Source organism: Paenibacillus rhizoplanae (assembly GCF_042684125.1).
Classification (GTDB): Bacteria; Bacillota; Bacilli; order Paenibacillales; family Paenibacillaceae; genus Paenibacillus_AQ; species Paenibacillus_AQ rhizoplanae.
Map to the genome: position 1 here is coordinate 288,358 of NZ_JBHUKY010000021.1, position 57,527 is coordinate 345,884.

Below are 57,527 nucleotides of genomic sequence, written 5' to 3' on the forward strand. Positions count from 1 at the left end.
GATGTTGACAGCATCTTCATCAGCTCGTATTGCAGAGTACTCAGGCTTGGCGTGGAGGAGTTGTATAGGAAGACGTCGAACCAGGAGTTCCACTGATAGACTGCTACGAACAAGGAGACAGTAGCCAGAGCCGGAACCGTCAGCGGGAGTACAATACGCGAGAACGTAATGAAGTCTCCGGCGCCGTCGATTTTGGCCGATTCCATTAACCCCTCAGGCAGTGCCTCGATGAAGGAACGGATGACAATCATATTAAATACGCCGATGATACCCGGGATAATATAGACCCAGAAGGTATTAAGCATATTCAGCTCTTTGATCAGCAGGTAGCCCGGGATCAGACCGCCGCTGAAGTACATGGTGAAAATAAAAGTGACGGACACAAACTTCTTCAGCTTATATTCCGGACGGCTGACCGTATAGGCAAGCATCGCTGTACAGAATACGGAGACCACAGTTCCGACAATCGTCCGTGCTGCGGAGATGAAAGTCGAATAGAAAATGTTGGATTCACTGAATACATACTCAAAGTTTCGCAGCGTCCATTCCCGCGGCCAGATATAGATATCCCCACGGACGGAGTCATTCGCTTCATTGAACGATAGAGCAAACATATTCAGGAACGGGTAGAGGGTGACAGTCACCAAGAGAATCATGAAGACCGTATTGCAGATATCAAAGATCCGGTCACCTAATGAAGAATTCCGGTATGAATTAGCTTTGGATTTAGCCATTACTTGTGTCCTCCTTTCTAGTACAATCTGCTTTCGCCCATACGTTTGGCGATATTATTGGCTGCGATCAAGAAGATGAAGCTGACCAGCGTTTTGAACATACCCGCTGCGGTGGCAAGCCCGAAGTTATTCATCTGCATCCCGTACTTCAGTACGAAAATATCCAGATTCTCCGAGTAGTCCAAATTCATACCGTTGCCCAGCAGGTACTGCGCCTCGAACCCGGACTCCAGAATATGGCCCAGATTCATAATTAGAATCAGCACAATTACCGGTTTGATGCCTGGAAGCGTAATGTAGAACATTCTTTGCAGACGGGAGGCCCCGTCAATCTCGGCCGCTTCATATTGAGACGGGTCGATAGAAGTGATGGCCGCCAGATAAATGATGGTGTTCCAGCCGACATTCTTCCAGACCTCTGTTGCTCCGAGAATTCCCCAGAAGTACTTGCCTTCGCCCAGCCACAGAACCGGATGATCAATAAGCTGCATTTTGACCAGCAGCACATTGATGATCCCTTCCGGTGCCAGTGCCATTTGTACAATATTGGCCGCTACGACCCAGGAAATGAAGTAAGGCAGGTAACTGATCGTCTGCACGGTGCGTTTGAAGAATACATTGCGCAGCTCATTCAGCAGCAGGGCCAGCACAATGGCCGTTACAAAACCCAGTACCAGGTTAATGGAGCTCATAACCAGAGTGTTACGAAGCACGCGGTAGAACTGCTGTTCCTGGAACAGGAACTTGAAATTATCCCAGCCGACCCACTTCTGGTCGAACAGATCCTTGGCTGGCTTGAATTTCTGGAAAGCAATCGTCCACCCCCATAGCGGGAGGTATTTGAATACAATCACCCATAACAGAAAGGGCAATGACATCAGCATCAGCATTTTTTGTTTAGATAGCTCTTTAAAAAAGGTTTTGAAGCGCGAAGTGCCGGTATTATTCGATTTTGCCAACTGCACAGCTGTTTTCCCCACCTGTACCGTCCCCTTTCCAAGCTCCATATTCTCTATTTACTAACAAGTGTAAGTGTAGAAGGGAAAAGTGAAAGCGAGCTTCACTTTTCCCGGTTCATCATGCTTGGCGTCAGCGGTCAGCTTACCACTTGCCCTCAACACGGGCTTTTACCTTGTTAGTCATGAATTCTTCGTAGCTCTTAGCATCGAGCTTGTTGTATTCGGCCAGGTATTCATTCCAGACCTTTTCAAATTGGCCAGGGGCAGCCAGCACCATGCGAGGATAGTATTTCTGCTGCAAATCGCCGGCTCTCTGGCTGAATAGCTGCTCAGGGGAGCCCGGTTCTTTCTCAATACTCCAGGCAGGGTACCATGGACGCTCTACCGGCTCGGCATAGAAGTCGGAGAAGGTCTTCAGGTTGTATGCCTTCAGCAGTGTTTTGTCGCCTTCGGTGTAGTTGATAGCTGCAACTTCCGGCTGGTTGAACGGAACATGGGCGTTGCCGTCATCATACACGGAGTTGTCGCCATAACGCGGCCATTCATAATCGAAATAAGCGAAGCCAAATTTGCGTTTGAAATCATTGTCGTTGCGGTTGGTCAGCTGTTCTTCGTTCATCACCATACGGCCTTCAGCGTTCTTAGTGTAAGTTTCGCCTTCAATGCCCCACTCTACAAGCTTCTGGTTCTCATCGGTCAGCAGGTTGTCAAAATACTTGATGATGCGGACCGGGTCCTTCGCGCTGACAGAGATGCCCAGCCCGCGGTTGTTCACGAAGGAAGGAGGATCAACATAAGCGTCTTTAATGCCTTCGTCAAATACGATAGGAAGGGCAACGTAACGCAGGTCGTCATTACCAGCGGATCTCAGGTTGTTAGTGGCGTCGTTGATCTGCCAGGAATAGTTGACATATCCAAGTACACGGCCGGAGGTCAGCTTCGCCAGATACTGGTCTTTGTTCGCTGTGAACGTCTCAGGGTCAACCAGACCCTTGCCGTTCATTTCGTTCAATTTGGCCAGCCAGCGCTTCTCATCTTCGGTTCCTTGATACAGCTTGGCTTCATGAGACTCCATGTCCACCAGGACGCCGCCTTCATTCGGATAACCGGCCAGATGCATTGGCTGGTTGGTGATGGTGAAGAATTCACCGGCTGTACCGGCGAAGGTTGCGAAGCCGATGGTATCTTTACCATCCACCTTAGGGTACTTAGCTTGGTATTTCTCAATCAGGTCAAAGTACTGATCAAGCGTTTTCACTTCCGGGTAACCGAATTCCTTAAGGACGCGTCTCTGCATCCAGAAGGTGCTGCTAGGGTCCGGAGGCGACAAGTATCCGTTTACATTTGCAGTGAAAGGAAGGATATAGATGTTGCCGTCTTCATTGGTGATCTTGTTCATGTAGTCGCCGTAGACACGCTTGATGTTAGGGCCATACTTCTCAATCAGATCATTAAGCGGAATGTATGCACCGGCATCGAGCAGCTTGGCCAGCTCGCCGACTGGAGAGATGACATCAGGATAGTCGCCTCCGGCAATCATAACACCGGACTTGGTGCTTCCATCGCCAACTACGTATTCCATTTTCCAGTCTACACCTGTCTGTTCCTGAAGCTTCTTACCGATGGTGGTATCACTGGCCATGGTATCCTTGTTGGCCCCGAAGCCGAAGTAAGTGAATGTTACCGGTTCTGTGCTGACTTCGCTGTTTTCTCCGCCGGACTCACTGTTCTTTCCGCCTGCATTGTTGCCGTTCGAACAGCCGACAATGAGGAGTGCCGAAGCCATAACAACAGCCAGTCCGGTTTGCAACCATTTCTTTGTACGCATTTCATATCCCCTTTCTTTACTTTGTGCTATTGAACATCCTCATTATAAAAGAAAGCGTTTCACATTGTTACAGGGCAAACCTTAGATCGGTCTTTGAATAATTAAGGTATACCCTATATTTATTTATTTATTTGTTCTCCAGAGGCAGCCGCAGCAAAATGCGCGTTCCCGCTCCGGGCTCGCTCGTGATCGTGAAGGTGAACGATTCCCCGTAGGTGATCCTCAGCCGGGTGATGACATTCTTCATCCCGATTGAATCGCCCATGGCCGAGTCATCCTCGAGGTAATGCAGCAGCTCGCTGATTTTTGCCTGATCCATGCCCACGCCGTTATCCGTAATGACGAAGAGGATCTGCCCGTTCTCCTGAGCGATTTGAATGTTGATATACCCGATGCCGGCTATATTCTCAATCCCATGGATACTGGCGTTCTCCACATACGGAAGGAAGGCCATCTTCGGGATTTCAATGTTCAGCAGCGATTGGTCAACCTCGATGTGATATTCAAGCTTGTTGTCGAAACGGTATTTCTGAATCTCCAGGAAGCACTCGATTAATTCAAGCTCCTCGCGGATCGTAACGAAGCTGCTTTTCCACATAATTGATTTGCGGAAAATCTTCGCCATGTTCTGAATCGTCCGGGCCGTCTGGGTTTCGCCCTTCATCATACTGCGCATACGGATGGTCTCCAGTGCATTGAACAGGAAGTGAGGGTTAATCTGGCTGTGCAGCGCATGAAGCTGTGCCTGCCGCTGCCGCAGCTCCAACTCCTTCTTCTGAATCTCCGCTACATACACATCATTGATCAGATTCTCGATCCGTTTGCTCATCCGGTTGAATTCTACCGTAAGCTCACCGATCTCATCCCGCTCCAGGTGATAGGGAATCAGACCGAAATTTTTGTCCTTCACGGACTTCATGTGCTTCAGGATGTTTTTGATACGTGTGTGAATCGAACGGGACATGATCACGATCACTAGGGTAGGCACAAGGAAGTTAATCCCGGCAAACCACAGGATAAATTGGCCCGATTGTCTCACATCCGACAGAATGAGCGCTTCATCCAGCACGCCATAGATGGACCATCCGCTTAAGTAACGGTTATTCTGATAGGTTTTGTCGATTACGATGGCCTGCTTCGGCTTGGGAATCTCATTCGGAGTAAGGACCTGTCCTGACGTAACCAGCTTGCTGGGTGTACCGCTGGAGAGACGGCCGAAGCGCGCTTGACTGGAAGGGTCGAGAATGTAGAAGTCCCCGCTGAAACTGGATAAGTCCAGAATTTGCCGGATATAGTTCATATTCAGATCAATTTTGAATACATGCTCATAGGTCTCAAGCCGGCGGTCGGTAAGTCTTTGGATGACACTGATACTGTCAGGCGTAACATAGAGATGGGGATGTGTATTGCTGAATTGACTAATCTGTTTATACCAGTCCTGATTTCGCATTTCATCCTCGAATTTTATGATATGGCCCGAGGCGAGAATGGTTGGATTGTCCGTCATGATGACAGAGGAGCTCATGATTTTATTCTCCTTGTCGGTGCGGTTGAACAGATTCGATATGGCATTCAACGATTCCACATAACGGTCTGTGGACGCATAGGTAGTGTTCAGATGTTGAATGAGCTGCCGGTCAATGGAGTAGAGGTAGGAGATGCCTGCGGCATCCTCAATAACCGTCCTCAGCTCGGCTTGTAACAGGGTCATTGCCTGCTCGGCATCCGCGGTCTTCTGATTCTTGATATTGGCAGTGGTTACCCGGTAGAACATCACATTGGTCAGGATGATTGGAATGAACACGCATACAATGTAGATGACGATCAGCTTGCTTCTAAGCTTCATATGATTCAGACGGAATTTGAACACTGCAGGGAGCCTCCTTATTTACATTTACTGGCCAATCATCATATTACGATAATCGGTCGGCGTCATATTCTCAAGCTTTTCAAACTGGGTGGCAAAATAATCCGCGTTCTGGAAGCCGACCAGCTCAGCGATTTCGTACATCCGTTTCTTGGTTTGCCGCAGCAGGCGTTTAGCCTCCTCAATCCGCAGGCTCAGCAGGTATTCATTGAAGTATACCCCGTAGGTTTTGCGGAACAACTGTCCAAGATAGACCGGATTCATGTCGAAATCGGCGGCGATACCTTTGAGATAGATATTTTCACGGTAATGACCGTCGATGTATTTTTTGATTTTTTCAATATTGCCTTCGCTCTTGCCGCCGCGCTTCTCTGCGATATACTCTGCGGCTTCGGCGATAAACTGTTGGAATACCTGCTTCAGCTGCTTCAGATTGCGGTATTTCAGCGGCCAGTTGAGCAGCTCAGTCATCCATTGCAGCGTATTCTCGTCTCCTTCGAGCTGGCGGATAATGTTAATGATGGCAATCATGCTGCGCCGGATTGTGTTCGTCACCGCTCCGGGTGCGAAGTGGCGCTCCTGAAACATGGAAAAGATGGCGTCAACGGTCGAACTGTAGCCCTTGTGGTCATTGGCTTCAACCTCGTAGATCAGCTTGCTGTGCAGTCCTTCATCGATATCGAAATAGTATAAGGGCAGCTCCAGCAGCTCGTCCGCCATATAAATGCCCTCGAAGCCGGCGGCAAAACGGTATTGGAGGGATTTCTCGGCACTCTCCCCGGAGGATACAATCTGCTTGAGGTGGCTTACCTTCTGTCCTACAAACAAAGCAATGGTCGTTCCAAGCTCCCGCTCCAGTGTATCCAGCATCGTACGGTAGCCTCCCCAAGGGGAATGATCTCGTTCATCCACCCACTGGCCGGGCAAGATCACCCCGTATTGATTGTGCGTTCGTACATGAAGGAGCAGGGTCTGGTCCTCTTGGCGAAGATAATGCAGCAGCGAGTCCTTTAGTGCAGGCAGATAATCGACTTCTCCAGCGGGTAGCTGATCCTGCATTTCTGCGATGAGATACGTATAGGAAGAGGTGAGAGGAAGCTCAAGCGCATAGGCGATCCGCCCCATGACCTGATCATCGGGCTGCGTCTGCAGCAAGCTTTCGATGACCGTCTCGACCAGTGGCTTTTCCCTAGTGATGGAGAGGAGCTGCTTCTGGTTCAGCGTCTGGGCAATCTTGTTCAGTGCGGCGTTCAGCTCCTGTTCGTCAACCGGCTTGAGGATATAATCGGAGACATTGTAACGGAAGGCTTGCTGGGCATACGAGAAATCAGCGTACCCGCTTAAAATAATAAATATCGGCTGCTGCTCAAGCTCCGTTTTCACTTTCTTGATCAGTCCCAGCCCATCCAGCACGGGCATACGGATATCAGCGATCACCAGCTCCGGGTTCAATTGTTCGATCAGGGTAAGCGCTTGCTCCCCGTTCTCAGCTTCACCGCAAATTTCAAATTGCGGCGAGCATTCGCCAAGTATCCGGATCAAGCCCTTCCGCACAAAAACTTCATCATCTACAATCAGCACCTTATACAATGGACTTCCTCCTTGGGATTATTCTGGATTGCTTGGTCATGTTCCATCCTCGGTCAAGTCGCAGTGTGATCATTATAAGCTAATTCCCTGACAGAATTCGAGTGGAAACGACTTTTTATTCTAGCACATGCTGGAAAATCCTCTCAACACGAAGAGCCTGCATCGTTAGACACAGGCTCTTCGGTATTGTATTTTTCGTTAAACTCTTAGCTTATTTGTCATTCTGCTGGAGATGCGGGGCAGAGGATGCTGATGCTGCACCAGATCGGCAGCCCGGGTCTGAACATTCGCCAGTGCAGCAGAATATTCATCCGTCCACAGGTCTCCTCGGGCCAGGCGTTCTTTCAAATGTAAGATGTGCGGGCCAAATGTATGCGGAAAACCGAACACATATCGACTTGTAGGCGAATTTAACTTCTATCCTGCCGTATATGGGAGCATCCATCCGAACTTTTACGAACCCTGCCTGCTGAGTTGGCCTCTTCTGCGCTCAGCGCGGCTCACCCTGTGTAAGCCCGGATGCTCCGCATTGGGTGAGCCGGGTCTTTCCCGTATAATAATAGACGTTACGCCGGATGAGACTTTAGAGCCTCGGCCTGGCGTATGAACTCTAGCTTCAGGAAGGGAATGAAGATTGTTGACTTATACGAAACTGTTAGAACGAAAAGGCGAAATTCTCAAGCGAACCGTGGAAACCTGGATCATGAAAGAGAATCGTGACGGGCTTGACCGTCAGGAAGCCCATATCTACAGGAATATGGTCAAGGAGCTTCATCAGAATGAGCAGGAACTCCATGTGGCGCGTGTGGAGGAACTGGATAAAAGTCCGGATTCGGACATAGAGGGAGCAGCTTCCGCCAAGCGCGAGCTTGTATCACAAGGTGTGTGAACCCGGTAGCCTATGAATATGAAGCTGTATTATTACCAAATCATACATTGAAAAAAGCCGCCCGGAATTCGCATTTAGCGAAGCGGGCGGCTTTTCGCTGAAATAAACTTCATGTCAGGGCAGCCTGATCCGGTAACAGCTGGCGGCGGCCACCTCCGTGCCTTTGGTCGTAGCGAAGCTATAGTGATCGCTGAAGGCGTAACGAATCCCGCCGTGAGTTACCCAATTACCGCTCACAGCAGCGATTTTGCCGTGAGAGATAGCGTGTTCAATCGTCAGTGCAGTGAGCTCAGGAACTGAAGCTGATCCCTGGAGAACGGCAGACAACGGATAACGTTCGCTGCCTATAAGTGTTACAACAGCATCGGCTGTCAGCAGATGGCCTAATGTCTTGGTATCTCCAGTGATAAGGGCGACTGCTAAATCTTCAGCCAGCTTGTTCTTCGGTGAATTGCCGCACATGCCGCTTAATTGTATTTCCATTGCTCTTGTGCCTCCTTCAATAATGTATGAATGGACAGTCTAGAGTCTCACTATCCGCCGGTACACCAGACAGTCCATCAGATCCGCCCATTCCAGCTCGCTCTCATAAGGATCGCGGAAAGCGGTCGCGGTGGGGAGATACCCAAGGGCAACGCCCTGGCCGCCGTGCAGATTGCAGCCGCCGTCGCCGCCTTTGCCGGTGATGCCGTCCGGTGTGAGGACCAGCTCCTTCTTGTAAGGATCACCGGGGAAGCATAGCCCGAACCCATTCGGCAGCTCCAGCGGATACGGGTCCTCAGCATTAGCCTCCCCTGAGCCGGACACATGCCTGAGGCGTATGGATTCATCCATTTCATCACCCCACGGGAACAGCGTCCGGGCACCTGCGCCGTATAGATACTCCCATTCGTCCTCAGTCGGCAGAGTGAAGCCCTCCGGCAGCTCCGACTCGCACCATTCCCCGAAGGTCTCGCTGTCATCGAACAGGAACAGGGTAATCTGTTCGCCATTCCGCTCCAACCGGAAATACTGGGAGAACTCATAGCTGGTGTGCGGCCCCTGACGGAACCCCTTGATGGCTTCGAGCACATCCTCATCTTCCTCCGGGTCCAGCCGGTCCAGCGGACATTCGTACCAGCCTGCCGAAGCAGGCTGGCGCTGCACGAGCAATGGCCCGATCACAGCCTCGCGGACAGGAGACATCTTCGCATACATATGTACTTCTGAACGTCCAAGGGTCACCGAGTCGCCCGGCACGAACACATATTCACTGCCCTCATACAAGAAGACCCCTGTGTCCAAAGACTGGCCGTAACGTTCGAAACTCTCTAACTGCAGCCACTTGAAGCCAGCGGGCAGCTGCTTAAGCAGTTCCTGCATCGCGTGCATTTTCTCTTCAACCGTTAATTGCCCCCATACGGCACGGTCCCAAGCTACCATGTCATACACTCCTCCCGGGAATCGGCATTGTCAGCCTGTTTACTGTCATTGTAATGGACACCCCGGGTTACTGGCAAACCCGCCGGAAATGCTGCCGGACACACCTGTTATATAGCATCCATTTATAACCTGTCCTTATTGTCTGCGTGGTCATATAATAATTCAGGTTGGAACATTAATACATAGCAAAAGAGGGATAGGAGTATGTTTTCAAAAAGATTCAAGTTTCTCACCACGGCATTTGCGCTGCTACTGGCTGCACAGGTGCTGGTTCCCGGGCGCTCATCGGCTGCGGGGAAAGTCATCGAACAGCTCCCCGAGCCGGAATGGAGCTATACGCTGCCGGAGGGCCATACCTTCTGGGGCACCATAGACAGCTTACAGAGCAGCAAGCGGTTATTCGTTCCAATGGTCAAGACAGTCACCGTCTCACCGGCCAAGACGAAGTCTTCCGGTATGCTGTACGCATCCATTGACCGCGTATACGGTTCTAACAACTGGGTCTATGACTACTCCGACATTGCCAATGACAAGCCATTTACCGCTCATCGTTTCTTTACAGCCAGTAACGGCTACAGCTATTTCTATAAAATGTGGGGCGGCGTACCCTATGATCTTACCGTTGTTGATCCGAACGGCAAACGGAAATGGACCAAAATCATAACCGGGTCCTACTCGCCGGTGGTGCTGGATAACGGGAATATTGTGATTCAAACCTTGGTTAGCGGTAATGTAGCTTCTCGTGGTATTACCGAGTACAGTCAGGACGGGAAGCAGGTACGCAAGCTTAAGCTGACCGGCAACTGGGCCGCAGGGATGCTAGAAGTGCTTCCAAACGGGTATGTGGTGCATACTGAGTACGATAAAAATAAAGTCAGCGTATACCGGAGCTTGGGCGCTCTGACGACACCGCTGGCTACCTACACTGTTCCCAAAACGGTGAACAACCCTTATTTTCAGGTGCAGCCGCTCCGTGGAGGGTCGTTCCTGATTCAGATGAGCAGCGCGGATACCTGGCTGTTACTCGGCTATGACGCAAGCGGCACTAAGAAGTGGGTGCGTACCTTGAACAAAGCGGATCAAATCAATACGACAGGCAACAACTACCTGATCAAGAGCGACAACGTCTACAAACTGTACAGCAAAGACAACCAATTGCTTGGCAAGCAGCAGATCGGTGAAGCCGGGGACCGCGAATGGTACTACAGGATAACGCCATCGGGCGAGATTACGGTCGAGAAGCAGTACCAGTGGCAGGAGCGTCCGGCTGTGATTGATCCTGAGACCTTTGAGGGAGATATAGCGAAGGAAGATTTCTATGTGCTTGACCCAGGGAACCTGCAGATCAAATATCATCTTTCCACAAGCTGGCATGACTACGAAACCGGGCATAATTACATTTATGCGGGAGGCGGGGAGCTTTACATTTCGAGGAGTTATGCGCCTAAGACGATAAGCAAATATATGTTAAAATAGCACCGGATCGAGCTAATGCCTCCGAATGACAAAAACATCGCCAAGTGAGTGTTCCTACTTGGCGATGTTTTTGTATATTCCGTTATTCCAGCTTGAACTGCCGCAGCTCTTCCTCCAGCCTCTGTGAGATTTCGCTCAGCTCTCTGGACAGTTCAGCTACCTGCTCAATACTGCCGAGCTGCTCCTGCGTATTGGCGCTTACCTCTTCAGTGGAGGCGGAATTCTCCTCAGTCGTCGAAGAGATGACCTCAATCGCCTGCAGGATCTCATCCTTGTGCTTGTGGACAATCGAAGTGTTATTGCTGATCTGCAGCATCCGTACCTTCAGTTCCTCCAGGTCACCGTTCAGGCTAAAGAAGACCTGCTTCGCATTCTCGACAGATTTGGCATTCTCCTCCGCAATCGTAAGGCCAAGAGTAGTGTGTTCTACGGACAGGCTTGTTTTTTCTTCAATGGCGCTGACCTTCTTGTAAATTTCCTCGGTAGCCCGGGCTGTTTGCTCGGCAAGCTTACGCACCTCACCAGCCACCACGGCAAAACCTCTGCCATGCTCACCTGCCCGTGCCGCTTCAATGGAAGCATTAAGGGCGAGCAGGTTGGTCTGCGTTGCTATTTGATTCACAGTGCCTACGATACCCGAAATCTCATGACGGCTCAGATCAATATCCTCAATGAGTGATGACATCGCTTGTGTGGATCGGTGATTGTCTTCTGCGGCTTTGGAGAGCTGCTCCACCAAGTCAAGACCTGAACTACTGAGCTGCGCAGAGGTCTGTACCATGGCTCCTACAGCCTGGGCATCACTGGTGATTTCGTCAATTTGATCCGACAAGGCACCGGTCTTGTGGAGAATGCTCTCGGATTCAGCGGACTGGTAGTTGGTGGCATTCGCAATTTCATTGATGGCCGTAGCCGTTTCGTTCATGGTTATCGCTGTTTTGGTGGAGACGGCTTGCAGGTTGAGGGAGGACTGGGCCAGCACCTGAGTCGTATTATGGATCACTTGAATCATGCCTTGAATCTTCTGGACCATACCTGCAATGCCATGAGCAATCTGCCCGATCTCATTGCGAGAAGTGTCATTGAGCTCAACAGTCAAGTCGCCGTCTGCAATCCGTTTGATAGCAGCGAGCAGTTTGGGAATAGAACGTAAGAGGTAACGCAGCATGAGATAGCAGATGACTACCAGCAGAAGCGCGGCCACGGCAAAACCGGTAATGGTAATCCGGGTGAAGGATGTTAGCTCGCTAAGCGCCTCATGCCGGGTAATGGTTAAGCCGACAGACCATCCGGTATCCTTACTGGTGGCATAGCCGATATAACGGGGGTCACCATTATCATTAATGAGCGATACGCCGGATTCGCCGTTAATCATTTTTTTGCCGATAGCTCCGAGATCGCCTGGACTGTCTGTGATTTTCTCTTTCAGCACTTTGGCTTTATCCGGGTGGTAGAGAATATCGCCTGAGCGGGTAGCCAGAATGGAGAACCCGGTGCTTCCCAGGGAGTAGCTCTGCATGATGGCCGGGATGTCATCGAAGGCAATATCTGCGGCAATGAAGCCGATCATTTGGCTGCTCTCATTCAGAATAGGATAGAAAATGCCCATCAGCATTTTGCCGCTAATGACATCGGCGTAAGGTTCAGAATAGTAGAGACCCTTGGATTCGGATACAGGCTTGAAGTAGGGGCGGGCGCGGATATCAAAGTCCGATTTAGAGGCCAGACCGTCATTTTGAAGGAAATATCCCTTCCCGGATAACCCGGCCACCCAGGCATCGGCGAAGGAGGGCTCAGACTTTACAATGTCCGCCAGTGTGGCGAGTGCTTCTGCGGCGTGGGGGGAAGTGGTGATTTGATCTGCTGTAGTGCTCTCAATATATTTTTGGAAAATCGAGTTGGTGGACATTTGTTTGACCAGTGAGCCCTTCTCCTTGAACAAAGCATCGAACTGGCTGACAATTCCCTGCGTCTTGGTAATCAGCATCGACTCTTGCTGGCTGACCAGAATGCTTCGGGTGCTGGAATAGAAGAAGGTACCCAGGATCGAGAAGACGACAAGAATAATGACTAGCAGTACAATGGCCAATGTGTTGGCGATGCTGGTTGAACGGACTGGCCGTTTTTGAATTAGCTGTGACATAGGTCATCTCCCGGATATGTATTAGAGCAAAAGCTCTTAAATAATATGTCGGAATATGGCGGATATTCTTGTATAGTGAAGTGTGTTAATTTGCATAAAAAAACCGGATGGGGAAATATCCCATTCCGGTAGCCGCTTGAAGGGTGGTACTCAGCTTATAATTCTCCGGTTACTCCGGCAATATAGGACAACTGCTACAGTAGGAATGATCCGCTCTTAGCTGGTAGGCCAGACAGCAGGTCGCCTTAATGGATATCGTACGGTAGGGGGGGCTGGGGTCCGTTCTGAATCTGGGTATAATGCGGAACGGATTGCTGCGAAGTCCGAAGTTCTCCGGCTGCAGCGCCCAGGTCATAGTCTTGAATTGTTGGGCGATCTGAGCGCGGCGGCTCTCACTTGCTGCATCCTGGACTTCCTCTTCCATGAAGGTATACAACTGACTGTACACCTGCTTCCACAGCATCACTGGCTTGGTCTGTGAAGCCTCGGCCAGCGCCGCTATAACCGGTCTGACATCATTTTGGTAGAACATTCCAAGCTCGTCTATGAATTCATTTCCATTACCAGTCCGGTCATAGATACCCTCCCGCTGATCATGGACGGGGAAGGAGAATTCGGGGTAGCCCTCCGTGCGGAGGAGCTGCACAGACATATTGCTCCGGCACACAGCAGAAGCCATCGGGTGTCCAGCCGTGAGCAGTGCAGCTTTGGCTCCGCAGATTCCGGCAATCCAGCTGCAAAAGATGGCCGCCGCGATGCGTTTGTCCGCCGTTCCAAGCATAGAAGCATAAGTGCCGAGCAGATGCTCTGCTGCGGAAGGCTGGCATAATTCAGTAAGAGATAAAGTAATCACTGCATTCTCTACAGCTTCCTGATGGATGAAATAACGTTCCACCCCTTGAAGTTTGCCAGTATCGCACATTCTGAAATCCCCTTTATTTCGACTTGCCTTCAAAGGCCTCCAGAACTACGTCAACCGCATAGCGGTTTGCCATTGGAGACATGCCCACGTTGAACCAATCCTTGTCCCCCATCGTAATGACCTGATTCTTTTTAACCGCGTTCATATTCTTCCATAAAGGGCTCGCCAGCATATCTTCATAGGTTTGCTTAATCTCAGCATTATCCTCTTTGTTCAACTGAATAATAAGGTGGTCAGGGTTGTACTCCGGTAATTTCTCCAGAGAGATGGACGGAGACTGCTCGGGGAAATTCGGAATCATCTCCAGACCAAGGGTGGTATGAATGAACTTTCCGCGGTCGACCTGATCTCCATTGAGGACGAGACTATTCTGCATAACCCTCACATACAACACGGTTTCGTTGCCAACCAGCTCATCAAGCTTCAGCTTGGCCTTGGCCTCATAGTCTTCCAGCTCCTGTATAACCTTCTCGGCAGCTTCCTTCTTGTCCAGCACTGCGGCGATGTCCTTCAGTTCATCGCGCCAGTCCTGACGCTCGGGCAGCAGAACCGTCGGTGCGATTCCGGATAACTGGTCATAATCCTTGCCTGCCCACCATGCAGGAGCAAGAATAAGATCTGGATTGGAAGACAGTATCATTTCAAAATTCGGAGTTTTGGCAATTCCCATCTTCAGCGTATCCTTGAAAGGCTCTTGCAGATAGGTTGGGAATTCTTCCTGGTAGTTCTGCACAGCAACGGGTGTAACGCCTAACGCTTGCAGAAACTCCGGGTAGACTACGGATAGGCCGACGACTCTGGTCGGATGGGCCGGGATCTTAATCTCGCCCTTCTCACTGTTTACCAGACGAAAGTCCGCTTCTGTTGAAGCTTCTACCTTGGCCTGTCCCGCGTTATTAGAGCAAGCTGCCATTACCAGTACCAGCAGAGCGGCCATACAGAATGCTATTCCTGTTCTTATCTGTCGCATGAATTCTATAACCTCCTGAGTTTCGATACCTTACATCTCACATGAGAGTGAGAATCAATATCACTGTTAGGAGTATAAAACAATCCCTTGGTTTCGACTATAGATGATCACGCCAATATTTCATATCCGATTACGCCACAGGGATGGCGTCAGGTCAAGAATCAGCTCTTGTGTGAACGAGGTATACTCTGTCCAAGGGTAGGGAGGGAGAAGCTCAACACGCGAATATCCGGCGGGATCAGGCAGCTTCCACAACTCCTGATGCTGGATCTCCGACCACATGGTCTGAGAGTCGGCATCCTCGTCTACGATCAACAATAGCTTGTCCGCATCCGCAGACTTCAGTTCCGCAAGGGTCAAGGTCTGACGGCTTAGCTTGCGGTTAACAAGGGGAGCGGGGATGAAATGCAGATCATCGTAGAACACCTCGGCCAAGCTCTGGTTAGACAATACGTTGAGGGTATGGCCGGATATTCGGGCGATAAGAAGCTTGCCCTTGGTAAGCTCATAATCCAACTCATCACGGACTGTTTCTGCCTTGCGTTCATAGGTGCCTAACCAAGCCGCCGCCTCCTTTGACTTGCCAAGAGATTGTCCGATGAAGCGTAATTCCGTCCGCCAATCCATTTGGAGCCGGGGAACAAGCGAAGTGGGGGCAAGCTCCTGAAGCTGCTGCTGCATGGCGGGACTTAGCGTTTGCTCCAGCCCCAGAATATAATCAGGGCGGAGGGAAGCAAGCTGCTGGATGCGGATAGCGTCATCTTGGGCAAGCGGCAGAACCGCATCTGTCTCATATTTACGGCGGTAATATTCTGTCCAGGGATGGTCAGCCGGTGCGGCGCAAGGAATAATATTAAGGGTAAGCAACGCCCCAATCAGGCTGCCGTGGTAGGCAACGATCTTCAGCTTGGCATTCCGCATGAAGGTCGCCGGAGCTACCCCGGTAATTTGCTTGAATTTGCGCCGGAAATAAGGAACGTCCTTGTAACCGACATAAGCGGCGATATCCTTCAATTCATAGTTCGAATGCGGCAGCATAAGGCTTCTTGCTTGTCTGATCCGGTATTCGGTCAGGTATTCGATGGCGCTAAGACCATATTTCTGCTTGAACAGCCGGATAAAATGCCTTACGCTTGTACCTGCTTCGCCCGCCAGCAGACGGATAGAAAGCTCTTCACGGTAATGCTGCTCTATATAGGTCTTGGCGCGTTCCATAATCGTATCGGTATCGTCAGGCTGCAGCTGCCTGGCATCGCTGAGCAGACTGAACAGCAGCTCATAGAATCTGCTCTGGGCAAGCAGCTGCTGTAAGGGGTCTGTACTGCCAAGGGAAGCGGTGATAGCCTCACAGTGTTTGCTGTATGTAACTGTTGAAGACATCGCGGTTTCTCCTTCCAGGGAGAAGGGGAGCGGGGGCTCCGATGAGCTTATCCGGCCCGGTTGTACAGGCAGATTCCGCTGGCTAAATACATCAAACCGCAGAATGTATATATTCGGTTCGCCTGAACCGTCCAGGAGGGCTTCGATTAATTGTCCCGGCAGGCAGACAAAGGCAGCTCCCGCTCTGAGTTCGCCATACTTGCCGTCCACAGTGATCCAGCCCCGGCCCGAAACTGGAATCAGGAGCAGATGCGATTCAAGGAATTGCAGTCGGAGTGAACACTCTCCCGTGAGACTGCTGTTCTGCTCGCTGCTCCGAAGCCTGAACCACATCTGATCAAGCTGTCCGAAGGTACCCGCAGGCGGGATTCCATCCTTACTGTTCATTCTTTGCACCCCCGTTCGCTATTGTGCGCTTATTTCTTACATTACTGGAGCATCGTCTGCTGTTTTTATCACCGGCAGATAATCACCTACATACATAGCCATTGCCAGCATACACAATTCGGCTTTGTAGTACAAATTGAACCTTTTGATAATATTCGATGCTCTTTCTTATTTAGAATTATCATCACTATAAAAGGTGGTCGCTATTTACACAATGTCAATTATGCTTTAATTTTAGAAAAAAGACACTCTCCTCAGAACAATGAGAAGAGTGTCTTTGAGTTACCGGCTTCCCTTCATAACTAATCCAGTTTCTTCTGGGGCAATGAACTCGTGAATGATTTGACGGAAGGATTCATGGTTATCATAGCTGTTGTACATGCGCCAGGCCAGAGTTTGGGAGCTGCCAAAAAATAACCGCTCAAACTGGATTTGTCGCCCCCCGAATGCACCCGCTCCCAGTTCCCAAGCAAGCCGGAATAAAGCATTTCGGAACCAAGCCTCCGAAGCCGTACCCTTCAAATACTGATTGAGGTACGCACCAGCGCTTGTATCGAAGTCGGACTCCGAGAGGATCATGATGAGACCGCTTGAACTGAGATTTTGAACCATTTCAATCAGTTCTGGATAAAACTCCGAAAAGTGAACGGACGAAGCCAAAAGTGGACCTTTGTCTGGAACGAGATATCCGAATTTGTCTGGAGAAGCCCCAATTTCAGAAGCAAGTCTTAAGGCTTTGAAGGTCTCTAAATAGGTCATCGTTCTGGAAATAGGCAGAATAGTATGGGGCTCAGGGATAACATTTTGCTCATCCGCCAAAGCCTCCAGCAACCCGAGAAAGAACTCGGTTTTTGCAATATAGCGGGTGATGATTTGATGGGCCAGATGCGTATGGAAGTGACTCTCGCCAAACAAGCGGGAACAGTACATTTCATCTCCGTAATAAAATACACGCTCATGAGGGATAAGAACGCGGTCAAATATCACTAGTGTATCCATTTCTTCATATCTTGAGCTTAACGGATGGTCGTAGGTAGATGAGGCAGCGTAGCTTTCACGGCAAAAAAAGGTCATTCCAGGCAGATCATTAGGCACGGCGAATGCAAACGCGAACGGATTATCATCATCCACAAATGAGGGGAAAGGCGTCGGGAATACAAGCATTTCATCGCATGTAGCCCCTTGTGTTGCCATCATAAAAGCACCGGTTACTATCATCCCTTCATCATTGATTTCTACGACTTTAGCAGCGATAGAATCCTCAGTAGCATCAATCTGGCCGGATATTTTGCTTGCTTGAGGCTGGATGAATGCATGGGATAAGGTAATGTCATGATCCCGGCAGTAAGCATAGTACTTCCTGAGATTGTCAGCATATTTCGGATTAAGATCCTCAAGGATATCGGCAGCTGTATACAGAGACATGAGGGCTGTATTCATATAATCCGGGGAACGTCCTAAAAACCCATGATGGCAGTTGGACCAGAGTTCAATCATTTTTCTGCGGCGCTGTAAATCTTCAGCATTCTTGGGTGGAAGAAAAGATAGACCCACAGGCTCTCCTGTATCGGGTGAAGGGTAGGTCATCTGTGCTAAATAACGCTCATCACATTGCATGTTGTACATTTCGGCTTGGGTTTGTATGAGACCTTGAAATGCGGGATGCTTGGATAAAGGGCCTTCGATCCGTGTTCCTTTGTAAAAGATATTGATATTTTGCCGGTCGATACGTTCGATGTATTGGCTACCTGTTTTAATAGGCACACGGTTCACCTCTTTAAAAGACAGCTTTGACTAAAAAGCCGTGTTAATGCTTTTAATATACGTAACCATGATCCGCTTTGTACATTGTCCGTAGATCGTGTGAGAGAAGGGGGAGTTGTATCCAAACTCTATAGAAAGAGGATATCCCGCTAACCTCTTAGCAGTATTGACGATGATTATGATTACTTTACTACCGTTATTATATGGGGTATACTATCGGTAGTTAATTCGGTATTTATCTTAAGGAGGCTGAATATGTACAGATCAGGTCTTACCGTATGGTACAGCGTATCCGACTTGGAGCAGACGATGGCGTTTTACTCAGGAAAGCTTGGTTTCGAGGTTATCTTTCATGATGCAGAGAGTGGCATGGCCATGGTGAGTACCAATACTAAGGACTGTGTTATTGGTTTTTCAGTGGCAGACACCGTAGAACCGGCTACTTCTTCGACCGTATTTGAGGTATGGAATATCGAGGAAGCGATTCAACTGCTCAAGAGTAAAGGGGTAATTTTCATTGGTGAAGTTGAACTTATTCCGGAGTTGACCAAGCTGGCTACATTCGTGGACCCCGACGGGCATAATCTGATGTTAGCCGAATCCCTTACAGACTCTTGATCAAGAAAGAAGAGATACTCAAGCTAAGCCGGGAGCTGACCGGGCAATGGACCTTGCCCATTCTGCTGTCGCTTGACGAACGTGGCGGTCGCTTCACCCCGCTGCAGAACAAGCTAGGTATCGCTCCCTCCCGGCTGACTGCCAATTTGAAGAAGATGATAGCGGATGGTCTGCTCATTCATCTTTCTCCGCAAGATCGGAGGCACCCGCTCCTTCCTGAGTATGTGCTGACCGACAAAGGGCGGCTTCACCGAGAAGCCGCGCGTGCTGTCCAACTCAGCGAACAGAAGATTGGACAGGGCAGACTTTCAGACAGAGCCTGGGGCTTGTCTGTTCTACTAACGCTGAACTTTAATAATGAACGGTTCGAGGATATCCGCAAGTCGCTCACCGGTATAACGCCGCGCCAACTATCCCTGCGTCTGCATGATTTTCATGACGGCGGTCTTGTCTGTAAGCAATTGTCCGAAGAGCCGAGACCTTCCTTCTGCTACCGGCTGGGACAGCCAGTTCAGCAGCCGATTCACCGACTGTCTATCGATTTGGCATCTCTGCTGTGAGTTAGAGTGTCGGTGAGATTCTAAAGCGAATATGAATAGCGCCACTCACAGAGTAGAGGAAGAGAAATACTGGCAGAACGAAGAGCCCACAGATCTGGGCTCTTTGCCTTTATCCTGCTCCTGCCGCCTTATCGGTCGCTTAGCTTTCGATGATAATGCTTTCCAGCTTGAGATTAACCGGGTTTGCAAGCGTATCTCCAACTGGGCATTTGCTTTCCAGGAATCGTACAAATTCTTCAACCTGTTCTTTGGGTGAATCTGTTTTAATACGGAAGGTATAGCGAATTTCTGAATAGCCCGGACGCACCTGCGACTTGTTGAAAAAGCCATCCAGATCAAGATCGCCTTCTACATCCACGAAGAAATCCTTGAGGTTCACGCCGAATTTAGGCGCATACACTCTGGCTACGATAGACTGACATGCTCCCAGTGAGGCCAGCAAAGCTTCGACCGGATTCATACCGGTATCAGTTCCGCCCAAGCTTTTGGGCTCGTCAATAATAAATTCAAAGTTTCGGGATGCTACTTTCACTTGGACTCCGTCTTGCAAATGCGCAGATGCTTTAAAGGTTTGGAGAGCGGTCATTATTAAAATCTCCTTCTATGGTTTAGTTTATAATAATTTAAATCATACTTTTCCGCTGTGATTATTTTAAATTTTACGGGCCACATTGTCAATCCTCAAATTTCCAACTTGTCGATCTCTGGAACAGCGCCCGCGACAATGCCGAAAAAGGGCCGTGAGCAGCCTGCCTTCCGGCAACCTGTCACAGCCCCAAAACTCGAGTCCGATGCGGTCTATTGGCTCTTACTCGTCTCCTGTGGCCACTGGGTTATCTTCATAGCTAATCCAGTCGCTCCAGCTCCCCGCATACAGCCGCACGTTCTTGTACCCGGCCTTCTCCAAGGCCAGCACATTCGGGCAGGCGGTTACGCCGGAGCCGCAATAGACGATAATCTCAGCTTCCTTGTCTAATCCGGCAAAATGCGCCGCAAGTTCATCAGCACTCTTGAAGCTACCGTCTGCATTCTGCGTGTTTTTCCAGAAGTAGTTCAGGGCGCCCGGAATATGTCCGGCCTTCTTGTCCAAGGTTTCATTCATACCCTGATACCGGTCTTTTGCGCGGGAGTCAATCAGCACGGGAAGAGTAGGCACGGCATCCGCAACGTTGACGTCACTCCCAGTCTCAGCTCCAGCATTATTAACCGTCTTCGCCGACACCTCCCGCACCTCCTCAACTCCCGCCAGCATCTGCGGCCGAACATTCGCAACGAACGAACTAGGCACTCTCACCGGCTGGTGATCCGTCACCGGATATTTACCCTCTTTCCACTGGCTGAAGCCGCCTTCCAGAATGTATACCTGCTCATGCCCCAGGTAACGCAGCAGCCACCACAGACGGGCGGCGTTCATGCCGTTCTCATCGTCGTAGGCGACAATGCGAGTATCATTGCCGATTCCGAGCTTGGACAGCCGGGATGCCAGCACTTGCGTGTCGGGAAGGGGGTGTCGTCCGCCATGCCCGCCTACAGGAGCAGACAGGTCGAGTTCCAAATCGAGATAGACCGCGCCTGGAATATGCTCTTTGTTATAACGTTCCTTGCCCTCCTGAGGCTTGCCCAAGGTGAAGCGGCAGTCTACGATGGTCTGCTCCGGCTCATAGAGTCTGGCGAGCAGCCAGCGTTTGGTTACAGTAGAGTCCATAGGTAATACCATCCTTTGCTAGTGTTATATGGTGTCTATTATAGCGGATAATTAGTTGCCCGTATAACGGTATGACTGGCTGATCATTTGACACGGTCTTGATCTGATTCTACAATGGCTGGATACATAACCTATTTTGGAAAGGGGCATAAGCCTACGGAAGCCATCGTGAGTCAGGTCTGGCCTGAATGGAAGGGAACCTTGCGCAAACGGAGCGGGGGCTGGAATAACACCACTTATTTCGTAGAGAGCGGGGAGAGCCGCGCTGTGCTGCGTATCTATGACACACATAAGGACAGGAACAAAATAGAATTTGAACATACGGTGCTGCTGAAGCTGGCCGCTGCGGGTCTGCCGTTCAGCACACCTCTTCCGATCCGTACTGCCAGTGGAGAGACCTTGGTTCAACTTGAAGAGAGCGGGAAATTCGCTTGCTTGTTTGCTTATATTGAAGGGGAATCCCCGTCCGGGCAAGCTTCGGATTACTATGAGTCTTTTGGAGAAGCGGCAGGCATCTTGTCCGCAGCACTAGCTGAGATAGATACGGGCATCCCGTGCGTGTACCGCCCATACTATGAGCTGCGGACCTCCTATCCGCTTTGTACCCGTGAAGCGCTCCATGGTCTGGTGACGGCCCCGCCTGAGTCTCTGAAGGAGCTGCTGCCGGAGCTGACCCTGTTAGTTGAAGCCTACGACAATGTGGCAGATTCGCTGAAACAGCTTGAGAGCCTGCCGCATCAGCTGGTGCACGGCGATCTGAATGCTTCCAACCTGCTGGTGGATGGAGCGGATACCGCCCGGGTGACGGCGCTGCTGGATTTTGAATTCTGCACCCGGGATGTACGGGTCATGGATGCTGCTGTGATCCTGTCGGCCTTGCTTAGTCATGAGGAAGAGGAGCGGGTGATCCGTGATTTCTGGCGAGGCTTCAGCCGTAAAGTTACGCTGACTCTCGAAGAAATGAAGGCTATTCCGGTGCTCATGCTCCTGCGCAAGATAGACGTATTCCTGCATTTCGCCACCCGTTACTGGGAAGGGACCGATGAGGTGAATGTCCTGCAGCAGCAGGTCCGGGAGCTGGCGGCAGAGGTAGCTGCGATGTAGGCGGGAAGCTGCATGGAACTTGCACTGTCTTCAAGCTTCCTTACAGGAAAAGCTGCTGATTATGTATTCTTTTCATCAGCTCTCTGCCGGATCGGACGACTTCGGGCTGATGATTGTGAGTACCCCAGCAGATATCGCCGAGGGCCATTTTGATGCAGCATATTTGTATTTCAGCAGACTGGTCTTTAAGCACTTCAAGTCCATACCCTGCAAAATAGGCATCTCTGGCTGATGGATGATCTATGAAATATCTGGCGAACAGAATGGAGAAGTTGTCCACAGCCAGCCCCCACAACATATTCTCGAAGTCTATCATTCCTGTCAAAATACCCTGGTCATCCACCAGCCAGTTGCCTGGTGTGGAGTCCCAGCTAATAGGCACAGGTCTGCTATGCCGGAATACATGAACATTCTGAAGTGCCCAATCGGTTAACCTTAGCTCATAGGCTTGCAGCAGACCCCCATCAACACACTGTGAGGTTAAGTCCTGAATTGTATCAGCAACATACTGCACCGGGTCAGCATGGTGACTTAGCTCTATCGGGTTTCCATATTGATCGGGGCGGCCGAACCAGCGGCCTGTTTGCGATAGATGCAGAATCTTTGTTAACTCACCAGCCTTATAAAAAGCGGTTTCAGCAGCACCCGGGCTTAGTGCCGTCTCTCTCATAATGAACCCGTCGATTGCTGTAATTAGTATCGCCTGCCAATCCTCCCCCTCGTAAGCAGCTATTAACTCAGGTACATACGGTTTCAACTGACCTATCCAGTGACGGTATGCATAAACCTCAGGATGCCATCTCTGTTTGCGGCTATACGTTTTTAAGTAATAACATTTAGAGTCCTGAGCGGATTGCAGCTTCCAGACCCCGGTTCTCACACTATTCAGCCTGTAGTTTGCCAAGACCTGAAAGCTGCCAATGTCGGACTGAACCTGCTCATACAACGCTGTTGGATGGATGTCCAGTGGCTTCATATTCTGTTGGTCCTCCTCGTGGAACGCTAGTTTTTCCATACAGTTAATGCTGGCAGGGTGGTGTGGTTTGGTACTCTACTATAATAAGATGCACTAGAAATTAACAAAAAGCAAAAAGAAGCGGAAGTCCAGATGTTCACCGCAGCGACGACCATGCTTCGAGTTCTAAGCTATTGAACACAACAAACAGGGCACTCTCCGGCTGGGCGATACCAGAGGGTGCCCTGTTTCACGTGCATATTCTGCTAGATTAAGCGGTAGCCTGCAGGAAGATCCCCGCTGCTGCGGATACGGCGGATTTGGTCCAGCGTCAGTCTCTGGTTAGTAGAGATGATCGATTCTACGTCATTGCCGGAGATGTAATCATCCAGATCGCGGAGGCTGTGGTTGCCGCGAAGCACGCGGAAGCTGCCTCTGAACCGGGTTCTGCTGAACAGGACGAGCGTGGCATTGCTGCTGGTCGAGAAGAAGCGGAGGCTTTCGATGCCATCCAGAATATTGTCCGTATTGCGGATACCCAGATTGCCTCTGTAGATTCTGCTTCTTCCCCGGAAGTTTTCTTCACTGTACACTGTCAGTCTTGGATAAGTCTGAGAGATATGAACCTCTTTATTCATGTGTATTCCTCCTTGGAGCGGTTTTGGCAAAAGCAGCACGATACTGCCAGCTGCAATACTATTCTATGTATGTTGATAAAGACTGGTATGGTTAGATCCCCTGAACTAATAGCCTGTTTACAGACACCCTCAGGAAAATTTTCACAAACCTGCTTTACAAACTGAAACGCCTAGTGTACTATTTAACTAACACACCGGTACAACGATGAAAATACACATGTTCCAGCTCAGCAACAACCTGTGGAATTGCTACTCCACCCATACCTATCTTCACAAGGAGGCTGTCATGAATTCAACTGCTCACCATGCTCAGGGGCCGTCTGGCCCGGCGCAAGAACAAACCGTACTGGAAATGCAGGGCGTCAGTAAAGTGATCAAAGGAAAGGCGATTGTAGATCATCTGAGCTTCAAGATCCAGAAGGGAGAGATCGTCGGACTGCTGGGACCGAACGGTGCCGGCAAAACGACCACCATCCGGATGATGACCGGATTGATCCGCATGAGTGGAGGGGATGTTCTGATTCATGGGCACAGCATCCGGAAGGATTTCAAGCAGGCGATCTCACAGATCGGGGCAATTATTGAGAATCCCGAGTTCTATCCTCATATGACCGGGTACGATAACCTGCTGCAATATTTACGCATGAGTGACGGAGCCGGGGCATCGCGGATCAAGGAGGTCGTGGAGCTGGTGGGGCTGCAGGAGGCGATGAACAAGAAGGTTCGGGCCTACTCACTCGGTATGCGCCAGCGTCTGGGGATCGCTCAGGCCTTGCTGCACTCGCCGAAGCTGCTCATTCTGGATGAGCCGACCAACGGCCTGGACCCCGCCGGCATCCGGGAGATGCGCGACTATATGCGGAAAATAGCAGAGGTAGAGGGCATTGCCATTCTAATCTCCAGTCATATGCTGGCTGAGATTGAACAGATCTGCCACCGCGCGGTGGTCATTCAGAACGGCAAACTTGTAACGGTCACACAGCTTACGGAAGCACCGGAGGCACGTAGTGAGGTAGCACTTGCGATCCGGGTAGATAAGCTTGAAGCTGCACGGACTGTGGCCGGAGCCTTGCAGGGCGTCAAGGTCACTGGGACGGATGAAGCCCATTCCGAGCTGCATGTGCAGCTGCCGGATGGAGCCGTACCGGAGCTGGTGACGGCACTTAGCGAAGCCAAGGTCGGGATATACCGGATAACTGAGAATAGACAAAGTCTGGAAGAGGATTTCCTGAAATGGACAGGGGGCAACCGCATTGCGTAAATTTAATCTGCTTGTGCTGAATGAATGGCTCAAAATATCGAAGAAACGCAGCAACATCATTCCTTATGTCATCCTGCTGGTGCTGTCGCTGGCAGTGGGCTATATGACTCGTACATTTGCCGCAGATATGTATGCTTCAGCGGCAGATTTTACAGCGGATTCCCTTCAGCCCAGAGGCATTGGACAGATTCTGGCCATTCTGGTGATCGTCGGGACGGCAGGAATTGTATCCAGGGAATACAGCCAGGGGACAATCAAATTTCTGCTGATTCGTGCCCGCAGCCGCACCGCGATTCTGGCCTCCAAATATGTAACTGTACTGCTCTATACACTTAGCATGCAAGTGGTTGCGGCGGTGGCGCTGTTCCTCTCAGGTGCGATCTTCTTCGGACTTAACGGAGGAGAAGCGGGAATAAGCGCGATCCTTGCTTCGCTGCTGTATTCAACCGTGTATTGTACAGTCTACGCTACGATCGGCTTCATGCTGGGGATTTTGACGAAGTCGACTGGCGTAACCATTGGGGCAACCATCTTCGCCACCACCATCGACAAGCTGGTCATTTCCCGTGAGTTCTACAAATATGTGCTGTTCCCTAATCTTAATCTCGCAGCCTACCAGGATGGCGGTGCGCCGATGCAGGGAATGACGCTGAGCTTCTCCATTATCTTGCTGTGCATCTACATGACGCTGTTCCTGCTTGCAGGCTTCGCCGTCTTCAGACGCAGGGATGTTGCTTGATGGGGATCGAATTCGATAATAACCAGCCGATTTATCTCCAGATCATGAATTATATCAAGGGAGAGATTATCACCGGCAAGCTGAAGCCTGGAGACAAAATTCCCTCTGTCCGTGAATTGGCCGCTGAACTGCAGATTAACCCGAATACCGTACAAAGAACATTTCAGGAACTGGAGCGTGAGACCATCGTGGAGACCCGCCGCGGCATGGGCAGATATGTGACCGGAAGCGAAGAGACAATTCTGACCGTTAAGAAGGAGATGGCACAGGATGTGCTGGACCGTTTTATTCGCGGCATGCAGGAGCTCGGCTTCCAGGGCGAAGATATTCTAACTGCAGTAGCAGAGAGCATTCATCAGCGGGACCAAGAACAGGGGGAGTAAGAAGAGTGGATGATATACTTGATATTCAGAATGTGAGTAAACAGTTCGGCCCCAGACAGGCGCTGAACCAGGTCTCCTTCAAGCTGGGCAGCGGCACCATCACCGGCCTTCTGGGAAGCAACGGCAGCGGCAAAAGCACACTCATGAAGCTGATCGCCGGACTCGCCTGGCCCGGATCGGGCCGGATCTCAGTCCTCGGGGTGCCCGTGGGCGTTGAGAGTAAGACGCTCGTCTCCTTCATGCCAGATGTGCCGGTCACGGAGTCATGGATGAACATTGGGGATGCGCTGAGATTTCAGCAGGATTTCTACCCGGATTTCGATCAGGCCAAGGCGCTGCGGATGCTGGATTTCATGAAGCTGCGTACAGCGGATAAGGTGCGGACGTTATCTAAAGGGATGAACGAACGCCTGCAGCTGACCTTAGCACTCTCCCGCCGGGCCAGATTATATATGCTGGATGAGCCGATTGGAGGCGTTGATCCGGTGGCACGGACCAAGATCCTGAATGCACTGATGGAGTTCTATGAGGAGGACAGCAGTATTCTGCTCTCTACCCATCTGGTGACGGATATTGAACGGATCTTTGATGAGGTGATTTTCCTGAAGGATGGGGAGATTGTGCTGCATCGTCCGGTGGAAGAACTGAGACAGGAGCACGGGAAGAGTGTAGATGAGCTGTTCAGAGAGGTGTTTGCCGAATGCTGAAGCTATTGAAATATGATCTTAAACGCCGAAAAGAACGCATTCTCGTCTTCATTGTAATTGCGTTACTCGCGCAGGCCGGGCTGTGGATCTCCAGTGCTAAGATAGACGCAGACTTGGCCTCCCTGAATCTGGTTATTTACAGTATACTGGCCATCGCAATGATATTTATAGCCGTTACCGGATATTTCCGTAATCTTAAATCCTATCAGCGGCGGCTTCTGCCGGTTACTGCGCTGCAGACGGTCCTGTCTCCCATGCTGCTGGCGCTGCTGCTGATTGGGGTGGTCATCCTCCTCGGCCTGGCCCACCTGGGGATCTACCGGCTTCTGTACACGATGGATTTCCTGCCCGGCAATCTGCTGCCGGTGGGCTTCAGAGCATTGCTTCAATCGGTCTGGTCCGCCGGATTTCTAATGATGATGGTGATGTTCTCTTTTACGGTGGCCTTGAGTCTGCGCATCAAAGGGAGAATCTGGATTGGCATAGCCCTTCTGGTCACGCTGGAGAATGTATTTGGTTATCTGGAGAAGTTTCTCTTCGACATCTATTTCAGCGGTCTGGATAATGCCTTTAACTTCAAGATATACCCTGGAAGGTTCCAGTCCGGCAGTGATTTCACTATACAGTATCTTCCATTCAATCAAGAGGCGCTGCTGTTTGAAGTGGCGGTGGTCTGCCTGATGATCTATGGAATGGTTGTGCTGGTGAGGAGACGAATCGAAGTATAAAGAGAAGTGTAGCAGAGGGATAATCCATCGTTCTTATTTCACGCAAGCAAGGCTCCTAATCAGCCTTGCTTGCGTTTGTATGCAATATTAGGGAGCGCTAAGGCTATAAGCCTTGCGCGCTTCTTCCGCTGGTCCAGAGCTCCAGCTCCCGCAGCAGCTGTTCTTCCTCGTCTTCCTGCAGGTCCAGTCTTACCCCATACTGGTATTGCCCCAGACCGAACATCCAGCCCCAGCGGACACTGCCTTCGTACTGTAGCTTCTCTTCCGCCAGCTGAAAATGAATAATCAGCTTCGTATCCCCTGCGGTGAAGCGTAGGTTCAGCGAGGTGCGGACCTTGCAGCCGGAGCGGCTAAGGTCAAGCAGGATACCCTCAGTCAATTTGCCCGCTCCCGGTCCCGAATTACTGGCGGGAATTTCAAGCCAGCAATCGATGGGCTGGTTCATTACATATCGGAATGGTTCTTTTCTGCTGGAGTCATCCATCATTTACCTCCGCGATTTTATTTGCTATTATATCGAAACGGCTACACTTGGACAATCTCCTAAAGTAGTATATTTAAAGATTAATATAGTATCTGTTATACCATACCTTTGCTCCAATACCCAGATAAAGAGGTGCATAAACTATGTATCAATATCAAAATGAGACGTTTCATGAGCATAATTTCGATTACGCGGCACTGCAGGACGGAGAAATAAACGGCTGTACCTTTGAGCGCTGCTCCTTCCGGGGAGCTTCTATGGAAGAGATGACCTCCAGCGGCTGCCGGTTTGTGGATTGCGATTTCACCGGTGCCCTGCTGAATGCTTCGCTGCACAAGGATGGCGCGTTCACCAACTGCAAGTTCACCGGAGCGAATCTGTTCGTGGCGAAGTTCGAGAACTGCAAGATGGTCGGATCGGATTTCGCCAATGCCCATATGGACGGAATTACACTGAGCGGAGGGGACTGGGCGTATACGAATCTGCGCCATCTGAATCTCAGCAGGCAGGATCTGCGGGAGATCCGGTTCACCGAGGCTGACATGCTGGGCTGCGATTTGCAAAAGGCGGATTTGCGCGGGGCGGATTTAAGCCGGGTCCAGCTTGCCCAGTGTAAGCTTGCAGGGGCTGATCTGCGTGATGCCAAGCTGGAAGGGATTGACCTGAAGAGTCTGGATCTCAAAGGAGTGCGGCTGGATGTGGAGCAGGCTGTGCTGCTGGCCCGCTCTATGGGAGCGAAGGTAGGGTAACGACTCAAGAAAAAACGGACGTGTGCCTGAAGCTGTATTATATTTCTGCCGGACTCTTCCGATAAAGAAATATCGACCCTTTTCGACATGTTGCTGCAAGATATCTTCAGTGGTCGGAATCATGAACAAGGTCATCGGAAGAGGAGAGTGTACATGTCATTAAGTCTTCGCACCTTATTTTCAACAGCATTTGCGGTCATTATCATTCTGCTGACGGCTATGCTCAGCTATGTGATCGGCAACCGTTCCACCACTTCCGTAGAAGTCGGTATCGGCAGCTCCCTGGCCGCAGAGGCCAATCAAATGTCCGAGAAGCTTGATCATTTCATGTGGTCACGTTCCGGTGAAATAGAAGTTTTGAGTAAGCTGAATGCTTTTCAAGAACCCGTGGGGCAGGTAGAAGTGGGCGGGTTACTGGATCAGCTGAAGAAGAGTCTGCCGGTATTCACCTGGGTGGGCTTTCTGGATAAGACAGGGAATGTAGTTGCTTCCACGGATCAGATCCTGCAGGGGACGAATATCAGCCAGCGGCCTGTCTTTCAGCAGGCGCTTAAGGGAACCTTCGTCGGGGATGTCCACGATGCGGTGCTGCTCTCTAAGCTGCTGCCTAACCCTACGGGGGAAGCCCTGCAATTTGTTGATGTGAGCGTGCCGGTCATGGACAAGCAAGGACAGACAAGCGGCGTGCTGGCGGCACATCTTAGCTGGGAGTGGTCACGCGAGGTCGAGGCCTCCATTGTGAATCCGCTCAAGGAACGGCTTAAGGGTGTGGAGGTGTTCGTGGTCAGCAAGAAGGATGACACCATTCTGCTGGGACCTGCAGCGCTCACCGGCAAAAGAATGACGGATGCGGTCCTGCAGCAGGCCCGCAGCGGCAATAGCTCCTACGTGATTGAACAGGAGCGGGGCCGTGACTCCTATTTAACGGGATACGCCTACGGCGACGGTTACATGAACTATCCGGGCCTTGGCTGGACGGTCATTATCCGTCAGCCCGCGGACATCGCTTTTGCCTCGGTCCATCAGCTTGAACGCTTCATCCTGATCAGCGGTCTGCTGACCGCTGCGGCCTTCGCACTGATCGGCTGGCTGCTGGCCGGATGGATCAGCCGACCGCTGAGGGATATTACCCGGACAGCCGACCTGCTCAGCTCCGGTGCCGATGTGGAGATCCCGAGCTCTACCCGGTTCAAGGATGTGGCGATTCTGTCGGCCTCCCTGAGGGGTCTGGTGAACAACCTGACCAAGACAGAGACCAAGCTGAGCTATATGTCGGATATGGCGCTGCATGATAAGCTTACCGGCTTGCCCAACCGGGCAGCGCTGGATGAGTTTCTGGCCCATGCGGTCAGTAAGGCCAAGCAGAAGCGGACAACACTAAGCTTTTTGTACATGGATCTGGATGGCTTCAAAAAAGTGAACGACACCTTCGGCCATGCGGTTGGAGATGCCCTGCTGCAAGAGGTAGCCTTCCGGCTGATGGATTGTACGCGGGACAATGAGATCGTTGCCCGGCTGGGCGGGGATGAATTCGTGATTATTCTGAATACCTCGGCGGGCAAACCGATGAGGGAAGCGGAGGTGGTGGCTTCGCGGATTATCAGCAAGATCAACCAGCCGATTCTGATCAAAGGCGAGGAACTTCGTGTAGGCTGCAGCGTAGGTGCTGCTGTATGGAGTCCGGATGGCGGCGATACGGTTGAGACGCTGCGGCTCGCGGACGAAGCCTTATATATCTCCAAGCGGAGCGGGAAGAACCGGATCACCTTCGAGGCGGCATCCTAGGATCAGGAATCAGAGGCAGACAGAAACAACAAACAACCTTTTATCGGCAGGATGGGAATGCTCCTCTTGTACCGGATAAAAGGTTGTTTGCGTTATCTCACTACACTCAGCGTAACCGCTTACGTGGATTAGACCATCTCTTTATCCACAGAAATCCTTCGTCGTCCCGGAAAAACTTAATGCCTATCCAGCTCAGCGGTGTCCAAATTTCCTTGAAATAATATGAAGGCATAGTAAATTAGTCCCTCCGATATAGTTAATTATTACTAGTTTAAGCCAGGATGGAAGATTTAACAATACTTTTATTACATATAAATCCCAAATTATGCGTTCGCCCAGTTTTTTTGGGACTACAGGCATATGATGTAGAGGAATCAAAGCTGGGCATGTGCGTAAGAGAGGAGGGCTTCAGATGAGTGGAGGTCTTAGAACGTCAACGGCGACCATACTGGTGTTGTTTATTTTGCTGATTATTATCCTTAGTGTATTTTAGCGGAAGGGAATATAGGGGGTTGTTGAAACAGTGCCGGGGCATCCGCTCCGGCGCTGTTTGCGTGCGTATAAGCTGCAGCTCACTTCCATATACATCATAACAGGGATAAGCACAGGCAGTTTGGCAGGACGGGGCATTTAATATAGTAGGAAAGGAAGTGATGCAATGACGAACTCCGAATTTATCGCCCGGATCGCTTCTTTCGCAGTAGCGGATATGCAGCGCACCCGTATCGCAGCTTCGCTGACGATTGCCCAGGCAGCGCTGGAATCCGGCTGGGGAACGAGCGGCTTGACGCTTAAGGCCAACAATCTGTTCGGCATCAAGGGCAGCGGGCCTGCGGGCAGCCTGGCGCTTCCGACAACGGAATACAGGAACGGCCAAGCTGTACAGGTGACTGCCCAGTTCCGTTCCTATAATAACTGGGGAGAATCTGTGACGGATCATTCCGCGCTGATTACCGGGGGAGTCTCCTGGAACCCCAAGCTGTACAGCAAGGCTATTGGAGTCGACGGCAAAACAGCCGCCCGCGAGATTGCTGCTGCAGGCTACGCTACGGACCCGGGTTATGCGTCCAAGCTGATTCAGATTATGGATTCATATAACCTGTATCAATATGACGAGCTGAAGGAGGATGAAGAGATGTCGGCTGAAGATAAACAAAAAATTGCGGCGCTGGAAACCGAGCTGCGGGAACTGAAGGAGCTGCTGGCAGGGCTGTCTGTCAGCAGAGATACACTCAAGGCCGGCGTTCAAGAGCAAGGCCAGGCCATTAAAGGTGTCGCGGAGCGGCTGACTGTCATTGAGGGCCGTACAGTAATGAATGTGCCGGCCTGGGCTGAGCCTGCGGTACAGGCAGCGTCTGCCGCCGGTCTGCTGGATACGCCGTCAGGAGGCAGCTATGATTTCTACCGGATACTGACAGTATTGAACCGCGCCGGTCTTCTGGTTACAAGCAAGGGGGGATAGCGGTTATGTACAATGATGCACTTAACAATGTACTAGCTTTTGCATCCGTATTGGCGGTATTCGTCATGGCGCTGGTCCAGCTCGTCAAGAACAGCGTGACCCTTCCGCGCAACGTGGTTCCTGCGGTGGGGCTGATCATCGGCCTGCTGGTAGGAGCGGCTGCGTATCCTTTTACAGATATGAATCTCATTCTTCGTCTATGGGCCGGAGGCTTAGCCGGATTATCGGCAACGGGACTGTTTGAACTGGCGTTCAATAAGCGGAGCGGGACTACCAAAGAAGAATAGGACAGCTGGAGCTGTAAGAGAGTATGTAATATAGGGAAAGAGAGCGGGTATATCATCCATGCGACTTGGAAGGATTGTGAATATATTAAATTAACAAGAAAGGAGGTGCTTGATATGGGAACTTATGTTGATGGAAGAACATCGCAGAATGCTAGTTTTGCTAACTCTATTGCAATACCTATCCTGGTAGTTGATACTCCACAGCTGTTCGGACAGATAGGATTAATTACAGATGGAGTGGGTACGAATCCACGTGTAATTCTGAAAGGAACGGTATCGGTCCAGCTACCCCTTGCACTGGTTGGCATCACTGTAACTATTGTTAGAGGAACACTGGCTACGGACCCGTTGGTGTATTCCGCCACTTCCACTTTCAATCTTAGTATTCTTGCGCCACAGGTGATCACCTTCTCTGCCGATGATTTCCTGCCGACGATTACTCCGCAGTTAACCTATACTGCGTTCATCAGTTCGAACCTTCTGGGTACAATCCGTGTAGGTCCGGAGAGCTTCGATGGAATCCTGGTATCCGATTAATCTGTAACATTATGCATCCTGCCTGGCCGCGAAGGCGGGCAGGATGCCCTTGTACATACGCCCCCAAATTATGTCCGTTTCGCCCAATCTGATAAGGCTACTTACTCATATGCTGTTCTGTAGTCAACATTATGAAGGAGGTAATCTCATGGGTGCAGATTGCGGATACGGTGGCAATGTAGGCGGCGTGAATACGTGTGGAGTAAGTCCTTGGACATCGACAGGCGCGATTCTGGTTCTTTATATCCTGCTCGTTATTATTCTGAGTGCTTGCTTCTACTAGGAGATCCAATCAGTCAGCGCGGTCCCGGTGGAGTCCCGGGACTGCGCTTTTTGTAGGCGCAGAAGAGGACAAGCTTTGCTCCCTGACAGTAAATTAAATTCGCCATGCCCGGAAGGGATGTGCGATAATAGAAGTCATTGTCTTCAGGGCAATCAGTACGGGTAGGGAAGAGGTTTATGATGGAAGAGAAGGAAAAGATATACGCCATCCTTAAGCGGATTGAATCGGATCAGCCGGTTAATCAGGAGGTAATGGAACTGGAAGCCGAGGCCTTCGCCGATATTATGGAGGAGCTTACCGACAGCCGGATGGTGGAGAATATTAAGATCTCCAGATCAGGCAGTGGTGCTGTGACGGTTACTACCGCGGGAATCAAATTGACCCGGCGCGGGCTTGATTTTATTTTATTGAAAGAGTCTGGCAGAATCTGAACAAATGAATAAAAATCATCACCCGGCACTCTAAGAGGCCGGGCTATTTTTTTGACTAGGGTCCCCGCTTGATTGTAAATACGGGAGGCCCCATGCCGGAGCCATAAGCAGTTTTACTTGGTTGTGATCTCTGACAACGCCTTGTCCATCTGTGTTTCATTCGACTGTACGGCTTCGCTGTCCACAGCATGGGCTCCGCGGAAGACATTCTTGGTGTTCTGATAAAAGTCAAAGGCAAACTTCTTAACGGCTTCACCGTCAGGGTGATTGCGCTCAACTACGGTGGCCTTAAACAGGTTCGTCAGCATGTATCCGGCGTCCTCGCTGTGCGCGAGATAATTCCCGGCGGTGTACTCCTCCACGATCTGGGATTCAAAATCCTTAAGCTCCACAGCCGACGGAGTATACGATTTCGCCAAAACCTCCGCAGCATCTGCCTTTTGCGTAGCCTCTGTATCAGTAGCGGCAATTTGTTGGATAGCAGATTCCCAGTTCATCGACCCCTTCCCGGCAGTCGGCTCAGCGACCGGCGCAGTGGTGGGCTGTGCTGCTGTCGGCTGTGCTGCCTCGGTGGGAGTCGGGGTGGCCTGATTTGCCGGAGCGTTGCAGCCTGCGGTCAGTCCAATAACACCGCCGAATACGATCACTAGGGCAAGGGATGACATCTTTTTGTACAAGGGCTTCTTCATAGCGGTTCCTCCTGAATCTATCTGATATCCATATACTATATATGTAACCTTGTCCGCGCGGATTGAATTTATTCGCTTGTAAGCTTCGTGCTGAAGCGCAGGAACAAGATAAGATCCCCGATGACGGCTCAGCGAACACCTCGATTAAAGTGTCAGCCCTGAAGGATACCCAGAACAAATCACTGACAGTGACGGTAGTCGAAAACCGCGGGCGGTATTCCGGAAATTCAGCCTCATGGAAGTTTGTGTTCAAGATCGACAAGGTCAAATGATGTAGAATAATGAATTGGATTCTGGTACAATCTATATATTAAGTTTGAAGGAGCGGAGTACATGGATAATGATCTGGTACAATTATTGCGGTCCGTTATTCGGGAAGAGTTAGTTCCTGTTAAGGCGGAATTAGGAACCGTCAACGAGCGTTTGGATCGAATAGAGACAGAGCAGCAGAACATGAAACAAGATCAGGAACAGATTAAACGTGCTGTGCTGGAAACAAACGACCGCCTCATCAACGTTGAGTCTTTATTGGAGAATCAGCACAGAATTATCGAACTTCTCTCAGCGCGCTCCATTGAGCAGGAAGCCAAGCTGAAGCGGATTATATAAGCAGAGCCGATCCGGTGCCCACAGGGCGTCGGATTTTTTAAAAAGATAAGAATTTATATGCTTCGCGCTATAATTATCCTTATCTTTCTCACTGAAACGGTACCGTCCTTTAAAAGGACGGCAATGCCGTTTCCACTTGAATAACCAAATAACAAAAATCGAGGCTCCCTTTCGGGAGCCTCTTTCATGGGAGAGGAGAAACCGGACGAAGAGCTTATGGGGAAACGTAAGCCTGCTCCGCGGTTGTCTACGACATTTTGTGATGTCGATAGTTACAGGATGACCCGGTTACGGGAGTTTTATACATTTGCTTGCGAATATTCTTCAGCTCCGCATTGTGACAAACTCGGACAATCTTTTTATTTCATGGAAAAATTGTGGTACTATAGGCTTGGACTTATGCCCTGTAATGGCATAACAATGTAGAGACATAAAAGCTAAAAAGCAGGTGGATAATCGGTGAGAGTCATATCGGGAAGTGCAAAAGGCAGGCCGCTTAAAAGTGTTCCAGGCAATGGCACACGGCCTACTACCGATAAAGTAAAGGAAGCGTTATTCAGTATGATCGGGCCTTATTTTGAAGGAGGTACGGTGCTTGATCTGTATGCCGGTACCGGAGGCCTGGGGATCGAAGCCCTGAGCAGAGGGATCGAAGCCGCAGTATTTGTGGATATGGAGCAGAAGGCGATTGATACGGTGCGCGCAAATCTGAAGGCGGCCCGGCTGGAGGCGCAGGCTGAGGTCTACCGCAATGATGCGGGAAGAGCGCTTGCGGCACTTCAGAAGCGGGGGAGAGCGTTTGATCTTGTTTTTCTGGACCCGCCTTACCGTATGAAGCATGGAGACGAGCTGATGGTTACGCTGGCGGACAAGCTGCTACTGAACCCGGATGCGGTGATCGTGCTGGAGCATGAATCGGGATATGCCTACCCGGAGGATATACGGGGGTTCGTGAGAACGAGGCAATCCGTCTATGGAGAGGTTACAATCTCGATCTACCGGTATGAAGCTGCTCTTCCAGAGGCTGCCGTAAGCAGCAAGGAGGTTAATGATGAGTCTGCAAATTAGAAAAGAGCGTGTCGCCATCTATCCGGGAACCTTTGATCCGGTTACGCTGGGACATATGGACATTATTCACCGGGCCGCCAAGCAGTTCGACCGGCTGATTGTGGCGGTGCTGAACAACCTGAGCAAGAATCCGCTGTTCTCCGTCGAGGAACGGACAGAGCTTCTGCGTCAGGCGACTGCGGATATACCGAATGTTGAGGTGGACAGCTTCCGTGATCTCCTGGTTAACTATGTGAGGCAAAAGGATGCCCAGGTTATTGTCCGGGGAATCCGGACTGTTACGGATTTTGAATATGAGCTGCAGAACGCTTCCATTAATCATAATCTTGACCCTGAAGCAGAAACTATATTTATGATGACCAATCCGAGATACTCCTATCTTAGCTCCAGTGTGGTGAAGGAGATTGCCCACTTCGGCGGGAAGGTCTCGGATTTTGTAACCCCTGAAGTGGAGCTGGCCATGAAGCAGAAGTTCAGCCGGATGGACGGCGGTTCGATGTAAGCAGCTTCACGGCAGCGGATAATGCCAGCAGCAGCATAACAAGTAGTGTCTGAAGTCCCAGGATCTGTGGGGCCAGAGTCCATATTCTCAGCGAAGTGCCTATTTGCGGCAGATCGGCTGGGGGTGAACCGGCAATAACCGGCAGCACCGCAGCTTGAAGATTGAGCAGCGGTGTCCACAGCAGGAGTGTGAACGCAAAGGCAAATAGTCCATGCAGCAGTCTGACTGCGGTGAACGGAAGGAAGCGGACATTCGCTGCCTTCAGCACAGTGAGTGCCTGGAGCTGAGCGCAAATACCGCTCCAGGCCAGTCCGGCGGATAGCAGTGCCGGGCCAAGTAGACCGCCTAAGATGAAGCCTTCATGATCTGTTGCGGCTGAGGTCATCGACCGGGCGCCGAGATGAATCTCTAGCAGACTTGCTGTAACCAGATTCGGCAGCCCCGGGAACAGCCTTGTAATAATACTTACGACAACTGCGAACATGATCATATACCCGCCTACAATCATCAGGTTCTGTACGGCGGAAGATACGGATTCACCGAGCACCTTGCCGAAGCCCCGTCCGTCCCTTGAACGGGCATCCGCTGCTGCCTGATGGATACGCCGGGGCAAGGATGCTTTTTTGGCGCGGGAGCGGCTGCTGGTATGTCTGGTGTCGCTTCCCTGCGGAATAGGAGAGACTATCTTGCGGGAGCTGCTGAAGCAGGCGGATAGCATACCTGTGGCTAAGCCTGACAGCCAGTGGATGGCAAGCAGGGCATACCCGGCGGCTGGACTGTGCAGGAAGGCTGTTCCGACTACAATAAGCAGCGTGACCGGGCTGGCATAATGCACGATAGCTGCCAGCCGTCCTGCCTCCTTGTCCGTAATAGCCCCTTGCTTATACAGCTGCATCACTCCGCCGGCTCCCGCCGGGAAGCCGGCGGTGAGGCCGAGTACAAGCGTCCAGCCGCCCGCCCCGGGAAGCCGGAACCACCGCTTCATCAGCGGCTCAAGCAGGACGCCGATACCGTGCACGAAGCCTGATGCGCTGAGCATCTCTGACAGGATCAGGAAGGGCAGCAGCGCCGGAAAGACCAGGGTCCACCAGAGCGAAAGGCCCGTAAGTGAAGCCTTGAAAGAGGCTTCGGGTGCTGCGACTATGGCTATAGCGAGCAGAATGGCGGCGGCTCCGGGTATAAATGGAGCTGAACCCGACAGGAAGTGTCTGAATCTAAAGTTTATCATTAGAGTTATCCCCTCTTCATAGCTTAGGACATGGGCAGATCTTGTTATCAATTTATGCAGGGGAGACAACCATCATGCCACAGCCGGACCGAAGCTCCAGGCTGCTGGTACCACATTCTAAGTGCCGGGCATCATGCCGCAGGAAAGAAGGGGAAGAGACTTGAGGCAGTATAAACGCCGGGTAGGCCTCCGCGCTTCAGCCTATTTATTTTCATTCGTGGTCATTCTCTATGTTGTGGTCTTTATGAACACGCCTTACATTGTATATCAGCCGGGAAGCGCCTCCGAGGTGGCACCGATGATCAGGGTTGAGAATGCCGATCCCCAGGAGCAGGGAACCTTCATGATGACCACGGTCTCTGCAAGCTATGCGAATGTGGCTCTTCTAATCGCTTCTGTGTTCAACTCTAATGCCGAGGTAGTATTGAAAGAGACCCGCCTGCAAGATAAGACGGAACAGGAATATGCGGCGGAGCAGGTATTCTATATGAATAGTTCCCAGTCTTATGCCGTGCAGGCAGCTTATCATGCTGCGGGTGTACCCTATGCGGATGTCGTGGATTATCTGTATGTGTTCTCCGTACCTGAGGCTGCGAATCAGGACCGGTTCAAGCCGGGAGATAAAATCATCAGTGTAGGCGGGCAAAAGGCAGCCGATCCAGCCGCTCTGTCTAAATTGCTGTCCGTTCACCAAATTGGAGATACCGTGGAGGTATTACTTCAGCGTGACGGCAAAGAGATCAAGGAGCAGGTCAAGCTGGTGGGAGTAAAAGATAAAGATGCTGCGGCTGCCCGGCCGGGCTTCGGAGTTGTTATTGGTGCGGTTCAAAAGGTGGAGCCCAAGGAGGAAGGTAAAGCCGTCAGTTTCGTGGATACTAACGTGGGCGGACCCTCTGCCGGACTGATGTTCACCATGGAAATCTACAACCGGCTTACGCCGGGCGATCTCACCAAGGGCCGGAAGGTAGCCGGCACGGGTACGATAGATGCGGAGGGGAACGTGGGGCCAATCGGCGGTGTGAAGCATAAGATTGTAGCGGCCGACCGCAAGGGTGCGGAGATCTTCTTTGTTCCGCTCAAGAATTATGACGAGGCCAAGGCCAAAGCGGAACAAATCGGTACAAAGATGAAATTGATTCCTGTCTCAACGCTACCCGATGCCCTGAAATACATGGAGGAGTTGCCAAACATCAGATCCTGACCGGCGGTTCGAGATAATCGCTGTACAGATCGCTGCGCAGCGGGTCGGCATAAGCTCCGGCGAACACAGCCGCCGCCTGGAGGTCCCGCTCCAGCATGGGATGGGTATAGCGGGCTGGACTTGTAATCACCGGAAGCGCCGCTGTCTGCTTCATCTGCTTCAGCAGCTCCCGGCCGCTCTCGCGGAAGCCGAGAACCCTTATGTAGCCGGGTCCCCGGGAGAGGATGGAGGGGGACAGCTCTGCTTTGCTGTGGTTCAGCAGGGTGTGGAGCAGGAGACGCTGGAGCCGGGTAAGGGTATACCGTCTGCTCTTGAGCTCCTGCAGCAGCCCGCTGACGGTGAACTTGTCCAGCTGTGGCAGGCTGCGGAGCAGCCGGTTCTCCAGGCCTTCGTTCATGTCTTGTACACTATGCAGCTCCGCAGCGGAGCGCGTGGAGAGCACATGGCGCAGCGGCCCCGCGAAGTCTTCGAGCAGCACCGGGCCCCGGCCTGCTGCGCGCTCCCGCTCCAGGATGGACAGGCTGTACTCCGGCATGTAAGCCGTCGGTGATCCGCCCTCCTGCAACAGCCTGCGTATGGCTGTTGCACTGGCAATGGCCGACCCGCCCTCCAGCGGGTCGTGGAAGCCCGCGCCGGTGCGCGGCACGGTCAAGGGCTTGATCGCGCTGCCGAGCCGCCTTAGCGCGATCAGGTAGTGCAAGCCGAGGCTGTTGTTGGGCTGCCGCAGCAGCGCCTCGGCTTCTTCAGGACTCCCGTTCCAACCGGGAGTCCCCTTCCAGGCCGCCGCCGCCGCTGCACTGTAGGCGGCGGGGAATCCCGCGCCCTCAGAGAGGCGCGCGCGGATCTCCTCCTTAAGCGCGCTGCTCTCTTCGGCCAGGAAGCCGGCCAGAGGCAGCAGCACGCCCAAAGTGCCTGCTTCGGAGCCGAAGCACAGGCTGTCGACGACGCCGGTCGCCTCCAGCAGGGATACCGCTCCGAAGGCGAACCATTCCGCCGGCTGGACGGCGTACGCCACCGGCAGCTCAATGACCAGGTCGGCGCCCATATGCAGCGCCATCTCGGTGCGGGCGCGCTTGCTGACCGCCGCCGGCTCGCCGCGCTGGGTGAACGGTCCGCTCATAATGACAACAGAGCGGTCCGCTCCCGATATTCTTTTGGCCTCGGTGAAATGATGGACATGCCCGTTATGTAAAGGGTTATATTCGGCTATAATACCTACAGTTGCCACAGTTGCTTCACGCCCCATTCTGGAATCTATAATGTATATCATAAATTGTCACGCCCCCTGAAACAATATAAAGGGAAAGTGGTTGACAAAGTCAGGTAATAATAGGTATAATAAATTTTGTTTGTTTGGAGTGATATCAATGAACATTCACTTTCGCAAATTAGCGAATGCCGACGAGCCTCTGGTCCTCCACGATGTTGTGGATGTCAGTGAGGTTGTCACAGGGCGCAAGGATATACTTGCTGTTGCACCACTCTCAGTAGACCTTAAAGCGCTGCCCGCGGGAACCGATAGTGTGAACGTGGTGGGAACACTGAGTGGAGAAGTGGACATGTTATGTTCAAGGTGTCTCACGGAGGTCAAGAGTAAGCTGAACATTCCTTTCGCTGAGACCTTCAAGTGGCTTAAACAGCCAATTCTTCCGGAAGATGATGATGAGAAACTCATTTACATCAAAGATGAGATTGTGGATCTTATCCCGTATGTGGAAGAAAATTTCGTACTGCACTTACCGGATTCGGTATTGTGCAAGGCAGACTGTCTTGGTCTTTGTCAGAAATGCGGACAGAACTTGAACGAAGGCACCTGCAGTTGCGACAACACAGTGATCGATCCAAGACTCGCTGCGTTGAAAGGATTCTTTACCAAGCAAGATGACTAAGCACAAATCCCAAGTCCACTTGGGTTACACACAATCAGGAGGTGTCTAACAATGGCAGTACCACAACGCAGAACGTCCAAGACTCGCCGTGACAAGCGTCGTACTCACTTTAAACTGGTAGTTCCAGGTATGGTGAAATGCGAACAATGCGGAGAGCTGAAGCTTTCCCACCACGTATGTAAAGTTTGCGGAACATACAAAGCAAGAGAAATCATCAAACAATAGTTTGCACATAAGAGTAGCACTTCATCTGCCGGTGGAGTGCTATTTTTATGGGGAAAATGAAGCTGGGGACGGAGCGGCCAAGCCTTGCAAAGCACGGGTTTCAGGCGCTTTTCAAGCCAAAGCTTTATTTTTGATGCGGCATGCTATATACTACATATTAGTACCTGGTTCTAAATGGTAAGGAATAAAAGAGAATCGTAACTACAGCGGCCACTCTTACGGGCCGGATGCTGCACATCAGGACTGTGCCGGGAGGTGAGCCGCTATCGAGCGGATGTCCAAGAAAGAACGCCAGCAGCAGCTGCTGGCTATAATTGAAGGGAACCCGTTTGTAACAGACCGGGAGTTGACCCGCCAGCTGAAGGTGAGTATCCAGACGATCCGGCTGGACCGGCTGGAACTGGGGATTCCGGAGCTGCGTGAGCGGATGAAGCAAATGGCGGAGCATTCCTATGATCAGGTGCGTTCCCTGCCAGCCGATGAAGTGGTCGGTGATATTGTGGATCTGCAGCTGGACCGGAGCGGGATCTCGATCTTCGAGATCCGGGATGAGCATGTGTTCTCCCGCAACGGGATTGCCCGGGGCCACTACGTCTTCGGTCAGGCGAATTCGCTGGCAGTAGCCATTATAAATGATGAGATTGCCTTAACGGCTTCGGCTGATATCCGGTTTGTGCGCATGGTCAGGCTGGGCGAGAAATGCATTGCCAAGGCGCAGGTGCGGTCACTTGCGGGCCGGAACGGCAAAGCTGAAGTAGATGTGTTTACATATGTCGGGGAAGAGCTGGTATTTCAAGGCCATTTTATAGTGTATCGTTCAGCAACTGAAGAGTACAGCGAAGGGGGAAACCGGAGTGCGGATCGCCATTGATGCCATGGGCGGGGACAATGCTCCTGAATGTAATGTGGAGGGCGCGCTTGCAGCGGCTGCGGAGTGGAGTGATATAGAGATCGTGCTGGTCGGCGATGAAGCGCGGCTTGGGCCGCTGCTGAAGACTAAGCCCTCCAACGTTACCGTACGTCATGCGGGGGATGTGATCGGTTCGGATGAAGAGCCGGTGAAGGCGGTCCGCCGCAAAAAGGACTCATCCATGGTCGTAGCCGGACGGATGGTCCGCGAGGGTGAGGCTGATGCCATGATCTCCTCCGGGAATACCGGAGCGCTGATGACTACAGGACTTCTCGTAGTCGGAAGAATGGAAGGGATCGAACGGCCGGCACTGGCTCCGATGATTCCGACGCTGGATGATGTCGGTGTACTGGCCCTGGATCTTGGCGCCAATATGGATGCCAAGCCGCAGCATCTGGCACAGTATGCCTTGATCGGCAGCATATATCGCAACAAAGTGCACGGTATTGCGAAGCCCCGGGTAGGCCTGCTGAACGTCGGGGCTGAGCCGGGCAAGGGAAATGAATTGACCAAGGAAGCCTATCCGCTCCTGGAGGCGCTGCAGGGTATTCATTTTGTCGGCAATGTGGAAGCGCGCGATGTGCTCACCGGAAGCTGCGATGTGCTGGTCTGTGACGGCTTCGCCGGTAATATACTTCTGAAGACGCTGGAAGGAACGGCTGGCGCGATGTTCTCCCTGCTGAAGGAGCAGTTCAGCAAATCGCTTAAGACGAAGCTGGGGGCGGCCATCCTGATGCCGGAGCTTAGAAGCCTGAAGGGCAAGATGGATTATAAGGAGCACGGCGGAGCACCGCTGCTCGGTCTTAGCGGCCTGGTAGTGAAGGGGCATGGTTCGTCCGACGGCAATGCGGTGAAGAATGCGGTAAGACAGGCACGGATTGCACTGAAGGCTGATCTGGTGCCCAGTATATCGAAGGAAATTAGCGGGAAGTGAGTGAAGACATGAGACAATTACGTCCGGTAGGAATTATTGGGACTGGGAAATATGTACCTGAGAGAATATTAACCAACAGCGATCTGGAGAAGATCGTCGAAACGAACGATGAATGGATTGTCAGCCGCACGGGAATCCGGGAACGGCATATTGCGGCCCCGGAACAGGCCACCTCTGATCTGGCCTATGAAGCGGCCCTGAAGGCGCTGGAATCCGCAGGCATGAAGGCCGAGGAGCTCGATCTGATCATTGTAGCTACGGTTACACCTGACAGTGCTTTCCCGTCCACGGCCTGCATTCTTCAGGACAAGCTGGGAGCCAAGAACGCAGCCGCTTTTGACCTGTCGGCCGCCTGCTCCGGCTTCGTCTACAGCCTGGCAACGGCAACGGGCTTTATCCAGAATGGAATGTATAACAATGCGCTGGTGATCGGCGCGGATACGTTGTCGCGTATTACAGACTATACAGACCGCAATACCTGTGTGCTGTTCGGTGACGGTGCCGGTGCGGTAATCGTCGGCGAGGTTCCTGAAGGACGCGGCTTCCAGTCCTTTGATCTGGGGGCGGAAGGCTCTGGCGGCAGCTTGCTTAATCTTGAAGCGGGCGGCTCGCGTCTGCCGGCTTCCCGGCAGACCGTAGAAGACAAGAAACACTTCATTTATATGAATGGCCGTGAGGTCTTCAAGTTCGCGGTACGCGTCATGGGATCGGCCACAGAGCGTGTGCTTACCAAGGCGGGATTGTCTAAGGAGAATATCGACTTGTTCGTGCCGCATCAGGCCAACATCCGGATTATTCAATCCGCTATGCAGCGTCTGGATCTGCCGCCGGAGAAGGTTGTTGTCAACGTTGATAAATACGCGAATACCTCCGCGGCCTCCATTCCGCTGGCTCTTGTAGAAGCAGCCGAGGAAGGCCGGATGAAGGCAGGCGACGCTGTGCTTATGGTCGGCTTCGGCGGCGGACTTACCTGGGGCGCTTCTGTGCTGATCTGGTAAGAATCGGGGCATTACTAAATAAATAACAGGAATCCATAATAGATACGATGCAGCTCAGCTTCGGCGTCAAGTACGCGGCGGAGCTGCAGCTAACGGGAAGGAGCTGTATACCTCATGAGCAAAATCGCATTTGTCTTTCCCGGTCAGGGTGCACAGGCAGTTGGTATGGGTAAGGATGTATATGAAGCATTGCCTCAGAGCCGTGCGGTCTTTGAAAAGGGTGACGAGGTGCTTGGATTTCCGCTGAGCACGCTTGTGTTTGAAGGGCCGGACAGCGAGCTTAAGCAGACGGTGAACACTCAGCCGGCACTGGTTACAGCCAGTGTGGCTTATCTGGAAGCGCTGAGCGGCCTTCAGATTGCGCCGGATTATGTGGCAGGCCACAGCCTTGGCGAATATAGCGCTCTTGTGGCAGCCGGCGTGCTGTCCTTTGAAGATGCTGTAAGGCTGGTCCGCCTGCGCGGACAATTCATGGAAGAAGCAGTACCCGGAGGACAGGGGGCCATGGCAGCAGTGCTTGGAGCAGGTCGTGACGCGCTTACGGAATTATGCCGCAGTATTACAGCGTCGGGTACTCCGGTTGAACTGGCTAATGTCAATTGTCCTGGACAGATTGTGGTCTCCGGTTCCGTGGCCGGTGTCGGTGAGGTGGTCCAGCGTGTGAAGGAAGCCGGGGGCAAACGGGCTATTCCGCTGGAGGTTAGCGGGCCGTTCCACTCTTCATTAATGAAGGGTGCGGCTGATCGGCTGGCTGCCGAGCTGTCGAAGGTAACCTTCAATGCTCCTGCTATGCCGGTAGTGGTCAATGTGACCGCTGCTCCGGTAACAGACCCGGAAGAAATCCGCAAGCTGCTGGTAGAACAGGTATTTTCTCCGGTACTCTGGCAGGATAGCGTGGAATGGCTTATTGGCGCAGGAGTAGATACTTTTGTAGAGATTGGCTCCGGCAGTGTGCTGGCTGGCCTGATCCGTAAGATTGACAGGAATGTCAAGGTTGTGAATATCAACAGTCTGGAGAGTGTACAGGCTGGCTGGTAAGCCGCTTGGCCTAATCATAGCCGCATGATTATCGAAGGGGGACAACATAGCATGTTTGCAGCACTAAAAGGTCAGACCGCCCTTGTAACCGGAGGGTCCCGGGGGATTGGCCGCAGCATTGCCTTGGCACTCGCTGCACATGGCGTGAAGGTGGCCGTGAACTATTCCGGCAGCCTTCAGGCTGCCGAAGAGACCGTAGCCCGGATTCATGAGCTGGGCTCGGAAGGAATCGCTCTGCAGGGGAATGTCGGCCGCAGCAGTGACGCCGAAAACCTGGTCAAAGAGGTTATCCAGGCCTGGGGAAAAATCGATATTCTGGTGAACAATGCGGGCATTACCCGGGACAATCTGATCATGCGTATGAAAGAGGAAGAATTCGATCAGGTCATCGAGACGAATCTGAAGGGCGTATTCAACTGCCTGAAGGCAGTGACCCGCCCGATGATGAAGCAGCGTTATGGCCGGATCATCAATATTTCCTCGGTCGTTGGCGTGACGGGGAATCCCGGACAGGTGAACTATACCGCCGCCAAGGCGGGTGTAATCGGAATGACGAAGTCTGCGGCCCGCGAGCTGTCGGCGCGTGGAATTACCGTGAACTGCATCGCGCCGGGCTTCATTGATACCGACATGACCCGCGAGTTGTCCGATGAGGTTCGCAACGAGCTGATCAAGGGGATTCCCTTGGGAGAGCTTGGGCGGGCGGAGGACATTGCGAATGCGGCGGTATTCCTGGCTTCGGAAGGGGCAGCCTACATGACAGGCCAGACGCTTCATGTGGATGGTGGAATGTACATGTAAGGCTTCGCAGGCTAAAATCATTACGGGGGAAGATGGACAGAGGCGGCCAGGGCAGCGTTTTTTATGCTCTATGGTATTTTGACTTCATATCTCGTATAATACCAAAAGAGGAGGTGAACCGGATGTCCGATGTATTAGAGCGTGTAACACGCATTGTCATCGACCGCTTAGGTGCCGATGAAGCAGAGGTAACATTAGAAGCGTCTTTCAAAGATGATTTAGGTGCTGATTCTCTTGATGTAGTAGAATTGGTAATGGAATTGGAAGATGAATTTGATATGGAAATCTCTGATGAAGATGCAGAGAGAATTACGACCGTGGGTGAAGTTGTGAAGTACATACAATCTCATACCTAGAGTCATATGATTGAGGGTCCCGTTCCTGCCAGGGCGGGACTTCTCCTCATTTTACAGTGATAATAAGAGAACCGCAGATTAACTAATCCTGCGGCGACTGCAGTTTATATAGACATCTGGCGTGTTTCGTTTACAAGTTGTAGAGGTACACAGCCTACAGACGGGGTGATTATGTTTGAATCATAGAGTGGTTGTAACAGGTATGGGTGTGATGACTTCGCTGGGTAAGGATCTTGAGACGTTCTGGGATAACCTCATGAGCGGCAAGTCCGGAGTATCCCTGGTTGAAGCTTTTGATGTCAGTGAATATCCAACACGAATTGCTTCTTCGGTTAAGGATTTCGATGCGGAAGCACGCTTTGGCCGCAAGGAAGCCCGTAAGATGGACCGGTTCGTACAATTCGCGGTTGCTGCTGGTGAAGATGCGCTGAAGGACAGCGGACTTACGATTGGTGAAGATATCGATGCAGAGCGGATCGGGGTATCAGTCGGTTCTGGAATCGGCGGCCTGGGCACATGGGAAGATAACCACAACCTGCTGCTCGAAAAAGGCCCGAAGCGGGTCAGCCCGTTCTTCATTCCTATGATGATTGCCAACATGGGCTCCGGCCAGCTGTCAATCAATCTCGGTGCCAAGGGACCGAATACAACGACAGTAACCGCTTGTGCTACAGGTAGTCACTCCGTCGGGGAATCCTTCCGTCTGATCCAGCGCGGTGATGCGGATGCAATGATCTGCGGCGGTGCGGAAGCGACCATTCGCCCTACAGGAATGGCAGGCTTTTGTGCAATGAGAGCCATGTCTACCCGTAATGATGAGCCGGAGAAGGCCAGCCGCCCGTTTGATGTGGGCCGTGACGGTTTCGTCATGGGCGAGGGTGCGGGAATCCTGATTCTCGAATCCCTGGAACACGCCGAGAAGCGCGGAGCCAAGATCTATGCTGAAGTGATCGGATATGGCCTTAGCGCCGATGCCCATCACATGACAGAGCCTGATCCTGACGGTGCAGCACGCTGCATGAAGATGGCGATTCGTGATGCCGGAATTAATGCTGAGGATATCGACTATATCAATGCGCATGGCACATCTACACCGGTAGGCGACAAATCGGAGACAGCCGCTGTGAAGAAGGCGCTTGGAGAGCATGCGTACAAGGTAGCGATCAGCTCGACCAAATCAATGACAGGCCACTTGCTTGGTGCTGCCGGCGGTGTGGAAGCGATTATCTGCGGGCTGTCCCTGCAGAAGGGCATGATTGCTCCTACCATCAATCTGGACAACCCTGACCCGGACTGCGATTTGGACTATGTTCCGAATGTGCCGCGTAAGGCTGAGCTTAACATCGCAATGTCGAATTCCTTCGGCTTCGGAGGGCATAACGCGACCGTTATTCTCAAAAAATATAATAAGTAAGGGGAGACAGTGCAGTGAAAGGAGACCTGAAGCAGTTACAAAGCCAACTTCAAATCCAATTTCACGATCCTGTACTTCTGAAGCAGGCCTTTACCCATGCATCCTATGTGAACGAACACCGGTTCAATCAGCATCAGGATAACGAGCGCCTTGAGTTCCTGGGTGATGCGGTGCTTGAGCTGACGGTGTCCGAATATCTGTACAATCTGCTCCCGGACAGACCCGAGGGTGAACTGACCAAGCTGCGTGCGGCGATTGTGTGTGAGCCGTCGCTGGTCCGGTTCGCCGAAACCTTGGGCTTCGGGCGATTCGTACTGCTGGGAAAAGGGGAAGAGCTGACGGGCGGGCGTACCCGCCCGGCTCTGCTGGCCGATGTGTTCGAAGCCTTCGTGGGAGCGCTCTATCTCGATCAAGGCCTGGAAACGGCCCGGAGATTTCTGGATAATCACGTATTCCCGCTGGTTGAGACCGACGGTAAGCTGCAAATGCAGATGAGCGATTTCAAGACAGAGCTTCAGGAACTGATACAGCATCATGGCATGGGTACGCTGGAATACCGGATTATTGAAGAACGCGGTCCGGCGCACGAGCGTGAGTTCGTCTCTGAAGTCTATATGGCCAGCCGTTCACTCGGCAGTGGCAGCGGCCGCTCCAAGAAGGAAGCGGAGCAGCAGGCAGCGGCAGCGGCGTTATTGCTTCTGAAGGAAGACGGCGCTTGAAGGCATATTTGAACGAGTAGAAGCGGAGTAGAGCAGCAATGGTCTGAATGCCGGCGATATCGGCGGAAGTCAGACTTTTGCTGCTCTTTTTCGGAATATCGGAAATTATATGTTTTGGGGTACCCACAAAGTACTTGAGTAAACATCGAAGCAGGTGCACCCCTTTGTGGGGTGTTTTGGCAAGAAAACACTATGGTATAATGGGTCAGAGGTGATTGGCGAGTTATGTTTCTGAAACGGATTGAATTAGCGGGCTTCAAATCATTTGCCGACAAAACGGAGATGGAATTTGTGCGCGGCATTACGGCTGTAGTCGGCCCGAACGGAAGCGGCAAAAGCAATATATCCGACGGCATACGCTGGGTGCTTGGGGAGCAGAGTGCCAAGTCCCTGCGCGGCGGCAAGATGGAGGATATTATATTTGCCGGAAGCGATGCCCGCAAGGCGGTCAATTACGGCGAAGTTTCGCTGACACTGGATAACGAGGATCATGTGCTGCCGCTGGATTTCAGCGAGGTGACCGTGACCCGGCGTGTCCACCGCAGCGGAGACAGTGAATATCTGATCAATAAGCAGGCTTGCAGGCTGAAAGATATCACAGAGCTGTTCATGGATACCGGCATTGGCCGTGAAGCTTATTCGATTATTGGACAAGGCCGGATTGAAGAGATTCTTAGTACCCGTTCTGAAGACCGGAGGGGGATCTTTGAAGAGGCTTCAGGTATTGTTAAATATAAGTCACGTAAAAAAGATGCCGGCCGCAAGCTCGACGAGACCGAGCAGAATTTGCTGCGGATTCATGACCTGATCAGTGAGCTTGAGGATCAGGTGGGACCGCTGAAGGACCAGTCTGAGAAGGCACTCCGCTATAAGGAGCTGCGTGAGCAGCTTAAAGTTCTGGAGATTTCGGTATATGTGCATCAGATCGAAGGCATACATACATCCTGGCAGGAGGGTAATGCCCGCCTGGAGGTGCTTAAGACGGAGCAGCTGGAGCTGTCTACTGTAGTCTCTGCCCATGATGCCAAGCTGGAGAGCGGCCGGGCCGAGCTGCGTAATCTGGAGCAGGAAGTGGAGAAGCTGCAGGAGCAGCTGCTGCGCAGCAGCGAAGCCAACGAGAAGAGTGAAGGCTACGGAGAGCTGCTGAAGGAGCGCCGCAGGAATCTGGAGCAGAACCGGGAACAGCTTATGCAGACTCTGGGTTCTGTAGGGGAACGTTCCGAGGGGCGGCAGCGCGAGCTGGCCGAGCTGGAGCATAAGCTGAAGCAGGCCAGACAAGCACTGGAGGAGCTGCGGGCACAGCTTGCGGATGAGGAATCGAACCTGCAGGGTGTGGCCGGTGGTATCAGCCAGAGCAAGGAAGAGAAGCTGAAAAGCGCTTTGCTTGAGCTGATGAACCTGATGGCCCAGGCGCGCAACGAGATCCGCTATGCGGATCAGCAGAAAGAGAGCCTGGAGCGGCGGATGAGCCGCAGCCAGGAAGAGAGCGGCAAGTGGACAGCCCGTCTGGAGGAGCTGGTCTCCGCCCAAGCAGGGCTGAAGGATAAGATTACCGCGCTCGGCAAGGAGATCGGCCTGCTGCGCGGCGCGTACATTACGGAGAGCGAGCAGACCGGTAAACGGCAGAAGCTGCTCGAAGAAACGCAGAGCGGCCTGCGCAAATGGGAACAGAAGCGCGAAGCCCAGGTCTCCCGGCATGAGACGATGAAGGAAATGCAGGATGATTTTGACGGCTTCATGCTTGGGGTCAAAGAGGTGCTGAAGGGCGCGCGCAAAGGACAGGTAAGCGGTGTACACGGCGCAGTTGCCGAGTTGATCTCCGTTCCCGAGAAGCTGGAAATGGCGATTGAGACCGCGATGGGCGCTTCCTTGCAGCATGTGGTCATGGAGAATGAGGCGGTGTCCCGGCAGGCGATTGCGTTCCTGAAGCAGCGTCAGCTCGGGCGGGCGACCTTCCTGCCACTGGATGTTATCCGGCCCCGGCAGATTACCGGCAGTGACCGCAGCTTGGTGCAAGGTGCCGAAGGGTTTGTCGGCATCGGTTCGGAGCTGGTCGGCTATGAAGAGAAGTATGGAAGCATTATCGGAAGCTTGCTCGGCAATGTCGTGATCGCTGAGAGTCTGGAGCAGGCGAACCGCATTGCGGCCAAATGCCAGTACCGCTACAGAGTGGTTACGCTTGAAGGCGATGTCGTGAATGCAGGCGGTTCGATGACAGGCGGCAGCCAGCATAAGAAGAACAACAGCTTGCTTAGCCGCAAGCGGCAGCTTGACCAGCTCTCCGGTGAGATTGAGGAAAGCGAGCAGCAGATTGCCAAGCTGATGCAGGGAATCAGCCGCTTGCGCGCCGAACAGGACAAGGCTTCTCAGAAGCTGGAGGAGCTGCGTCATGACGGTGACGAGAAGCGTCTGGAGGAACAGCGTGTATCCGGCGATCTGAAGCAGCTGGAGCAGGAGCTGCGGCATGTGCAGGAACAGGTAGAGGGCGCAGGCGCGGAGCGCAGCGGCTTCGAGCATGAGGCGCGGGGGCTGGACGAGACCCGCAAGCAGGCCGAAGCTGAGCTGGCCCGGCTGGAGAAGGAAGAGCAGGAGGCGCATGCGGCGATCCGCAGTGCCGAATCGGACCGCAAGGCGAATGAATCGGCCAAGGAAGAGCTGCAGGGCAAGCTGACCGGGATGAAGGTCACGGAGGGCAAGCTGGATCAGGAGATCTTCTCGCTGGAAGAGCAGCTCCGACGGATGAGGCAGGATGCCGGCTCCCAGGAGAAGGAGCTGCGCCAGAGCCGCAGCCTGCTGATGACAATCGAGCAGGATCTGGAAGAGAATGCACGGGAGACCGTGAAGCAGAAGGAAGAGGTCAACAGTCTGCGGCTGAGCAAGGAGGATACGTCTGCGAGGCTTGACCTGGCCCGTGCTGACCGCGCGGCGATCTCGCGCAAGCTGGAGCTGGCCGAAGGCGAGACCAAAGACCAGCGGCAGGCGCTCCGGGCGGTTGAAGACAAGCTCCGTTCCACGGAGGTTGCCGTTGGCCGGCTCGATGTGGAGCTGGACAATATCCTCCGCAAGCTGAGCGATGACTATGAGCTCAGCTACGAGCTAGCGAAGCAGCGTTATCCGGTACCGGAGGATGTGCCTGCGGCACAGCTGGAGGTGCAGCGTCTGAAGCGCAGCATCTCCGGTCTGGGCGAGGTCAACCTGGGCGCGATTGAAGAGTATCAACGGGTGCATGAGCGGTATACTTTTCTCAGCGGGCAAAAGGATGATCTGGTGGAAGCCAAAACAACGCTGTATCATGTAATCCATGAGATGGAAGAGGAGATGTCGAAGCGCTTCAAGCAGACCTTCGATGCGATCCGCCGGGAATTCGGCACGGTGTTCACGAAGCTGTTCGGCGGCGGACGGGCAGATCTGCAGCTGCTGGACCCCGAGCATATGCTCGATACCGGGATTGATATCGTTGCCCAGCCGCCGGGCAAGAAGCTGCAGAATCTCCAGCTTCTCTCCGGCGGGGAACGCGCCTTGACCGCAATGGCTCTCCTGTTCGCCATTCTGCAGGTGAAGCCGGTGCCGTTCTGTGTGCTGGATGAGGTGGAAGCGGCGCTGGATGAAGCCAATGTGGTACGCTTCGCCCAGTACCTGCGCGAGTTCTCGGAGCAGACGCAGTTCATCGTAGTGACACACCGCAAGGGAACGATGGAGGAAGCCGATGTGCTCTATGGCGTGACGATGGAGGAAGGCGGCGTATCCAAGCTCGTATCCGTGCGGCTGGAGGATGAAGAAGCTGAGATAGCTTAATTAGACGCAGGATTCATGAAGTGATCCCTATAACCCTTTAGGAGGAAGCATAAGCATATGAGTTTTTTCAAAAAACTGAAAGACAGCATCTCCGGCAAAACGGAAAGCGTAACGAAACAGTTCCGTGACGGTCTGGAGAAAACACGCAAGGGCTTCGTTGAGAAGGTCTCTGATCTGATGATCCGCCGCAAAAAGATAGATGAAGAGTTCTATGAGGAACTGGAGGAGATTCTGATCGGCGCCGATGTAGGCGTAAATACGGTCATGAATCTAGTGGAGGAGCTGCGCGCCGAAGTGAAGCAGAAGCGGATCGAGGACGCGGCAGAGCTTCAGCCGATTCTCTCCCGCAAGCTGATGGAGCTGCTGCGCGGCGATGACGACAACAGTCTGAACGAGAATCCGGACGGCATTACTGTGATCCTGTTCGTCGGTGTGAACGGAGTCGGGAAGACCACGACCATCGGCAAGCTGGCGCACCGCTACAAGCAGGAAGGCAAGAAGGTGCTGCTGGCGGCAGGCGACACCTTCCGTGCCGGAGCCATTGAGCAGCTTGAGGTGTGGGGCAAGCGTGCCGGGGTTGATGTTATCAAGCAGCAGTCGGGCTCCGATCCGGCAGCGGTGATGTTCGATGCGGTTCAGGCTGCCAAGCAGCGCGGTGTGGATGTGCTGATCTGCGATACGGCAGGCCGGCTGCAGAACAAGAGTAATCTGATGGAAGAGCTGAACAAGATCTTCCGTGTCATTCAGCGCGAGATTCCAAGCGCCCCGCATGAGGTACTGATGGTGCTGGATGCGACCACCGGGCAGAATGCGCTGACTCAGGCCAAGCTGTTCGGCGAGAAGAGCGGCGTGACCGGTCTCGTACTAACGAAGCTGGACGGTACGGCGAAGGGTGGTATCGTGGTAGCGATCCGCCAGGAAATGAACCTGCCAGTGAAGCTGGTGGGTCTCGGCGAGAAAATGGAAGATCTTCAGCCGTTCGACTCCGACCAGTTCGTGCACGCCCTGTTCGCAGGCATGATCTCTGAAGAAGCGGACGCCGAAGAGTAATCACTCTGGGCAAGAGCTGAATGGGTAGTCGGAGACCTTTAACTACAATAGATGACTGCGCTGCAACCTCCCTTTGGAATGAAATATTCCACGGGGAGGTTTTTTTGTTGAACGGACTGGACCAGCACAAGGGGGAGGGAAATCGGAAAATAGGAAATAGGGAGCCGGAAATAGTTGGATTTTCTCCACTTGCTTGCCCTTATCCCTCAGAAATCGAAGAATTAAGATACGTTTGTCCACCTGCTGTTGCGGGGCTGCCGCTTCTTGGCTTCCCGCGCAGAATCCCCCGCCAAGGACATATCCTGCTCTGCAGAAAGGAGCCTCCACCAGTGCATAATCATCCTTCGGCGTACTCCCCTTTTGGCCTTTCAAAGGATATGCAGAAATCATGTTAAAAATACAACATATGAAAAATTCATAACAGTACTGCTTGTCAGCGCTCCAGCATACAATTGGATGTGGAATTCACTCTGTACGTCCCTGAAAGCAGTGAAAAGAGAAAGGAAGCGATTCCAAACCGGCAGAATGGTTAAGAAACTCCATTTTGCTGTTATATATATTGACATGAATAATATCATTTACGTATTATGAAGGTAGTGAAACATATTTTCATGGTGAATTTTTAAATTTTGAACTTATTTGTTAAGAAACATAACACATTATACTGATCCGAGAGGAGTCGGGCTCATGTCCAAACTAGATCCTTTGCCCGGTCTGTCTCCGTATCCGCTGCAGCATTTCTATGATGAGATGTATGCGGATGAACGGAACGTCCGGCCTCATTACAAGCATGTGAACCGCATGTTTTCCGGGATGAGCCCCGAAGAGCTGCAAGGCAAGCAGAAGCTGATGCAGCGTCGGATGATGGAAGAAGGCATTACCTTTACTCTATATAACCCGGCACAGGATCAGCCTATGGAGCGGACGATTCCTTTTGACATGATTCCGCGCATTATTCCGAAAATGGAATGGGAACGGCTGGAGGCGGGCATTGTGCAGCGGATTACGGCACTGAATCTGTTCATTCATGATATTTACCATGAACAGTACATTGTGAAGGACGGCATTGTGCCGCGGCGGATGATTATTTCCAACTGTTATTTCCGGCCGGAAATGTGCGGACTCCGCGTACCCGGCGGCGCATACATCACCACTTCAGGCATCGATCTGATCCGCCATCATGACGGGGAGTATTACGTGCTTGAGGATAATCTGCGTACACCTTCCGGCTTCTCTTATCTGTTCAAAGGCAGATCGCTCATGAACCAGCTGTTTCCTGAATTGTCGTTTGCCAGCTCGATCCGCGATGTGGATCACAGCCTGAACCGCTTCCTGTCCGTGCTGCGCAGCCTGTCTCCGTCCCGGACCAAAGACCCGGTCATTGCCCTGCTGACACCGGGGGAATACAATTCTGCTTATTATGAACATGCTTTCCTGGCGCAGCAGATGGGCATTCATCTGGTAGAGGGCCGCGATCTGGTCGCCCAGGACCACAAAATCTACCTGAAGGTGATGAACGGTCTGCGCAGGGTCGATGTGCTGTACCGGCGGCTGGATGATGATTTCATTGATCCGCTCGCTTTTCAGCCTAACTCGCTGCTGGGGGTCGCAGGTCTGATGAATGCCTACCGGGCAGGAAATATCACGATTGCCAATGCGCCCGGAACCGGGGTAGCCGATGACAAGGCCATGTATGTGTATGTCCCCGATATGATCCGCTATTACCTTAACGAAGAACCGATTCTGGGCAATGTACCGACCTATCTGCTGTCACGGCCGCAAGAGCGCCAGTATGTGCTGGATCATCTCGCTGAAATGGTGGTGAAGGAGACGTCTCTCTCCGGGGGGTACGGCATGCTGATCGGAAGTGAAGCAACGAAGCAGGAGCTGATAGACTTCCGGCTCAAAATACTGGCAGAACCGGAGCGTTATATCGCTCAGCCGATCATGTCGCTGTCCCGTGCGCCGGTCTTGTCAGAAGCGAGCATGGCTCCGCGGCATATCGATCTCAGAGCATTTGTGCTGATGGGGGCTGACCGTAAGCCGCATGTCATTCCAGGGGGACTCACCCGGGTGGCGATGCGCGAAGGCTCGCTGGTCGTGAACTCCTCCCAAGGCGGCGGAGTGAAGGATACCTGGGTAATGGCCTAGAGACTCTAAGGTAAAGGGGGAGCTAAAATGCTAAATCGCAATGCGGAGGCTCTATTCTGGATCGGCCGGTATATTGAACGGGCTGAGAATCACGCCCGGCTGATCGATGTACATTACCATATCCAGCAGGAAGAGGATTTCCAGGAAGAGGGCCACAAGTGGTCACGCCTGATTAACGCGCTTGGGGTGCGGAACGAATATCTGCGGCAATTCGAGAGCTTCAGCGAGCAGGATGTGTTGTCCTTTATCACGCTGGATCTCGGGAACACCAATTCCTTGTTCTCCTGTGTGCATCAGGCAAGGAATAATCTGCGCACTCTGCGGCAGCATCTGCCGAGCGAGCTTTGGGATATTGTCAACGGCTTCAACCTATGGCTCGGGGAGCAGTCGGTAGCGGATATCATGCGCGGTCCCCATCAATTCTATCAGCAGGTTAAGGAACGGGCGGCGATGTTCCTCGGCGCGGAGCAATCGGTGATGCTCCGGGGCAACGAATGGCATTTCATCGAGAGCGGCCGGTTTCTGGAACGGGCGGAGAATACGACGCGTATCCTGCAGACCGTCACGGTATCCTGCAAGTCGAAGGATATCAATTCCATCTATACCCAGCTTCAGGCTGTGCTGAAATCGGTGAGCGGTTATCAGTCCTTCCGCCGGTATTATGCCGATGATATGTCGCCGGAGTGCATCCTCGAATTCCTGATCGTGAACCCGTTTTTCCCCCGTTCGATCCGTTTCTCGTTCCACAAGCTGGAGGAGCATCTGGCCAAGCTGGAGCTGGACACTACTGAGAAGGGCTCGGGGCATGAGAAGGTGATCCGGCAAGCAGGCAAGATCAAGGCGGAGCTGGATTATATGGAGAAGGACGAGATGTCCGGGGACCTGGCCCTGGATGTACTGGAGTCACTGATGATATCCTGTCAGAGGCTCGGCCGAACGATGGACGGTGCTTTTTTTCGCCGTGAAGGAGTCTCAGTATGAAAATACAAATCAACCACACAACTACCTACAACTACCCCGAACCGGTGACGGACAGTGTCAATGAGATCCGGCTGACGCCGCGCACGAACTACCGGCAATCCTGTTATCACCATGAGGTGGAGGTGCATCCGCCGGCCAATCTGCTAACCTATGAGGATTTCTTCGGCAACCGGGTCCATGCCTATTCGGTGAACAAGCCGCACACGGAAATGGTGATTCACACCAAGGCTACAGTGGTCACGCTCGATAAGGCGCAAGGCGCAGATCTGCCGCATATACCGCTCGAGGAGCAGGTGAAGCTGCTGAATGACGAGAAGTTTCAGAACCGGTATATAGAGTTTATTCTGCCTACCCGCTACACCGAGGTGACGCCGGAGCTGGTCGAGTTTGCTTCGCAGCATCCTTTTGAGGACGCCGAGGATATGTATGAATGGACTAAGAAGCTGTCGTCCACGATCTATGAGCAGTTTACGTACGATCCTGAGGCAACGAGCGTCAATACTACGGTAAAAAGAGCGCTGATGCTCAAACGCGGAGTCTGCCAGGACTATGCGCATCTGATGATTGCAGTCTGCCGCAGTGTCGGCTTGCCCTCGCGTTATGTGAGCGGGTACCATTTTGTCGGGGATCTGCAGGGGGGCAACGCCAACTTCGAACAGGCCTCACATGCCTGGGTGGAGACGCATATTCCGGGTACGGGCTGGCTGGGCTTCGATCCGACCAACAATGTTGAAGTGAGCTGGCGGTATATCAAGCTTGGGCATGGACGGGATTATAAGGATATTGTTCCGGTCAAAGGCGTATACCGTGGAGGAGCGGGCAAGCTTACGGTCAAGGTGGATGTACGGCACTTGGAGAATTGAATGTGTTAGAGCAGGCCCCGCGAAAGTGGGGCTTTTGCTGTTGCGGATAAGGTGCATCGTAGACCCAATTAGCTGATGTGCTGTGCATGTTGCACAAGGCTTGTGCAATTTTTTGCATAACATGATTATAATCAAGCATCAATTGGGTAATCTTGAAACAGAGCCATTACAAGCAGAATGGTATTTATGGAAGGAGAGTGTACATATGAGCCCAAATATAGCAAAAAAGCAGCGTTTTCAAGGGAAAACAGCCATAATTACAGGTGCGGGCTCTGGAATCGGCAGAGCGGCAGCGATCCAGCTGGCACGTGAGGGCGCGAATGTCGCCTTGTTCGATCTGGTGAACGAACGTACCTCTA

58 protein-coding genes (2 of these 58 only partly in view) are annotated in these 57,527 nt (G+C 52.2%); 38 read left to right on the forward strand and 20 right to left on the reverse strand.

Going from position 1 to position 57,527, the window contains the following annotated elements; all coding sequences use genetic code 11:
- The 5 genes from ACFSX3_RS11550 to ACFSX3_RS11570 all read right to left on the reverse strand — a co-directional run.
- Positions 1-734, reverse strand: partial view of a carbohydrate ABC transporter permease gene (locus ACFSX3_RS11550; RefSeq protein WP_209985894.1) — the 5' portion only. Its footprint begins 190 nt before the window's first position; 734 of the gene's 924 nt are visible here — the first part of the coding sequence; the start codon lies at positions 732-734; the stop codon falls past the left edge of the window.
- Between the two features lie 17 nt (positions 735-751).
- The gene (locus ACFSX3_RS11555) at positions 752-1,714 is read right to left on the reverse strand and encodes an ABC transporter permease (RefSeq protein WP_379256656.1); all 963 of its coding nucleotides are present in this window, start codon (positions 1,712-1,714) and stop codon (positions 752-754) included.
- Between the two features lie 121 nt (positions 1,715-1,835).
- Positions 1,836-3,521: an ABC transporter substrate-binding protein gene (locus ACFSX3_RS11560; protein WP_209985902.1), complete on the reverse strand. Its 1,686-nt coding sequence runs from the start codon at positions 3,519-3,521 to the stop codon at positions 1,836-1,838.
- A 127-nt stretch (positions 3,522-3,648) separates the two neighbouring features.
- Positions 3,649-5,391 (reverse strand): sensor histidine kinase, encoded by a 1,743-nt coding sequence (locus tag ACFSX3_RS11565; RefSeq protein ID WP_209985904.1) that lies wholly within the window; start codon positions 5,389-5,391, stop codon positions 3,649-3,651.
- A gap of 24 nt (positions 5,392-5,415) precedes the next feature.
- On the reverse strand, positions 5,416-6,969 hold the full coding sequence (locus tag ACFSX3_RS11570) for a response regulator transcription factor (RefSeq protein ID WP_379258793.1): 1,554 nt from the start codon (positions 6,967-6,969) through the stop codon (positions 5,416-5,418).
- Positions 6,970-7,681: 712 nt separating this feature from the next.
- Between ACFSX3_RS11570 and ACFSX3_RS11575 the strand changes: the two genes are divergently transcribed.
- Complete coding sequence (locus ACFSX3_RS11575; RefSeq protein WP_379256655.1) at positions 7,682-7,867, forward strand: hypothetical protein; 186 nt, start codon at positions 7,682-7,684, stop codon at positions 7,865-7,867.
- Between the two features lie 114 nt (positions 7,868-7,981).
- On the opposite strand, the gene ACFSX3_RS11580 is transcribed toward ACFSX3_RS11575, so the two are convergent.
- Together ACFSX3_RS11580 and ACFSX3_RS11585 are read right to left on the reverse strand one after the other, a co-directional pair.
- Positions 7,982-8,350, reverse strand: coding sequence for a hypothetical protein (locus ACFSX3_RS11580; protein ID WP_209985917.1), 369 nt, complete (start codon positions 8,348-8,350; stop codon positions 7,982-7,984).
- A 39-nt stretch (positions 8,351-8,389) separates the two neighbouring features.
- On the reverse strand, positions 8,390-9,289 hold the full coding sequence (locus ACFSX3_RS11585; RefSeq protein WP_209985935.1) for an SUMF1/EgtB/PvdO family nonheme iron enzyme: 900 nt from the start codon (positions 9,287-9,289) through the stop codon (positions 8,390-8,392).
- 204 nt (positions 9,290-9,493) lie between these two features.
- Here ACFSX3_RS11585 and ACFSX3_RS11590 point away from each other — a divergent pair, with 204 nt between their 5' ends.
- On the forward strand, positions 9,494-10,765 hold the full coding sequence (locus tag ACFSX3_RS11590; RefSeq protein WP_209985939.1) for a hypothetical protein: 1,272 nt from the start codon (positions 9,494-9,496) through the stop codon (positions 10,763-10,765).
- Positions 10,766-10,847: 82 nt separating this feature from the next.
- On the opposite strand, the gene ACFSX3_RS11595 is transcribed toward ACFSX3_RS11590, so the two are convergent.
- The 5 genes from ACFSX3_RS11595 to ACFSX3_RS11615 form a co-directional block, all read right to left on the reverse strand.
- Positions 10,848-12,908, reverse strand: a complete 2,061-nt coding sequence (locus ACFSX3_RS11595) for a methyl-accepting chemotaxis protein (protein WP_209985943.1) — start codon at positions 12,906-12,908, stop codon at positions 10,848-10,850.
- Positions 12,909-13,077: 169 nt separating this feature from the next.
- Positions 13,078-13,830, reverse strand: a complete 753-nt coding sequence (locus tag ACFSX3_RS11600; protein ID WP_209985946.1) for a (2Fe-2S)-binding protein — start codon at positions 13,828-13,830, stop codon at positions 13,078-13,080.
- A 13-nt stretch (positions 13,831-13,843) separates the two neighbouring features.
- Complete coding sequence (locus tag ACFSX3_RS11605) at positions 13,844-14,800, reverse strand: ABC transporter substrate-binding protein (protein WP_209985949.1); 957 nt, start codon at positions 14,798-14,800, stop codon at positions 13,844-13,846.
- Between the two features lie 120 nt (positions 14,801-14,920).
- Positions 14,921-16,567: a helix-turn-helix domain-containing protein gene (locus ACFSX3_RS11610; RefSeq protein WP_209985952.1), complete on the reverse strand. Its 1,647-nt coding sequence runs from the start codon at positions 16,565-16,567 to the stop codon at positions 14,921-14,923.
- A 282-nt stretch (positions 16,568-16,849) separates the two neighbouring features.
- Entirely contained in the window at positions 16,850-18,331 is a 1,482-nt protein-coding gene (locus ACFSX3_RS11615; protein ID WP_209985955.1) for a 4-hydroxyphenylacetate 3-hydroxylase family protein, read from the reverse strand.
- 255 nt (positions 18,332-18,586) lie between these two features.
- On the opposite strand from ACFSX3_RS11615, the gene ACFSX3_RS11620 reads away from it, so the two are divergent.
- Both ACFSX3_RS11620 and ACFSX3_RS11625 read left to right on the forward strand, forming a co-directional pair.
- On the forward strand, positions 18,587-18,949 hold the full coding sequence (locus ACFSX3_RS11620) for a VOC family protein (RefSeq protein ID WP_209985958.1): 363 nt from the start codon (positions 18,587-18,589) through the stop codon (positions 18,947-18,949).
- Complete coding sequence (locus ACFSX3_RS11625; RefSeq protein WP_209985962.1) at positions 18,946-19,509, forward strand: winged helix-turn-helix transcriptional regulator; 564 nt, start codon at positions 18,946-18,948, stop codon at positions 19,507-19,509. Before ACFSX3_RS11620 ends, ACFSX3_RS11625 begins: the two co-directional genes overlap by 4 nt.
- Before the next feature lie 139 nt (positions 19,510-19,648).
- On the opposite strand, the gene ACFSX3_RS11630 is transcribed toward ACFSX3_RS11625, so the two are convergent.
- Together ACFSX3_RS11630 and ACFSX3_RS11635 are read right to left on the reverse strand one after the other, a co-directional pair.
- Positions 19,649-20,095, reverse strand: a complete 447-nt coding sequence (locus ACFSX3_RS11630; RefSeq protein ID WP_209985964.1) for an OsmC family protein — start codon at positions 20,093-20,095, stop codon at positions 19,649-19,651.
- Between the two features lie 222 nt (positions 20,096-20,317).
- Positions 20,318-21,214, reverse strand: coding sequence for a sulfurtransferase (locus ACFSX3_RS11635; protein WP_209985967.1), 897 nt, complete (start codon positions 21,212-21,214; stop codon positions 20,318-20,320).
- Positions 21,215-21,382: 168 nt separating this feature from the next.
- Between ACFSX3_RS11635 and ACFSX3_RS11640 the strand changes: the two genes are divergently transcribed.
- Complete coding sequence (locus ACFSX3_RS11640) at positions 21,383-22,318, forward strand: phosphotransferase (protein WP_379256653.1); 936 nt, start codon at positions 21,383-21,385, stop codon at positions 22,316-22,318.
- Positions 22,319-22,358: 40 nt separating this feature from the next.
- Here the strand turns inward: ACFSX3_RS11640 and ACFSX3_RS11645 are convergent, their stop codons facing one another.
- Positions 22,359-23,294, reverse strand: a complete 936-nt coding sequence (locus ACFSX3_RS11645; RefSeq protein ID WP_209985975.1) for an aminoglycoside phosphotransferase family protein — start codon at positions 23,292-23,294, stop codon at positions 22,359-22,361.
- 245 nt (positions 23,295-23,539) lie between these two features.
- Positions 23,540-23,911, reverse strand: a complete 372-nt coding sequence (locus ACFSX3_RS11650) for a hypothetical protein (protein ID WP_209985978.1) — start codon at positions 23,909-23,911, stop codon at positions 23,540-23,542.
- Positions 23,912-24,197: 286 nt separating this feature from the next.
- Here ACFSX3_RS11650 and ACFSX3_RS11655 point away from each other — a divergent pair, with 286 nt between their 5' ends.
- From ACFSX3_RS11655 to ACFSX3_RS11675, 5 genes are read left to right on the forward strand one after another with little or no spacing between them, the layout of a single operon-like run.
- Positions 24,198-25,172, forward strand: a complete 975-nt coding sequence (locus ACFSX3_RS11655) for an ABC transporter ATP-binding protein (RefSeq protein WP_209985981.1) — start codon at positions 24,198-24,200, stop codon at positions 25,170-25,172.
- Entirely contained in the window at positions 25,165-25,911 is a 747-nt protein-coding gene (locus ACFSX3_RS11660; protein WP_209985984.1) for an ABC transporter permease, read from the forward strand. Before ACFSX3_RS11655 ends, ACFSX3_RS11660 begins: the two co-directional genes overlap by 8 nt.
- The gene (locus ACFSX3_RS11665; RefSeq protein WP_209985987.1) at positions 25,911-26,294 is read left to right on the forward strand and encodes a GntR family transcriptional regulator; all 384 of its coding nucleotides are present in this window, start codon (positions 25,911-25,913) and stop codon (positions 26,292-26,294) included. The genes ACFSX3_RS11660 and ACFSX3_RS11665 overlap by 1 nt, the downstream gene beginning before the upstream one ends.
- Before the next feature lie 5 nt (positions 26,295-26,299).
- Positions 26,300-27,001, forward strand: coding sequence for an ABC transporter ATP-binding protein (locus ACFSX3_RS11670; RefSeq protein ID WP_209985990.1), 702 nt, complete (start codon positions 26,300-26,302; stop codon positions 26,999-27,001).
- Positions 26,995-27,729 carry a hypothetical protein gene (locus ACFSX3_RS11675; protein ID WP_209985993.1) on the forward strand — a complete coding sequence of 245 codons (735 nt, stop codon included), beginning with the start codon at positions 26,995-26,997 and terminating at the stop codon, positions 27,727-27,729. The genes ACFSX3_RS11670 and ACFSX3_RS11675 overlap by 7 nt, the downstream gene beginning before the upstream one ends.
- Before the next feature lie 103 nt (positions 27,730-27,832).
- Here ACFSX3_RS11675 and ACFSX3_RS11680 read toward each other — a convergent pair whose 3' ends face one another.
- A complete protein-coding gene (locus tag ACFSX3_RS11680; protein WP_235218399.1) occupies positions 27,833-28,108 on the reverse strand; it encodes a PilZ domain-containing protein in 276 nt (91 codons plus the stop codon).
- 248 nt (positions 28,109-28,356) lie between these two features.
- Between ACFSX3_RS11680 and ACFSX3_RS11685 the strand changes: the two genes are divergently transcribed.
- The 8 genes from ACFSX3_RS11685 (at position 28,357) to ACFSX3_RS11720 (ending at position 33,747) form a co-directional block, all read left to right on the forward strand.
- On the forward strand, positions 28,357-28,962 hold the full coding sequence (locus tag ACFSX3_RS11685; protein ID WP_209985996.1) for a pentapeptide repeat-containing protein: 606 nt from the start codon (positions 28,357-28,359) through the stop codon (positions 28,960-28,962).
- Positions 28,963-29,115: 153 nt separating this feature from the next.
- Positions 29,116-30,747: a diguanylate cyclase domain-containing protein gene (locus tag ACFSX3_RS11690; RefSeq protein WP_209986016.1), complete on the forward strand. Its 1,632-nt coding sequence runs from the start codon at positions 29,116-29,118 to the stop codon at positions 30,745-30,747.
- A 412-nt stretch (positions 30,748-31,159) separates the two neighbouring features.
- Entirely contained in the window at positions 31,160-31,240 is an 81-nt protein-coding gene (locus ACFSX3_RS11695; RefSeq protein ID WP_245368211.1) for a YjcZ family sporulation protein, read from the forward strand.
- Positions 31,241-31,405: 165 nt separating this feature from the next.
- Positions 31,406-32,209 (forward strand): glycoside hydrolase family 73 protein, encoded by an 804-nt coding sequence (locus ACFSX3_RS11700; protein WP_209986019.1) that lies wholly within the window; start codon positions 31,406-31,408, stop codon positions 32,207-32,209.
- Positions 32,210-32,214: 5 nt separating this feature from the next.
- Positions 32,215-32,496 (forward strand): holin, encoded by a 282-nt coding sequence (locus ACFSX3_RS11705; protein WP_209986021.1) that lies wholly within the window; start codon positions 32,215-32,217, stop codon positions 32,494-32,496.
- 114 nt (positions 32,497-32,610) lie between these two features.
- Complete coding sequence (locus tag ACFSX3_RS11710; protein ID WP_209986025.1) at positions 32,611-33,033, forward strand: hypothetical protein; 423 nt, start codon at positions 32,611-32,613, stop codon at positions 33,031-33,033.
- 148 nt (positions 33,034-33,181) lie between these two features.
- A complete protein-coding gene (locus ACFSX3_RS11715) occupies positions 33,182-33,316 on the forward strand; it encodes a YjcZ family sporulation protein (RefSeq protein ID WP_209873522.1) in 135 nt (44 codons plus the stop codon).
- A 176-nt stretch (positions 33,317-33,492) separates the two neighbouring features.
- Positions 33,493-33,747: a YjcQ family protein gene (locus ACFSX3_RS11720; protein WP_209986028.1), complete on the forward strand. Its 255-nt coding sequence runs from the start codon at positions 33,493-33,495 to the stop codon at positions 33,745-33,747.
- 113 nt (positions 33,748-33,860) lie between these two features.
- On the opposite strand, the gene ACFSX3_RS11725 is transcribed toward ACFSX3_RS11720, so the two are convergent.
- Positions 33,861-34,436 carry a hypothetical protein gene (locus ACFSX3_RS11725; protein WP_209986030.1) on the reverse strand — a complete coding sequence of 192 codons (576 nt, stop codon included), beginning with the start codon at positions 34,434-34,436 and terminating at the stop codon, positions 33,861-33,863.
- A 333-nt stretch (positions 34,437-34,769) separates the two neighbouring features.
- Between ACFSX3_RS11725 and ACFSX3_RS11730 the strand changes: the two genes are divergently transcribed.
- The 3 genes from ACFSX3_RS11730 (at position 34,770) to coaD (ending at position 36,615) form a co-directional block, all read left to right on the forward strand.
- On the forward strand, positions 34,770-35,045 hold the full coding sequence (locus ACFSX3_RS11730) for a hypothetical protein (RefSeq protein WP_209986035.1): 276 nt from the start codon (positions 34,770-34,772) through the stop codon (positions 35,043-35,045).
- A 459-nt stretch (positions 35,046-35,504) separates the two neighbouring features.
- Positions 35,505-36,113, forward strand: coding sequence for a 16S rRNA (guanine(966)-N(2))-methyltransferase RsmD (rsmD, locus tag ACFSX3_RS11735; RefSeq protein WP_209986038.1), 609 nt, complete (start codon positions 35,505-35,507; stop codon positions 36,111-36,113).
- Positions 36,097-36,615 (forward strand): pantetheine-phosphate adenylyltransferase, encoded by a 519-nt coding sequence (coaD, locus tag ACFSX3_RS11740; protein ID WP_209986041.1) that lies wholly within the window; start codon positions 36,097-36,099, stop codon positions 36,613-36,615. The genes rsmD and coaD overlap by 17 nt, the downstream gene beginning before the upstream one ends.
- Here the strand turns inward: coaD and ACFSX3_RS11745 are convergent.
- Positions 36,587-37,843, reverse strand: a complete 1,257-nt coding sequence (locus ACFSX3_RS11745) for a nucleoside recognition domain-containing protein (protein WP_209986044.1) — start codon at positions 37,841-37,843, stop codon at positions 36,587-36,589. The two genes, coaD and ACFSX3_RS11745, sit on opposite strands and share 29 nt — an antisense overlap.
- A gap of 160 nt (positions 37,844-38,003) precedes the next feature.
- Between ACFSX3_RS11745 and ACFSX3_RS11750 the strand changes: the two genes are divergently transcribed.
- Entirely contained in the window at positions 38,004-39,044 is a 1,041-nt protein-coding gene (locus ACFSX3_RS11750) for a YlbL family protein (protein WP_209986047.1), read from the forward strand.
- Here ACFSX3_RS11750 and ACFSX3_RS11755 read toward each other — a convergent pair.
- The gene (locus ACFSX3_RS11755; RefSeq protein ID WP_209986415.1) at positions 39,034-40,272 is read right to left on the reverse strand and encodes a nucleotidyltransferase; all 1,239 of its coding nucleotides are present in this window, start codon (positions 40,270-40,272) and stop codon (positions 39,034-39,036) included. The two genes, ACFSX3_RS11750 and ACFSX3_RS11755, sit on opposite strands and share 11 nt — an antisense overlap.
- Before the next feature lie 139 nt (positions 40,273-40,411).
- Between ACFSX3_RS11755 and ACFSX3_RS11760 the strand changes: the two genes are divergently transcribed.
- The 16 genes from ACFSX3_RS11760 to ACFSX3_RS11835 form a co-directional block, all read left to right on the forward strand.
- Positions 40,412-40,933 (forward strand): YceD family protein, encoded by a 522-nt coding sequence (locus ACFSX3_RS11760; protein ID WP_209986051.1) that lies wholly within the window; start codon positions 40,412-40,414, stop codon positions 40,931-40,933.
- Between the two features lie 51 nt (positions 40,934-40,984).
- The gene (gene rpmF, locus ACFSX3_RS11765) at positions 40,985-41,158 is read left to right on the forward strand and encodes a 50S ribosomal protein L32 (RefSeq protein ID WP_076154019.1); all 174 of its coding nucleotides are present in this window, start codon (positions 40,985-40,987) and stop codon (positions 41,156-41,158) included.
- Positions 41,159-41,432: 274 nt separating this feature from the next.
- The gene (gene fapR / locus ACFSX3_RS11770; RefSeq protein ID WP_209986054.1) at positions 41,433-42,029 is read left to right on the forward strand and encodes a transcription factor FapR; all 597 of its coding nucleotides are present in this window, start codon (positions 41,433-41,435) and stop codon (positions 42,027-42,029) included.
- Complete coding sequence (plsX, locus tag ACFSX3_RS11775) at positions 42,013-43,002, forward strand: phosphate acyltransferase PlsX (RefSeq protein ID WP_036694171.1); 990 nt, start codon at positions 42,013-42,015, stop codon at positions 43,000-43,002. The genes fapR and plsX overlap by 17 nt, the downstream gene beginning before the upstream one ends.
- 8 nt (positions 43,003-43,010) lie before the next feature.
- The gene (locus ACFSX3_RS11780) at positions 43,011-44,000 is read left to right on the forward strand and encodes a beta-ketoacyl-ACP synthase III (RefSeq protein WP_209986058.1); all 990 of its coding nucleotides are present in this window, start codon (positions 43,011-43,013) and stop codon (positions 43,998-44,000) included.
- Positions 44,001-44,114: 114 nt separating this feature from the next.
- Complete coding sequence (gene fabD / locus ACFSX3_RS11785; RefSeq protein WP_209986060.1) at positions 44,115-45,038, forward strand: ACP S-malonyltransferase; 924 nt, start codon at positions 44,115-44,117, stop codon at positions 45,036-45,038.
- A 51-nt stretch (positions 45,039-45,089) separates the two neighbouring features.
- A complete protein-coding gene (gene fabG / locus ACFSX3_RS11790) occupies positions 45,090-45,839 on the forward strand; it encodes a 3-oxoacyl-[acyl-carrier-protein] reductase (RefSeq protein ID WP_209986062.1) in 750 nt (249 codons plus the stop codon).
- 122 nt (positions 45,840-45,961) lie between these two features.
- On the forward strand, positions 45,962-46,195 hold the full coding sequence (gene acpP / locus ACFSX3_RS11795; protein WP_036694165.1) for an acyl carrier protein: 234 nt from the start codon (positions 45,962-45,964) through the stop codon (positions 46,193-46,195).
- 175 nt (positions 46,196-46,370) lie between these two features.
- On the forward strand, positions 46,371-47,609 hold the full coding sequence (fabF, locus tag ACFSX3_RS11800) for a beta-ketoacyl-ACP synthase II (RefSeq protein WP_209986066.1): 1,239 nt from the start codon (positions 46,371-46,373) through the stop codon (positions 47,607-47,609).
- 14 nt (positions 47,610-47,623) lie between these two features.
- On the forward strand, positions 47,624-48,328 hold the full coding sequence (gene rnc / locus ACFSX3_RS11805) for a ribonuclease III (protein ID WP_173126887.1): 705 nt from the start codon (positions 47,624-47,626) through the stop codon (positions 48,326-48,328).
- Positions 48,329-48,553: 225 nt separating this feature from the next.
- Positions 48,554-52,123: a chromosome segregation protein SMC gene (gene smc / locus ACFSX3_RS11810; RefSeq protein WP_209986069.1), complete on the forward strand. Its 3,570-nt coding sequence runs from the start codon at positions 48,554-48,556 to the stop codon at positions 52,121-52,123.
- A 57-nt stretch (positions 52,124-52,180) separates the two neighbouring features.
- The gene (ftsY, locus tag ACFSX3_RS11815) at positions 52,181-53,173 is read left to right on the forward strand and encodes a signal recognition particle-docking protein FtsY (RefSeq protein WP_209986072.1); all 993 of its coding nucleotides are present in this window, start codon (positions 52,181-52,183) and stop codon (positions 53,171-53,173) included.
- A 687-nt stretch (positions 53,174-53,860) separates the two neighbouring features.
- Positions 53,861-55,324 (forward strand): circularly permuted type 2 ATP-grasp protein, encoded by a 1,464-nt coding sequence (locus tag ACFSX3_RS11820; protein ID WP_209986075.1) that lies wholly within the window; start codon positions 53,861-53,863, stop codon positions 55,322-55,324.
- Positions 55,325-55,351: 27 nt separating this feature from the next.
- Entirely contained in the window at positions 55,352-56,305 is a 954-nt protein-coding gene (locus tag ACFSX3_RS11825; RefSeq protein ID WP_209986078.1) for an alpha-E domain-containing protein, read from the forward strand.
- Positions 56,302-57,168 (forward strand): transglutaminase family protein, encoded by an 867-nt coding sequence (locus ACFSX3_RS11830; protein ID WP_209986081.1) that lies wholly within the window; start codon positions 56,302-56,304, stop codon positions 57,166-57,168. The genes ACFSX3_RS11825 and ACFSX3_RS11830 overlap by 4 nt, the downstream gene beginning before the upstream one ends.
- A gap of 205 nt (positions 57,169-57,373) precedes the next feature.
- A protein-coding gene (locus tag ACFSX3_RS11835) for an SDR family oxidoreductase (protein WP_209986084.1) crosses the window boundary here: on the forward strand, positions 57,374-57,527 show its beginning. 656 nt of this gene lie beyond the right edge of the window; only the first 154 of its 810 coding nucleotides appear in the window; the start codon lies at positions 57,374-57,376; the stop codon falls past the right edge of the window.

Excerpts from the sequence above, each read along its gene's own strand:
- ACFSX3_RS11560 (WP_209985902.1), bottom strand. The coding sequence starts at position 3,521 with ATGCGTACAAAGAAATGGTTGCAAACCGGACTGGCTGTTGTTATGGCT.
- ACFSX3_RS11575 (WP_379256655.1), top strand. The coding sequence starts at position 7,682 with ATGAAAGAGAATCGTGACGGGCTTGACCGTCAGGAAGCCCATATCTAC.
- ACFSX3_RS11580 (WP_209985917.1), bottom strand. The coding sequence starts at position 8,350 with ATGGAAATACAATTAAGCGGCATGTGCGGCAATTCACCGAAGAACAAG.
- ACFSX3_RS11585 (WP_209985935.1), bottom strand. The coding sequence starts at position 9,289 with ATGGTAGCTTGGGACCGTGCCGTATGGGGGCAATTAACGGTTGAAGAG.
- ACFSX3_RS11590 (WP_209985939.1), top strand. The coding sequence starts at position 9,494 with ATGTTTTCAAAAAGATTCAAGTTTCTCACCACGGCATTTGCGCTGCTA.
- ACFSX3_RS11595 (WP_209985943.1), bottom strand. The coding sequence starts at position 12,908 with ATGTCACAGCTAATTCAAAAACGGCCAGTCCGTTCAACCAGCATCGCC.
- ACFSX3_RS11600 (WP_209985946.1), bottom strand. The coding sequence starts at position 13,830 with ATGTGCGATACTGGCAAACTTCAAGGGGTGGAACGTTATTTCATCCAT.
- ACFSX3_RS11605 (WP_209985949.1), bottom strand. The coding sequence starts at position 14,800 with ATGCGACAGATAAGAACAGGAATAGCATTCTGTATGGCCGCTCTGCTG.
- ACFSX3_RS11610 (WP_209985952.1), bottom strand. The coding sequence starts at position 16,567 with ATGAACAGTAAGGATGGAATCCCGCCTGCGGGTACCTTCGGACAGCTT.
- ACFSX3_RS11620 (WP_209985958.1), top strand. The coding sequence starts at position 18,587 with ATGTACAGATCAGGTCTTACCGTATGGTACAGCGTATCCGACTTGGAG.
- ACFSX3_RS11630 (WP_209985964.1), bottom strand. The coding sequence starts at position 20,095 with ATGACCGCTCTCCAAACCTTTAAAGCATCTGCGCATTTGCAAGACGGA.
- ACFSX3_RS11635 (WP_209985967.1), bottom strand. The coding sequence starts at position 21,214 with ATGGACTCTACTGTAACCAAACGCTGGCTGCTCGCCAGACTCTATGAG.
- ACFSX3_RS11645 (WP_209985975.1), bottom strand. The coding sequence starts at position 23,294 with ATGAAGCCACTGGACATCCATCCAACAGCGTTGTATGAGCAGGTTCAG.
- ACFSX3_RS11650 (WP_209985978.1), bottom strand. The coding sequence starts at position 23,911 with ATGAATAAAGAGGTTCATATCTCTCAGACTTATCCAAGACTGACAGTG.
- ACFSX3_RS11655 (WP_209985981.1), top strand. The coding sequence starts at position 24,198 with ATGAATTCAACTGCTCACCATGCTCAGGGGCCGTCTGGCCCGGCGCAA.
- ACFSX3_RS11665 (WP_209985987.1), top strand. The coding sequence starts at position 25,911 with ATGGGGATCGAATTCGATAATAACCAGCCGATTTATCTCCAGATCATG.
- ACFSX3_RS11675 (WP_209985993.1), top strand. The coding sequence starts at position 26,995 with ATGCTGAAGCTATTGAAATATGATCTTAAACGCCGAAAAGAACGCATT.
- ACFSX3_RS11685 (WP_209985996.1), top strand. The coding sequence starts at position 28,357 with ATGTATCAATATCAAAATGAGACGTTTCATGAGCATAATTTCGATTAC.
- ACFSX3_RS11690 (WP_209986016.1), top strand. The coding sequence starts at position 29,116 with ATGTCATTAAGTCTTCGCACCTTATTTTCAACAGCATTTGCGGTCATT.
- ACFSX3_RS11695 (WP_245368211.1), top strand. The coding sequence starts at position 31,160 with ATGAGTGGAGGTCTTAGAACGTCAACGGCGACCATACTGGTGTTGTTT.
- ACFSX3_RS11700 (WP_209986019.1), top strand. The coding sequence starts at position 31,406 with ATGACGAACTCCGAATTTATCGCCCGGATCGCTTCTTTCGCAGTAGCG.
- ACFSX3_RS11705 (WP_209986021.1), top strand. The coding sequence starts at position 32,215 with ATGTACAATGATGCACTTAACAATGTACTAGCTTTTGCATCCGTATTG.
- ACFSX3_RS11710 (WP_209986025.1), top strand. The coding sequence starts at position 32,611 with ATGGGAACTTATGTTGATGGAAGAACATCGCAGAATGCTAGTTTTGCT.
- ACFSX3_RS11715 (WP_209873522.1), top strand. The coding sequence starts at position 33,182 with ATGGGTGCAGATTGCGGATACGGTGGCAATGTAGGCGGCGTGAATACG.
- ACFSX3_RS11720 (WP_209986028.1), top strand. The coding sequence starts at position 33,493 with ATGATGGAAGAGAAGGAAAAGATATACGCCATCCTTAAGCGGATTGAA.
- ACFSX3_RS11725 (WP_209986030.1), bottom strand. The coding sequence starts at position 34,436 with ATGAAGAAGCCCTTGTACAAAAAGATGTCATCCCTTGCCCTAGTGATC.
- ACFSX3_RS11730 (WP_209986035.1), top strand. The coding sequence starts at position 34,770 with ATGGATAATGATCTGGTACAATTATTGCGGTCCGTTATTCGGGAAGAG.
- coaD (WP_209986041.1), top strand. The coding sequence starts at position 36,097 with ATGAGTCTGCAAATTAGAAAAGAGCGTGTCGCCATCTATCCGGGAACC.
- ACFSX3_RS11745 (WP_209986044.1), bottom strand. The coding sequence starts at position 37,843 with ATGATAAACTTTAGATTCAGACACTTCCTGTCGGGTTCAGCTCCATTT.
- ACFSX3_RS11760 (WP_209986051.1), top strand. The coding sequence starts at position 40,412 with ATGAACATTCACTTTCGCAAATTAGCGAATGCCGACGAGCCTCTGGTC.
- rpmF (WP_076154019.1), top strand. The coding sequence starts at position 40,985 with ATGGCAGTACCACAACGCAGAACGTCCAAGACTCGCCGTGACAAGCGT.
- fapR (WP_209986054.1), top strand. The coding sequence starts at position 41,433 with ATGTCCAAGAAAGAACGCCAGCAGCAGCTGCTGGCTATAATTGAAGGG.
- ACFSX3_RS11780 (WP_209986058.1), top strand. The coding sequence starts at position 43,011 with ATGAGACAATTACGTCCGGTAGGAATTATTGGGACTGGGAAATATGTA.
- fabD (WP_209986060.1), top strand. The coding sequence starts at position 44,115 with ATGAGCAAAATCGCATTTGTCTTTCCCGGTCAGGGTGCACAGGCAGTT.
- fabG (WP_209986062.1), top strand. The coding sequence starts at position 45,090 with ATGTTTGCAGCACTAAAAGGTCAGACCGCCCTTGTAACCGGAGGGTCC.
- acpP (WP_036694165.1), top strand. The coding sequence starts at position 45,962 with ATGTCCGATGTATTAGAGCGTGTAACACGCATTGTCATCGACCGCTTA.
- smc (WP_209986069.1), top strand. The coding sequence starts at position 48,554 with ATGTTTCTGAAACGGATTGAATTAGCGGGCTTCAAATCATTTGCCGAC.
- ftsY (WP_209986072.1), top strand. The coding sequence starts at position 52,181 with ATGAGTTTTTTCAAAAAACTGAAAGACAGCATCTCCGGCAAAACGGAA.
- ACFSX3_RS11820 (WP_209986075.1), top strand. The coding sequence starts at position 53,861 with ATGTCCAAACTAGATCCTTTGCCCGGTCTGTCTCCGTATCCGCTGCAG.
- ACFSX3_RS11825 (WP_209986078.1), top strand. The coding sequence starts at position 55,352 with ATGCTAAATCGCAATGCGGAGGCTCTATTCTGGATCGGCCGGTATATT.
- ACFSX3_RS11830 (WP_209986081.1), top strand. The coding sequence starts at position 56,302 with ATGAAAATACAAATCAACCACACAACTACCTACAACTACCCCGAACCG.